Source organism: Halomonas sp. hl-4 (assembly GCF_900215475.1).
Taxonomy (GTDB): domain Bacteria; phylum Pseudomonadota; class Gammaproteobacteria; order Pseudomonadales; family Halomonadaceae; genus Vreelandella.
Window position 1 is genome coordinate 2466946 of sequence record NZ_LT907845.1, and the last position, 57260, is coordinate 2524205.

Below are 57260 nucleotides of genomic sequence, written 5' to 3' on the forward strand. Positions count from 1 at the left end.
CAGCGGCCGCGCGCAGCCAGATGTGCTTATTATTAAACGCTTGAGCGAATCGCCGCCAAACACGCCTCGGGTAGCGGCAAATCAACGGCAATCGGCAGGTGATCAGAGAACAGGTGATCCAACACCTGCACGTCCGCCACCTCAAGAGATTGGGAAAGCAGAATATGATCCAGTGCGCGCCGTGGCTGCCAGGAAGGGTAGCTAAGCAGGGGCTTCACTGGGTGTAGCGGCAGCGAGTCATTGAAGCGCTCGTGGGCGTGAAGTTGGTCCGGCGTGCAGTTCAAATCCCCCATCACCACCACATGGCGCAGCGGCTGAATAATATCGCTAAGGTAATTCAACTGCCGCACACGCCCGCGGTGACTCAGCGCCAAATGCGCGACAAAAATATGCAGTGCATCCGGCCCCTCTCCAAAGCGAGCATGAATAGCACCGCGCCCGGGCATCGCGCCCGGCAAGCGGTGCTCCTCTACTTGACTGGGAACCAACCGCGACAACAGTCCATTGCTATGCTGGGCAATGCGCCCCAGATTGCGATTGAGTTGCTGAAAATGGTGAGGCAAGCCCGCTTTAGTGGCCAGGTATTCAACTTGGTTGATGCGGCTTGAGCGAAAGCTGCCGCCATCAACTTCTTGTAGCCCGACCACATCAAACTTGCCCATCACCTCGGCCATCAGCTCCAGTCGCTGCAACCGGCGGGGATGGGGCAAAAAATGCTGCCAGCTGCGCGTCACGTAATGATGGTACGCCGAGGTTTGGATGCCTACCTGGAGATTAAACGTTAACAGACGCAAATGGCCGCTGCTTAGCAACGGCTTACGAGCCTCCAACTCACTCATGCTAAATCCCATGCCGAATACGGCGTTAAACGGCGTTACTCATCGCGCGCTTCACGCACTTTCTCGACCAGATCATCGGCGACGCTGGGCATGTTTTCCAGGCTACCGGCGCTGCTCGGTGTGACGACATATTGGCCATCGACCACAATTGCGGGTACGCCCATCAAGCGCATATCGCGCATACGGCTATTGGCCTTATTCACGTTGCTACGTACGTTGAACGCCGTTAGCGCTTCTTTGGCTTCATCTTCACTGACACCATAATCGGAGAAGAAAGCGGCGATATCATCTTCCTCTGTCAGCGAACGCTCGTCTTGGTGAATCGCGTCAAAGAAGTCAGCGTGTAGGTCTTCCTCGATACCTAACTCTTTAGCGGCATAGAACGCATTGGCATGAGTGTTCCAATCGCCACCCATGGTCGCGGGCATCTTTTCAATCGTCACGTCGTCATCAAGGGCTTCATACCACTCGTTAACGTGGGGTTGCAGGCCATAACAATGCGGGCAGCCGAACCAAAAAACCTCAAGCACTTCGATTTGCCCGTCCTCTACCTGGGTCTCTACCGGCTCCTCAAGGGCTTCGTATTGCTCGCCTTCAACCAACTCCTGGGCACCGACCGCAGCCGACAAACCCAATCCAGCAACCGCGACCATCAATGTTTTCAACATAGTGACTATTCTCCGTGGGAAAGCGATCAGTATGACCCCAACGCTCAGTTGGGGTTCCGCGCTTGACCATACAAACGATGAAAACCATGAGCTTATTGAGGGTGGCCGTTTAATTCAAACCAAGCAGATAATTCGCAATCGCTTGCATATCGTCATCGTTCATTTTCGTAGCGATGTCGCGCATCACACCATTGGGGTCGTTATCCCGATCACCAGCGGCAAAATCTTGCAGGGCGCTAATCGTATAATCGGTTTGCAGCCCCGAGAGCGCCGGGTAAGCCGCGCTGCCAATTCCCCCACCGGTAGGGGTGTGGCAAGCGCTACAGGCAGGAATGCCTTTTTCTTGATCACCTGCCCGATATAGCGCTTCACCACGGGCCAGCAGTTCGGCATCATCCTCGGCCTGGCCTAAATGAGGCTCCTGCTCGGCGTAAAATGCCGCAACGTCCCAGGCGTCCTGGTCTTCATAGTCATCCACCTGGCCCTCCATTTGCGGCACTTCACGGTGGCCATCACGAATATCCATGATTTGCTTGGCGAGGTAGGACATTTGTTGACCCGCCAAATGTGGAAACGTACCCGTAGAACTAATGCCGGCTTGCCCATGGCAAGCCGCACAGGGCTGTGCCAGGGATTCACCAGCAGACGCATCGGCATCTGCTCGAGGATTCGCTGTGGCGGTTCCCACGGCACCCAAGATAATGGCCAAGCTTGCCAGTAACGTTCTCATCGCAATCCCATTATGGTTAGTATTATCGAAGACCACGCACGACGCACAAGCTGATGCGTTGGTCGCTGCCCGGCAGAGCACAGTGGTACACTACCCTTAGGTCACAGACACCCATCTGCGTGCAGTATAGCGAAGCCCCCCGAATAGCAGAAATGTCATCGCGCATTCATGGCCACCTTATTTCTTGTTTTTTATCTTTGTTTGTCAGGATCAATGCCATGCCTTCCTACCATGATAGTCCAGCTGTGCGACTTAATTACCCCACCGCACAGTTTATGATCAGCGCACCCACGCTTGCCCTCTGCCCGGACGATAGCGGCGCCGAAGTGGCGTTTGCAGGACGCTCGAACGCGGGAAAGTCCAGCGCAATCAATGCGCTCACCCAGCAGAAAGCGCTTGCCCGTACTTCGCGCACACCGGGGCGCACCCAGTTGATCAACTTTTTTAGCCTAATGAACAACGAGGCCTGTCGCTTGGTCGACCTGCCTGGCTACGGTTACGCCAAAGTGCCCGAAACCGTCAAGTTGGAGTGGCAGCAGCACATGTCTGACTATCTGCGCGGCCGCTTCAGCCTCCGCGGATTAGTGCTGCTAATGGATGTACGCCACCCGCTCACCGAGTTTGACCAAATGATGCTTGAGTTTGCCGATCAGCGCGACATGCCGGTGCATATTCTACTTACCAAAGCCGATAAGCTTAAGAAAGGCCCCGCCAATGCAGCGCTGCAGAAGGTGCGTTCACGCCTGAAAGAGTGGGAGGACCTGGTATCGGTTCAGCTGTTTTCGTCGCTCAAGCGCGATGGCGTCGATACTCTGGCTCAACGCCTGGATCAATGGCTGCAAACGCCTCAATAAGAGGCGTTGAGCGTTGCCAGCACACCCGGCAGCTCCTTGATATGTGCAATCTGGTGGATACCCTCAGGCAACGCATCAAAGCGCGTCTCGCTAACCCACACCGCCTGCATACCCAGCCGCTGTGCCGGTACTATGTCTTCTTCCCACGAATCGCCCACGTGCATGGCGTTTTGCGGCGCGACGTTAAGACGTGCCAGTGCGGTGAGAAACGCCGAAGGGTCGGGCTTAGGGGTCAAAAGCTCGCCGGCAGCAATCGCCACATGAAAGTAGCTGGCTAAAGGTTGGCGTTTGAGATGGATATTGCCGTTGGTAATTGCCGCTAGCTGATAGCGTTGCCTCAAGGCTGCCAATAGCTCGGCGGCCTCTGGGTGGGGCGTCACCTGCACGCGCAGGCGATGGAATTCGTTCATTGCCGCTGCCGCCCACAGCTGGGCAGCACTGCGCGGCAGGCCCTGGGCTTCTAACTGGCCTTCCAGTGCGCGCAAACGCAACCAGGTGAAGTCTCCGCGCCGCTCGGGCACCTCAACCGCCAACTGCTGGCGGCGCTTTAGGTAGTCCTGTAACCCGTCTTCAAAGCGTAACACCACGGGTGACCAGCGGCGCTCGGCCAACCACGTCTCAAGGGCTTCCAGCAACCAGCCGTAATGCCCGGTTTCCGTGCGTGCCATCACGCCGCTGTTATCCCATAACGTATCATCTAAATCGAAGGTAATCGCCTTGAGAGGGGTCATGGCTCGCTCCGTGAGGGGCGGCGTTTCGCCCGAGGATGCGCGGCATCGTAGCTGGTCGCCAAGTGTTGCCAGTCAAGCCGCGTATAGACCTGGGTGGTCGACAGGTTGGCATGGCCAAGCAACTCCTGCACCGCGCGCAGGTCCTGGCTAGATTCCAGCAAATGGCTGGCAAATGAGTGGCGCAGTCGATGGGGATGCAAGTGTTCGGGCAACCCCCGCTCGATGGAAAGCTGCGCCAAGCGCTTTTGGATCGCCCGGTGGCCTAGGCGTGCACCGCGCTGGCCGACAAACAGCGCCGCTTCATCGTCACGCGCCAGACTCGGCCGAGCACTCAGCCACGCCGCCAGCGCCTGCTGGGCTCGGCGGCCCACTGGCACTTGACGCGGCTTGCCGCCCTTACCCAGCACGCGCACGCGGCGCTCCTGCAAGGCGTCGATGTCTAGCCCGGCTAGCTCCGCCAAGCGTAGCCCACTTGAATACAGCAGCTCCAGCATCGCCTGATCACGACGCGCCAATGGCGAGTCATCGTGTGGCGTATCCAGAAAGCGCGCCAGCGTATCCACATCCACCGGGCGGGGTAGGTGTTTGGGTTGCTTGGGGGTACGCACCAAGTCCAGCGGATTATCGTCGATGACCCCTTGCGTCACCAAGTAACCGGCGAAGCGCGATAGCGCCGCCCGTCGCCTCGCTAAGCTGCGCGGCGCGAGTCCCCGGCGTCGCTCCGCACCCAGAAACGCACGCAATAAGTGCTGATCAAATAGCCCAGGCGCCTCATCCGCTTGGCGATCAATAAATGCCACGAGCGAGGCGATATCCTGACGATACGCGGCAACGGTCGCCGGGCTTGAGTGGCGCGCCAGCGAGGCCAGAAACGCCTCCGCGTAATGGCGTACTGCGGTGTCATTCATGCGGGGTTAGGCGAATCAGCAGCCGCGCGACGATGTCGCCCAGATACTCGGTAAACAGCGTATCCATGCTGGCGCGGTACTGCTCCGCATCGGGGCTTGCGAGCAGCAGATAGCCCAACGGTTCACCCGCCGAAAGCCGGGAGATCGCGCACGAGCCTGCTTTACGAGGTGCCTTGATGTGGGGCAATAAACACTTCCAGTCGCTCACGCTGAGCTTGGCGCAACGGCTTGTGCGCCCATCCAGCAGCGCCGACAGTCGTGCGCCCGCGTGCTGGTCCAGAACGTGGCGCGGCGGCTGCGGCGGCGAGGGTTCGCTATCGCTCAAGGTGGCGGGGCACCATAGCGCCATGGCGGGTGTGTTGAAGCGCTCACTAAGCTGCGTGGCCAGCGCCTGGGCCAGAGCATCACGGGTATCGGCTTCCACCAGCGCCAGCAGTGTTTCGCGCAGCCGGCGGTACTGGGCCTCGTTATGGCGGGCGGTTTCCAGCAAATGTTCAAGACGCCCTTCGGCGGTTTCAGCGCGTTGGCGTAAATCGATCACTAACCGTTCAAGCAGCGACACCGCCCCGTCGATATGCGGATGGGGAACTTGCAATTGCTGCAATAACCCTTCCCGACCCACAAAAAAATCGGGATGACGAGCCAGCCAAAACGCGACTTGATCCGGGTCGAGCGTTTTGCGAGGTTCGGGGGCTTGAGACATCGCCGTTCTCCTTGGGTTAATGAAAGACTGTTCGCTTTATCGCCGGTTAGCAAGCGCTGTGGCAGCTTAGTTAATCACCACCCGGCCGTCGAAAACACGGGTTGCCGGGCCTACCATGATCAACGGTGACTCGGGTGACGGCCACTCGATGCTTAGTTCACCGCCAAGCAAATGCACCCGTACCGGGCTTTTTAATATCCCCTGGCGAATACCGCTGGCGACTGCGGCGCAGGCACCCGTCCCACAGGCTAGCGTTTCACCACTGCCGCGTTCAAATACCCGCAGACGAATTTCACTGGCGGACAGCACCTGCATAAAGCCTACGTTCACTCGGCTGGGGAAGCGCGGATGCGCTTCAATCAACGGACCGAGGCGCGCCACCGGCGCGGCATCAACGCTTTCAACCTGTATCACCGCGTGAGGATTGCCCATCGATACAACACTCATCGCCAGCGTTTCCCCGTCTACCTCAACGTCGTGTAACGGTTGATCACCAGGCGCGTCGAACGGCACAGTCGCCGGGTTAAAACGCGGCTGGCCCATGTCGACTCGCACCATACCGTCGTGCTGTACATTCAACACCAGCGGGCCACCCGCGGTTTCCACACAGATTTCATGCTTGTGGGTCAGGCGCTGCTCGCGCACAAAGCGCGCAAAACAGCGTGCGCCGTTACCGCAGTTTTCGACTTCGCTGCCGTCGGCGTTGTAAATCCGGTAACGAAAGTCCATATCTGGGTCGCGGGGCGGCTCCACCACTAGCAGTTGATCAAAGCCGACACCAAAGCGCCGATCCGCCAACTGACGGATTTGCTCATTGCGCAGACTAGCCCGCTGGGTGACCAAGTCGACCACCATAAAGTCGTTGCCCAAACCGTGCATTTTGGTGAAGTGCAACAGCATTAGTAGGCTCCTTCGGGCAGCAGCGCTTCGCCGGCCCACAAGCTTTCCAGCGTTTCACGGGCACGCACCAGGTGACAGTGCTCACCGTCCACCATCACTTCGGCGGGGCGCGGGCGGCTGTTGTAGTTGGAGGCCATGACAAACCCGTAGGCACCGGCGGAACGCACGGCAAGCAAATCGCCCGCCGCAATCGCCAATTCGCGCTCTTGGCCGAGGAAGTCCCCCGTTTCACACACCGGGCCCACAACGTCGTAGGTGGCAGTTTCGCGCTGATGGCGCGTGTCCACCGGCACAATGGCCTGCCACGCCTGATAAAGCGCCGGGCGAATCAAGTCGTTCATGGCGGCGTCAACGATGGCAAAGCTCTTGGTTTCGCCGGGCTTTAAAAACTCTACGCGGGTCAGCATCACCCCGGCGTTGGCGGCAATCGAACGACCCGGTTCGAACAACAATGTCAGTTGCCCGCCGCCTTCCCAGCGCGATAGCCGGTTAAGCAATTGGCTGGCGTAGTCAAACGGGTGGGGCGGCGTTTCATCGCGGTAGGGCACGCCAAGACCGCCGCCCAGGTCCAGATGGTCGATCTCAATGCCGCGCTCGCGCAGTCGCTCCATGAGCACCAGCAACCGCTCCAGGGCGTCCAGAAATGGCGCGGTTTCGGTGAGCTGCGAACCAATATGGCAATCCAGGCCCTTGACCTTGAGGTTGGGCAGGCTCGCCGCCAGTTCGTAGACCGCCAGGGCGTCATCAACGGGAATACCGAACTTGTTGTCTTTAAGGCCGGTGGAAATATACGGATGGGTGCCGGCATCCACATCGGGATTGACCCGCAACGACACCGGCGCCACCTTGCCCAGCTCGCCCGCCACAGCGTTAAGCCGCTCAAGTTCGGGGCGTGATTCGACGTTGAAGCATTTGATGCCCACCTCAAGCGCACGGGCCATTTCCTGGGGCTGCTTGGCGACCCCGGAAAACACCACTTTAGCCGGATCACCTCCGGCCTTGAGTACACGCTCAAGCTCGCCCAGCGAGACAATATCGAAACCCGCCCCAAGCTTGGCTAAAAGCCCCAGCACGGCGATATTGGAGTTGGCCTTCACCGCGTAACAAATCAAATGCGGGTGGCTGCCCAGCGCTTCGGTGTAGGCGCGAAAATGGCGCGTTAACGTCGCTTTTGAATAGACGTAACATGGCGTGCCGTAGGTTTCGGCGATACGGTCAAGCGGGACATCCTCAGCGAAAAGCAGGCCGTCACGGTCGTTAAAATGATCCACTTAACCCTCCTGCTGATCGACATTATCGTCATCGGGCAGATAGAGCGGCCCCTTTTGCCCGCAACCCACGAGCAGCAGCGCGACCACGGCGAGTAAGGCGATTTTTTTCATTGTGTATTCTCCTTCACCGACGCCAAGGCTTCACGGGCGCGTTGGGCAGCAGCGCGCACCTGGTCGGGGGCGGTACCGCCGATGTGATTACGCGCGGCCACAGAGCCTTCAAGCGTCAACACCTCGAACACGTCCTGCTCAATGGTCGCCGAGAACTGCTTGAGTTCATCAAGCGTCATTTCTGACAGGTCTTTTTCAGTCTTTAGGCCGTAGGCCACTGACTGGCCGACGATTTCATGGGCATCACGAAAGGCCACACCCTTGCGCACCAGGTAGTCGGCCAAGTCAGTGGCCGTGGAAAAGCCCTTGCGCGCCGCTTCGAACATGCTGGCTTTTTTGGGCTCGATGGCGGGCACCATATCGGCAAAGGCTTTCAAGCAGTCACGCACGGTGTCCACAGCATCAAACAGTGGCTCTTTATCTTCCTGGTTATCTTTGTTGTAGGCCAGCGGCTGGGACTTCATCAGCGTCAGCAGGCTCATCAGGTGGCCATACACGCGGCCCGTCTTGCCGCGCACCAACTCGGGCACGTCTGGGTTTTTCTTTTGCGGCATGATCGACGAGCCAGTGCAGAAGCGGTCGGGCAGGTCGATGAAGTCAAACTGGGCGCTGGTCCACAGCACCAGCTCTTCACTCATGCGCGACAGGTGCATCAGCAGGATGCTGGCAAAGCTGGTGAATTCGATGGCGAAGTCACGATCGGAGACCGCGTCCAACGAATTTTCCGCCGGGCGATCAAAGCCCAACAGTTCTGCCGTGACATGGCGGTCGATCGGGTAGGTGGTGCCAGCCAACGCGGCGGCGCCCAGCGGCATCACGTTGATGCGCTTGCGGCAGTCCAGCAAGCGCTCGTGATCGCGGGCGATCATCTCATGCCAGGCAAGCAGATGGTGGCCAAAGGTTACCGGCTGGGCAGTTTGCAAGTGGGTAAAGCCCGGCATGATGGTCTCGGCCTCGCGGTCGGCAAGCTCAATCATGCCCTCACGCAGGCGGATCAGTTCGGCTTCAATCACATCGATTTCGTCGCGCATGAACAGGCGAATGTCGGTGGCCACCTGGTCATTGCGCGAACGGCCAGTGTGCAGCTTTTTGCCGGTAATGCCGATTTTGTCTGTCAGCCGCGCTTCGATGTTCATGTGCACGTCTTCCAGCGGCACCGACCATTCAAACTCGCCACGCTCGATCTCGCCTTTAATCTCACTCAGGCCATTAATAATGGCGTCGCGTTCGTCATCGGTGAGTACACCGACGCGGGCCAGCATGGTCGCGTGGGCAATAGAGCCCTGGATATCCTGGCGCGCCAGGCGCTGATCAAAATTGACGGACGCGGTAAAGCGTTCAACAAAGGCGTCGGTGGGCTCGCTGAAGCGACCGCCCCAAGACTGGTTCGTAGCTTGGCTCATCGGAGGCATATCCTGCTGACAAAACAATTAAAGTCGATAGCGGAAAGTGTAACAGAGTCGCCGTGGGGAGCGGCACGCCGTTTTTATAACGATGGCATCCAAGCCTATGGTGTAGTCACCGCAGGGGGTGACGCTAAAAAAGCCAGCAGAACGTTTAATGGCATGGGGTAAGCGAAGTAGTAGCCTTGAAAATAGTCACACTGGTGTTGAGCAAGATAGGCAAACTGATCAGCGGTTTCCACGCCCTCGACCAGCACCTCTAGCCCCATTTTTCCCGCCATGGCAACAACGCCGTCAATAATGGCAGCATCGTAGCGATCGGTAATCACATCCCGCACAAATGAACGGTCAATTTTGATTCTGTTAATGGGCAGGCGCTTCAGGTAACTCAGGCTAGAAAAACCGGTGCCAAAATCATCCAACGCGATGTGCACGCCCAACTGCCGTATGTTCTGCAGGGCTTGAATGGCCTGCTCCGCGCTATCCATCAGCACGCCTTCGGTCAGCTCAAGCTCAAGCAGGTCCGGGGCCAGGCCGCTTTCCTCCAGCACTCGTTCAATCGTTTCCAGAAAGCCCGGGCGTTGGAAATGCATCGGCGAGACGTTCACTGCCATGGTAATGCGCCCAAGGCCCAGCTCATTGAGCTGTTTGGCGACGCGGCAGGCGGTGTCGAGTACCCAGTCACTAATCGGGATGATTTGCCCGGTGTCTTCTGCCAGGCCAATAAAATCGCCCGGCGGAACGAAACCGCGCTCGGGGAGCGACCAGCGGATCAGCGCTTCCACGCCCACCACCTTACCGCTGGGCCCATGCATTTGCGGCTGAAAATAAAGCTCAAACTGCTGCTGCTCAATCGCTTGCTGCAGCGAGTTACGCAGGCTAACCCGCTCGCTGACTTTGCGGTTGAGATCCTCGGTATACCATTGACAGGTATTACGCCCGCGCCGCTTGGCTTTGAACATCGCCAAATCGGCCTGTTGAATGAGCTGGGGCGGGTCGCTGATCGAGCCATCGTTGATCGCCACGCCGATACTCGCGGTAATTCGCAATTCACTGCCGCGCTGCCAGTAGGGAGTCGCTAGACGCTTGAGGATCCGCTCCACCACCTGAATGACATCATTTGGGGCGGCCAGATCCGGCAGCAGCACCACGAATTCATCGCCACCGAAGCGGGCCACGGTATCCCAGGGGCGCAGTTCCTCCTCCAGCCGCTTGGCGACCTCCACCAGGATGAAGTCGCCTACATCGTGCCCGAGGGTATCGTTGATGGGCTTAAAGTCATCCAAGTCGATAAATAGAACCGCCATATGGCGCTTATAGCGGCGCGCTACCAAGCACCCTTGCTCTAGGCGTTGCGTCAACAGCATGCGATTCGGTAGCCCTGTGAGGGCATCGTGACTAGCGTTATACGCAAGCTGAGCTTGGTACTCGCGCTGCTCGGAAATATCGTTTTGTACGCCAATAAAATGGGTCAATTGACCCATCTCATCACGCACTGGGGAGATGTAAAGGTCGTTCCAAAACGGCGCGCCGCTACGCCGGTAATTGCGAATCACAACATGCACTTCGGACTCGGCCGCTATGCCCTGACGAAGCTGTTTGATTGTGTTGGGATCGGTGCCCTCGCCTTGTAAAAACCGACAGTTACGGCCCAGCGCCTCGGCGCGACTAAAGCCGGTGATTCGCTCAAAGGCAGTATTAACATATACAATAGGCAGGTCGGCATGTACCGCATCCACGATCATCATGCCGTTGGTGCTTGACTGAACGCTTCGTTCCAACAGTTTTAACTGATGTTCAGTGGCGTTGCGATCCGTCACCACCCGTGCCACCACGTAAACAACCCCCTCGCCCAGGGACGGGGCGACCTCCAGCCAGTGCAGCACCTGCGAGGCCGAACGCGCCCGCACTTCGAAGGTGGCAACCTCCTGCCCCTGAGTTAAGCGCTCAAGCATTGCCTCAATGACGCCATGGTCACGCTCATCAATCACCTTGCCGCATCGCTTGCCCAACAACGCGTCGGCTGAATACCCCAGTAGGGTCTCAAAAGCAGGGTTTACCTGCAGCAACCGCCCTTCCAGGTCGATGCAACAAAATAAATCATGAGAGAGCAAGAAAAACTGATCCAGCTGTCCATGCGGTGCGGCGGGCGTCATAGGGTATCCTAGGGTAAGCAACGTGGGGCGCATATAAGGCCGCCTACGGCGTTGGCTATTTTTACTGTGTCGCCGGGTGCTTTATGATGAGAATTATCATAGTTTGACGCGCCGTGTAAGCGGCAATAAGGAGAATAACGTGGCATCTATCACCAAATTACGCATCGCCACGCGGAAAAGCCAACTGGCGATGTGGCAAGCAGAGCATGTTCGCGACCGCCTGATGGCGGTGCACAGCGGGCTTGAGGTGGAGCTTGTGCCACTATCAACCAAGGGTGACAAGATCACCGACACGCCACTCTCCAAAATTGGCGGCAAGGGATTATTTGTTAAAGAACTGGAAGACGCCATGCTGGATGGGCGTGCCGATATTGCCGTTCATTCCATGAAAGACGTGCCCATGCATTTTCCCGAAGGCTTGGGCCTGTCGGTAATTTTAGAAGGCGCCGACCCCACCGATGCGTTTGTCTCAAACCATTACCACAGTATAGACGAGCTACCGGAAGGCGCGCGCGTGGGTACAGCCAGCCTACGCCGTGGCCTGCAGATGCGTGAGGCACGACCCGACCTCAGCATCCTGAACCTGCGCGGCAATGTGCAAACCCGTCTGGGCAAGCTGGATAGCGGCGAATTCGATGCGATTATCCTGGCGACCTCGGGCCTCAAACGGCTAGGCCTTGACGCCCGCATTACTCAAGCCCTGCCACCTGAAATATGCTTACCTGCCTGCGGTCAGGGCGCACTGGGCATTGAATGCCGTCTTCATGATCCTGAATTAATTGCACTCCTAGCGCCGTTAGACGATGCTGATACCGCAACACGCGTTCGCGCGGAAAGAGCGATGAATACGCGCCTTGAAGGCGGCTGCCAGGTGCCCATTGCCGGCCATGCGGTGCTTAACCTCGAGCACGAAACGATGTGGCTACGCGGCCTTGTGGGCAACCCGGAAGGCACTGAGGTGCTTCGCGCGGAAGGTAGCGGTTCAATGCATGAGCCAGAAGCGCTGGGTATCCGAATTGCCGAAGAACTGCTGGATCAAGGGGCAGGTAAGATTTTGGCCGAGGTGTACGGCAACAACGTATGACGCTACCGGTGCTTATCACCCGCCCGGGGTCACGCGGGGCGGCCCTTGCCGAAGCGCTGCGCCGCGAGGGCAGCAACGTTGAAGTGCTTGACGTGATGCAGCTCCAGGCGTTGCCTGAAGACGCCGCCATGCGCCAAGTTTGGCTAGATATTGATCAGTACCATAAGATAGTCGTCATCAGCCCCTTTGCGGCTGACTGTTTGAGCGAGGCGCTTGATCGCTACTGGCCACAGTTACCGATTGGCATTGACTACTACAGCGTGGGGCAAAGTACTGCGGCGATGCTTTACGAACAGCTAGGGGTTCGGGTACATGTTCCACCGTCGAGCGATGGCGAGGACACCAGCGAATCCCTGCTTCGTCTAGCTTCGCTTCAAGCGCTAAGCCAACAACGCGTCCTAATCGTGGCAGGGGAAGGCGGGCGTTCGCTGCTGGCCGATACGCTTGCCGAGCGGGGCGCCCGGGTAACGCCCTTGGCCGTGTATCGACGCCGCTTGCTGGCACCCACGGGACCCATGCAAGCCCGTCTTGCCGCAGGCAATTACCGGGCGTTGATCGTCACCAGCGGCGAACTCTTAGAACATCTGGCAAAATGGTGCCAACCGGCAGCGTTGAACCAACCGCTAATCGTTTCCAGTCGCCGTTTGGCTACACTGGCTGAAAGACTGGGGTTTTGTGCCCCCATCGTGGCGTCAGGAGCCACACCACCGGCGTTAATCGCCGCGTTGGCTCGGACCTAGACCCAGCGGGTGCCGATGTCGATCAAGGAACTTAACAAGGGCTAGCGACAGATGAGCAAACAAACAAGCGATCAGGACGACACCCAGAAAAACGCGGCGAATAACGTCGATGAGCACAAGGCGACCCCGCCGTCATCTTCCACGACCGATTCCCCGGCTACCAGCCCCTCTGATAGTAGGGGCGACGATTCCAGCCCCACGACAGAAACGTCCGCCTCAACGTCGCCGCAGACGCCTGCTTCCTCATCCAATGGCCAGCGCTCACGGCGACGTCAAAAAAGCGCCAAAAACGCGGCCCAGGACACAACACAGGCAAAAAAACAAAGTACGCCCACAAGCTCCGCCCAGCAAAACGAATCAACGGCGAGCCAGTCAAGCAATGGGACGAAAACTACTCCACCTGCCAGCAAGCCCAAGACGACGTCCTCCACACAGGATAAGTCTTCCAACAGTGCAGCGGCTTCATCCTCAACGTCCTCATCGGGCAGCAAGCAAAGCCCTCCCCCCCAAACCACCACGACCACTGGCGGCGGCAAGGGGAAAGGCGGTTTCGCGATAGTCCTGGTGGTGTTACTGGCCATCGCCGTGGGCGTGATCGCTTGGCAGGGCTGGCTGCGTTTGGAAGCCCAGCAGCAACGCCTCAATGAGCTCACCGAGCGCGCCGAAAGCAGCGCCTCACAGCAGTCCGTCGACGACCTTGCCTCACAGCTTGAAAGCGGCGAAGCCGAGCGCGAGCAAGCGCTCGATAACACCGTGAGCGACCTGCGCGATGAGTTCACCGACTACCGTAGCAACGTCGACGACACCCTTGACGACGTACTGGACCAGCTCTCTCAAGAGCAGGAAACCGATGAGCGTGACTGGCTGCATGCCGAGGCCGCCTATTTGCTGCGCCTTGCCAATCAACGTTTACAGTTAGAGGGTGACGTTGAAGGTGCCGCTGCACTGCTGCGCACTGCCGATGCACGCTTAGTAGATGCCGATAATCCCGCGCTGACCCCCGTTCGGCGTGAAATCGCCAACGAGCTGGCCGCGCTTGACGCCGTTCCCCGCCTGGACCGCACCGGGGTTTACCTGGCTCTCAATGCCCAGCAAGAGCGCGTGGCTGGATTGCGGCTTTCCCAAGACGTGGAAGAGAGTGCCGTCACATCGAGCATTGAAGAACCTCCCACGGGCACCTTCCAACGCCAGCTGGCTCGCTTAGGCGAAGAGCTGAAAGACTTGGTAATGATCCGTCACCATGACGAAGCCCTTGAAGCGCTCGTCACGCCGGAACAAGAGTCTTATCTGCGCCAAAGCCTACGCTTGATCCTCGAACAGTCACAGTTAGCCCTGCTCAAAGAAGAGCAGTCGCTCTATGAAGCAAGTATCGATAAGGCGTTAGATCTGATCGATGGCTACTACGATACCTCTCGCGAAGAAGCCCAGCGGGTTATCGAACGCCTTGAAGAGCTCAAAGAGGTGACCGTTGAACCCGAACTGCCGGATATCAGCGCCTCACAACAGGCCATGGCGGAGTTTATCGAGAACCGTCACGAGTCGCGTCAACAAGAGGGAGGTGAGTCATGAGAAAGCTCATCCTGCTAATTGTTGCCGGGCTCGCCATTGGCGCGCTGTTCGGACACCTGATGATGTCGGTACCCGGCTATTGGTTGATCCGCGTCGGCGATACCTCCGTACAAACGTCCTTTTGGTTCGGTCTGGTACTGCTGTTAGCCGCCTTCCTGGTGGTGCATTTTGTGCTGCGTCTGCTAAGCGGCATGATTCGCCCGGTCGGCCGTTTTCGCACCTGGAATAGCCGCGCCCGCAACCGTCGCGCCATGAAACGTACCGTTCGCGGCCTAGTGGCCATGACCGAAGGACGCTGGAAGCGCGCCGAAAAAACCCTGGTCAAAGCCGCCGACGACTCCAGCACCCCGCTGGTCAACTACCTATCGGCTGCCTTGGCGGCACACTACCAAGGACGCTATACCCAGTCGCAGGAACACATCAATCAGGCCCAACTGACCACCGAGGGCGCCGATACGGCAATTGGCTTAATGCAAGCCCAGCTATTAATCGACCGCCAACAGCCCGAAGAAGCGCTTGCGATTCTTAACCGACTGGATAAGCAACTTTCCAATCACCCGCAGGTGCTCAAGCTGCTTAAACAGGTGTACCTGAGCGTCAACGACTGGGAAGGGCTACGTCGATTGATCCCCCGTTTAGCGGCGCAAAAGCTGATTTCACCGCAGGAACGCGAGGAGCTTGAGTTTAAGGCCTATCGCGAATTGATTATCTTCGAGGCCAAAAACCCCAGCGATATCGAACGCGTACGCAGCCTATGGGCCGACATGCCCGACTACCTGCGCGGCAAGACCGAGCTCATCGTGCTTTACACCGAAGCACTGCTGCAGGCCAACGAAGACACCATTGCCGAGCGGTTACTCAACCATTCCCTCGACCACCACTGGGATGCCCGCCTTGTGAAACGCTATGGGCTGTTGAATGTTGATCCAGGGCGCCAGCTTGCCAAGGCCGAAAAGTGGCTTCAGGAGCGGCCCAACGACCCTGAGTTGCTGCTTGCCTGCGGTCGACTGTCGCTACGCACCGGCAAATGGACCAAAGCACAAGAGTACTTTGAGGCCAGCCAGCGCCAGCGCCCCAGCGGCGTGGTGTGTGCCGAACTTGCCCGCCTCTATGCAAGCCTAGGCGAGCATAACAAGAGCCAGCTTTACTACCGCCACAGCGTGGAAATGCTGGCGAAATCGCTGCCTTCGCTACCCCAACCCAGCGATGCAAGCGACAGCCAGCCGGGCGACAAAAAAGCCGCCAAGCGCGCTTAGTGACGGCCCGTTGCCACTAAAAAAGGTGCCCCCCGGCACCTTTTTTATGGCTTGTAAAACGCTCAGCTGTCTGCCTGGTGCCCAGCGGCGTCACTCCCCGGCAACATCGCCGTGCAATGACCGCAGCGCGTTGCCTTGATGGGCACGATCATCAAGCAATAAGGGCAGGGCTGCTCCGTAGGGCTTGCTGGCGCCACTGCTTCTTCACGTTTTAAGCGATTGATGGTACGCACCAGTAGAAACACCACAAAAGCAACAATCGTAAAACTGACCACCGCGTTGACAAATAGCCCGACGTTCAAGGTCACGGCCCCCGCGGCCTGGGCCTCGGCAAGCGTTGCATAAGGGCCATCGGTAACCCCCTCGCGCAGAACAATAAACAGGTTCGAAAAATCAATACCGCCCACCAGCAAACCGATTAGCGGATTCATCACGTCGGCCACCAGGCTTTGCACGATCAGTGTAAATGCCCCGCCAATGATAATACCCACGGCCATATCCACGACGTTGCCTCTCACAGCAAACTCACGGAATTCCTTGAAAATCTTTGCCATTGCGATGCCCTTTAAAAATGCCCATTCAGGCCGTCACAACTACCTCATCCAGCGAATTTATCAACGTTTATTTCATTAAACGCAATTTTTTCCTGGTGCATGAACAAAGCACCAAGCGGTGGCGTGGACTCAGGCACACTTCAATATGCAGGAGAGCTGTTGGCTTAATACCAGCATGGCCCTACTGGCTGACGGTGATGACCCGACACTTCGCGGAATGGCTTACCTTGTGGGAAACGCTGCCAATCATGACACCAGCCAAATCGCTTAGGCCACGGCTTCCCATAACAATCGTATCGACTCTCAGTTCGTTGGCAGTATCCAAAATCACTCTCACCGGGTCACCTTGTACAAGATGCTTTTCAGCCTGCTGAGCACCTTGCTCGCGCGCTGACGCGAGCGCTTGCTCAAGTAACTGCTCGCCTGCCTTCCGGCGTTCGTCAAGGGAGGTTTCAGCATTAAGTGCGCCTACCCCCCATACCAAGGTAGCCTCGTAGGCCAGCGCTTGGGGTATATGCAGCAAATAAAGCGTTGCATCGTTTTGGCCCAACAGCCTGCAAGCGACGGATAGTGCTTGCTTTGCATTTTCCGAACCATCAATGGGAACGAGAATACGGTTATACATAATGAAATTACCTTCTTAGTAGGTTTGTTTTGTCAGTACGTTTTTTCGCTAGACAGCATTTCATCGCTAACGGTCGAAAAATTGTATGATAAGACCAGCAAGTGAATCTGACGCAACAGCGGCGTTGTCTTGCCATCCAACGATAAATAGCCTGCTGCCAACAAAATGATAAAACCAATATTGTTTAAGCAGCCGCTCATACCCTGGAGGTATCATGGAACTGCGCCATTTGAGGTATTTTTGTATCGTTGCTGAGGAGCTTAACCTCACCTGCGCAGCCGAGCGCCTGCACATGTCGCAGCCGCCTTTATCTCGCCAAATCAAACAACTGGAACAAGAAGTAGGCGCTGAACTATTTGAGCGCAGCACGAGGGGCCTGCGCTTGACCCCCGCTGGCGTATTTTTTCAGCAGCATGCGCTACAAATATTAGAAAAAGTCGACGTAACCATTGATGCTACGCGCCGCATGGCACGCAGCAAACGTATGCTCTTTGGCATTGGTTTTGTACCCTCCGTGTTTTATGGCCAGTTGCCGATGATGGTGCGCGACCTGCGCCAAAAGGATAATGTCGAGCTTTCTTTAGCAGAGCTCACCACTGTCCAGCAAATTCAGGCCCTCAAAGCTGGCCGTATTGATATCGGGTTTGGCCGTTTACGACTCGATGACCCTGACGTCGAACAAGAGATTCTTTTTGATGAGCCGTTAATTGCAGCGTTACCTAATGGTCACCCTTTAGAAGGCACGTCCCCGAGCTGTGAAGAACTCGCGCGCTACCCGCTAATTCTCTTCCCGGCCAAGCCTCGCCCGAGCATGGCGGACATGATACTTGGCATTTTCCGCCGACAGGGATTAAAGGTAGAGGTCGTGCAAGAGGCCAACGAACTGCAGACAGCGCTCAGCCTGGTGGCCTCCGGCATCGGCATCACCCTGGTGCCCGAGCAGGTCAAGCGCGTTCAGCGCGAGGGCATTACTTATATTACGCTGGCAGACAAAACCCTTGTAACCCCAGTGATCTGTAGCCGCCGACGCGGTGAAAAACCCTCGCCTCTTATGAAGGAGGCCAACGCGATTTTAGAAGTGCTGGTCGAAAATCGCCGCTCCGGACGCTATCCCTAATCGCTGTTGAAGGTCCTCGCTTCGACCGCGTCACCCAGTGGGGCAAAATACCTCGTATCTTCGACTGTCAGAAAGGTGTTACCTCTTTTGCACTTTCAACCAGATGTAAAGCGACGATGCAGTACGTTGTAAGCAAGAACCCCAACAATGACACCCCAGAAGGCCGAGCCAAGCCCTAAAAAGCTGATGCCGGAGGCCGTGGCAATAAAGGTAATAACCGAGGCCTCCAGATGGTCCTTATGGGCAGCAAAGGCGCTCAGGTTACTGGTAATCGCGCCAATCAGTGCCAGGCCCGCCAGCACCGCGACGAACTCGCCTGGCAATGAGGTGAACAGCGCTACAATCGTCCCTGCAAAGGACCCACCCACCAAATAGAAAACGCCGTTGGCGACGCCAGCTACATAGCGTTTATCCGGGTCTTCATGGGCTTCTTTACTGGTACATATCGCCGCTGTAATCGCCGCAATCACTGTTGTGATGCCACCAAAAAAAGCGGTCATAAAGGAGGTCATACTGGCGACGGTGACAATCGGCTTGGCCGAAGTTGAGTAGCCAGAGGTACGCAGGATCGCCATGCCGGGCAAGAATTGTCCCGTCAAGCTCACCAGTACCAGCGGTATGGCCAAGCTCAAGGTGGCATTCCAGGTCCATTCGGGGCGGATGAATTGTGGCTCGGCCAGTTGGATAGAGACACCCTGCAAACTGGCTCCCTCCAACCCCACCGCCAACACAACGCCCACCACCAGCAGTAGCACCAAGCTGTAGCGCGGGGTCAAACGTTTGAAGACCAGATAGGCAATGATCATGCTAATCGCCAGCGCGGGCACGCTTTCCAATGAATCAAACACCCCTACCCCAAACTGAAACAGGATGCCCGCCATCATTGCACTGGCAATACCCGGCGGAATCATCTGAATAATCCGGTCAAAAGAACCGGTAATACCAATCACGAAAATCACCGCCGAAGCGGTTAAATAAGCACCTATCGCTTCGTTGAGCGAAAGCCCTGGAAATAAGGTCACCAGCAGTGCCGTACCGGGGGCCGACCAAGCGGTCACCACCGGCACCTTGAGCCACAGACTGAGTAAAATTCCTGAAATAGCTGCGCCAATGGAGATCGCCCAAACCCAAGACGTCATCATGGCACTCGAAATTTCCGCACTGTGGGCCGCCTGAAAAAAGATAGCCAGCGGACCCGAGTAAGACACGAGAACCGCCACGAAGCCAGCCGTAATCGCGGGTATCGAAGCGTCCTTGTAAAGCTGCATGCAACAAATTCCCCAATAACATTGAGTTTACTATTTGCCCATCACCCAAGCTGGCAAGCGGTGCTCATCGGTCGCGGATATTTTATTGGGTAACACCGCGACAGGACTCGAAGAGGGTAAGGGCGCACAAAAAAGACCCGCTCGCTATCACTAGTCGCGGGCCAAGGAGGATAACCACCATCAATAGCGGCAGGTCAGGGTGTGTCACTCGCTTTCTTGACGACACCACGGTTCAGCACAAACTCAAAGTCTTTCGTTTCAAACATCATCGACACCACCACGCCTAGCACCAATGCCCAGAAGGTTGCGCCAATTTCAAAAATTTGAATCTCTGAGGCGGCGATCAAAAAAGCAAACAGCGCACCCACTTCATGCTTCCTGCCGGAAAAGGCGATGGCCATTGCCGAGGTAATTACACGCATTAGCGCCAAGCCCGCAATAATGGCAATAAAGTAGCCCGGCGTTGCCTCCAGCAAGCTCACCACATAGCCATAAAAAGGCGCGGCAACGATAAAGATGGCCCCGGCGATCACCGCCGCTACCCAACGCTTATCATGGGTCCCCGCTTCTGGCGAGGAACATACGCCTGTCATTGGCGCAGCAATGCAAGTGCTGTGCAGATTGAAAAACGCCGACACCATGGTGCCTAGCCCGCCCACGGCGGTAATGGCGTTGGCCGGTACCTCTTTGTAGCCCATGCCTTTTACCAACCCCACGCCTGCCGGTGTTTCCATCCCCACCAGAATAAGGGCGAGCGGTAGGCCGTAGGTCAGGAAAGCCCCAAAGGTAAACTCAGGTAGGATGAATTCCGGAAAGCGGATAGTGGCCTCGATACCGGAAAGATCAACCCCGGTCACGGTAAGGTAGGCAAGGCCTGCCAACATCGAGACGATCAGCGGCGGAATTTTGCGAAACAGGCGCGCGGAAAAAAAGAACGCCAGGATCATGATGGAGGCGGGCACTAGCGCATCTTCCAGTGGGCTGACCATTTTTAGGCCAAAGCTGAGCAGCATACCGGCAACCATACCCATCACAATGGGCATAGGAATAAGGCGCATCACAACGCCCATCACCCCCGTCAAACCAGCCACCAAGGTTATCGCCCCAGCGATCAAACTGGCGCCAAGAGCGGCTTCAAGCCCCACTACAGGGATGACTGCGGCAAACATCAGCGCGCCAGGAATTGAGTTGGCCATCGGTAGCGGAAGTCGGTAATAGGCTGGCATAAACAGGCCAAACAGACCGTTTATCATCAGGTAACTGATGACCCAAATCATGATGAAGGAAGAATCGAGGCCCGCCGAAGTGCCAGCACTGATGTGCACGACACCAACGCTGAGCCCTAAAATACCGGCAACCAAGCCCGTGCTCGCGTTATCGACACTGAGATCACGGATAAAGTCGCGGGGCGCATGCTTTAGGCTGACGCCTTTTTCAATGTGTTTCACGGTTATCTCCTATCGTTATTGTGCTTAGAGTTATCAGTTAACGCGTTAGCTTTAATTAGAATTATGTCTTTTTACTTCCAGCGCTTTGTGACAAGCCGCTAGCCGAGGTCGCCGCCGGCGACTGGCAGCACACTGCCGGTGATATAACTGGCGTCGTCAGATGCCAGGAACAAAATAGGTGCGGCCATTTCATCCAGCGTGCCATATCGGCTCATCAGGCAACTTTGCTTGGTTTGGTCGATATGTGCCTGAAACCAGGCCTGCTCGGTTTCATTAGTGGGCGTTGGCGTGCCCCGCGAAATGCGCCGCGGCGGTGCTTCGGTGCCACCGGGCGCCGTTGCCACCACGCGGATGCCATGCTCGGCAACCTCAAACGCTAGCGACGCGGTCAACGCATTCACGCCGCCTTTGGCCGCCGAATAGGGGATCCGATGAATACCGCGTGTGGCCGCCGAGGAGACATTGACGATAACACCGCTGCCCTGCTCGACCATGGTTGGAAGCGCCGCACGGCAGCACCAAAGCGTAGGCATCAATGAGCGATTGATCTCAGCCACTATTTGCGCTTCGGTAAACTCGGTAAACGGCTTGAAATTGATCGCCCCGCCCACGTTGTTAATCAGAATATCGATACGGCCAAATCGCTTGTGCGCGGCCTGCATGGTTTGTTCGGCGCCTGCATACGTCTCCAGGTCCGCTTGAACCGCGATCACGTCGCTACCTTTGTCACGCAGCCCACTCACCACCTCATGGAGTTCGTCAGCACGGTCCACCAGCACTAACCTGGCCACTTCTGCAGCAGCAAGTTCGGCCAAGCGCTGCCCAATCCCTTGGGCAGCCCCGGTGATCACCATCACTTTGTCTTGAAAGCGTTGAGTCATGCGGCGCTCCCAGCTTCGTTGGGGGTGAACTTCTCGTAGTGGAAGCTCTGCGGGGCAATGCCTTCGGCGTCGAAGTGCTTCAGCACGGCGTCGACCATCGGCGGCGGGCCGCACAGATAAACGTCAATATCGCCGTCGTGCATGACCTCGGCGTCCATGTGGTGGGTCACGTAGCCTTTGCGCGGGTGATCACTTGCTTCATCAACCACCACCGTGGCGTAGGTGAAACCCGGCAACCTCTTGGCAAAGGCGTCGAGCGCGTCGGTTTTGACCAGATGATCGTCTTTGTTGACGCCGTAAATCATGTGGATGGGCGTGTCACAGCCCTTCTCTGATAGCTGCTCCAGCATGGAAAGAAACGGCGCAAGCCCCGTTCCACCTGCCAGCATGAGCACTGGGCGCGTCACTTCACGCAGGTAGAAGCTGCCCAGCGGCCCGGTCAACGTGAGCCTATCACCCACTGCTGCGCGCTCCGTCAAGTAACCACTCATTACCCCGTTAGGAATATTGCGGATCAAGAAGGTAGCGCGCTTATCGCCCGGCATTGAGCTGAACGAGTAGGAGCGGTGCGCCTCTGTTCCGGGAACATCGATATGGATATATTGGCCCGGCAGAAAGTCGAGCGTCTCTTGCTCGTCTAAATTCACAGTAAGCTCGATACTGTCTTCAGACAGCTGATCGACTGCGGCCAGGGTGCCCTCAACCTTACCCACCTGGGTTTTACATAGGCTAGAAGCTACCGGCACTTGGATAACGCAATCCGAAGACGGCACCATTTGGCAGGTAAGCACCTGACCTTCAGCAGCTTCCTCATCGGAAAGTGCCTCTTCAAGGTACTCGTCACCCATGTCGAACTCGCCCTGTTCGCAGTGCCCTTTACAGGTACCACAAACGCCATCAGAGCAGTCCATCGGCAGGTTTACTTTTTGCCGGTAAGCAGCATCGAGAACGGTTTCCCCGCCTTTACAGCCGATGAAACGGGTCACGCCATCCTCGAAGTTGAGGGCAATGGTATAGCTCATGGTTCACTCTCCTCTCACACACATCAGGTCACACGTGGTACACGTCGATAACCTGATGGATGTAGTCGTTATTCAGCTGCACGACTTTTCTTGTGATCAGCGGGGTCTCACCCGAGACGTCCAGGGTGTAAAAGCACGTGCCGAAGAAGCTGTCGGTCTTCTTGTAGCGGTGGTTGAGCGTGTGCCAGTTAAAGCGCAGCTCCATCGTGCCGCCCTCTTGCGACAGGATCTCAAGGTTGCTTATCTGGTGCGTGGTGCGCGGCTCTGGCGTGCTCGCCCCACTGCGCTCGGTCTTGATCCGGTACACTCGGTCCTCAAGCCCTTCGCGGTTGGGGTAATAGATCAGCGAGATCTCGCTGTGCGGGTCCCGGGTGAGCTGGTCGTCGTCGTCCCAGGCGGGCATCCAGAACTCGGCGTCTTTGCGATAGCATGCCAGCCATTCGTCCCACTCGCGGTCGTCCAGCAGGCGCGCTTCGCGGTACAAAAAGGCTTGGATGTCGTGATAGCTGATGCTCATGTCACTTCTCTCCTCTCTTCAGGCGCTGGGCGCTTAGGCGGACGCGGTGGCGATAAACTGGCTGCGCTCTTTGTCGATGGCGCGCAGCATTTCGTCGACCCAGTGCTTGTGGTGCAGCACGTAGAGGCCTTCGTCTTCCGGGGAGGCGCCGCTGAGCAAGGGTTTCATATCGATGGCGTGGGCGTTTTCGTCAGCCCCTCCGATCCACTGTTTAGCGCCACGGGAGAGGTCGTTCCATTCGGCCAGTGCGCCGTTGTAGCCTTCCTGGCAGGCGCGGAACTCTTCCAGATCATCAGGCGTGCCCATGCCGGAAACATTAAAGAAGTCTTCGTATTGGCGGATGCGCACGGCGCGGTTTTCGGCGGATTCGCCTTTGGGCGCGAAGCAGTAGATGGTGACTTCGGTTTTGTTGACGTCGATGGGGCGCAGCACGCGGATTTGCGTGGAGAACTGGTCCATCAAATAGACGTTGGGGTAGAGGCACAGGTTGCGCGTCTGGTTGACGATAGAGTCAGCGCGGGCTTCACCCAGCTGTTCCTGAATCCAGTCTTTGTTCTGGTAGACCGGGCGCACTTCAGGATTAAGTAAACGGGTCCACAGCATCATGTGGCCGTTTTCATAGGAGTAGAAGCCGCCTTTGCTTTTCGACCAACCGTCGGCGTCCACCGCTTTTGTGCCACCGGCGTCGTAGTTGCGACGTTCCATGGTGGAGGCGTAGTTCCAGTGCACGGAGCTGACGTGGTAACCATCGGCGCCGTTTTCCGCCTGCAGCTTCCAGTTACCGGTGTAAGTGTACGACGAGGTACCACGCAGGATCTCGAGGCCTTCGGGCGCCTGGTCGACGATGTTGTCTATGATCTTGGTGGTTTCACCAAGGTGGTATTCGAGCGGTTGAACGTCGTCGCTCAGACTGCCGAACAGGAAGCCTTTATAGTTCTCGAAGCGCGGTAAGCGTTTGAGATTGTGGGAGCCATCTTCTTTGAAGTTATCCGGATAGGCCCCAGCCTTTTCGTTTTTGGCTTTGAGTAGCGTACCGTCGTTTTTGAACGTCCAGCCGTGGAACGGGCAGGTAAAAGTGCCTTTGTTGCCGCGCTTACGGCGGCACAGGGTGGCGCCGCGGTGGGCGCAAGCGTTAATCAGGCCGTGTAGCTCACCCTGCTTATCACGGGTAATGACAATCGGCTGGCGACCAACGGTGGTGGTGAAATAGTCACCCGGCTCGGCGATCTGACTCTCGTGGGCCAGGAACACCCAGTTGCCTTCGAAGATGTGCTTGAGCTCAAGCTCAAAGAAGGCAGGGTCGGTAAACATGCTGCGGTGGCAACGGAAGATGCCCTGTTCGGGGTCGTCTTGGACGGCACCGCGAACGCGCTCTTCGAGCTGATCAAGTTGATGGGTCATGATCTCTCTCCTCTATTTGTAATCGCTAAGGGGCTTAAACCTTGGCGGTACCGGCCAGTTGGCTTGCCAGGTCCTGATCATCTTCTTTGGCCCGCGGGCGGGCGTGACGTACCTGCAGTTCCGGAGCGTCGGTTTTGGCCAGCTCAACATCGAACACGACGTGGGAGAACGGGCCATCCAGCTCGCGTTTGGCGATCTCGGCGGAGTCTTCAATCCGCTCGGCGGGGACCACCAACTCTTCGCGGGTGGCAAAGGCGAAATCATCAAAGGTGTAGGGGTCGCCCGCCAGATTGATCTGGGTAGTCAGGTGCTGGTGGCCCGGTGCGGAGACGAAGTAGTGGATATGCGCCGGACGCTCGCCGTGACGGCCCAGCGATTTGAGCACGACATCGGTGGGCGCACCTTCGGGCACGCCGTAGCCAGAAGGAATAATGCTCTGCGCGGTGTAGCGGCCTTCGCTATCGGTATAAATCGTGCGCCGCAGGTTGTACTCGGATTGGCTGGGATCAAAGAACGAGTAGCCCCCTTTGGAGTTGGCGTGCCAGATCTCGACCTTGGCACCCACAATCGGCTGGCCGTCAACGTCGCGGACCTGGCCGGTCAGCCACATGGTCTCGCCATCCTGATCTTGACCATCGTCCAGGCGGGCAAAGCCTTCTGCCTCGGGGGCGCCGGCCACGTACAGTGGGCCTTCGATGGTGCGTGGCGTACCGCCAACGCGCTTGGCTTCGGCGTCGATGGCGTCTTGGCGCAGGTCGAGGAAGTGGTCAAACCCCAGCCCCGGCGAAAGCAGGCCAAACTGGGTCTCATGCCCCAAGGCATTGAGCAGGTTGACGGCCGCCCAGTACTCTTCTTCGCTAACGTCGAAATCGTCCATTAGCTTGAACAGGTCGCTCACCAGGCGATGCACGATTTGCTTGGCGCGGTCATTGCCACCGGCTTGGTCAAATCCGGCAATGGCCTTGAGGAAGTCTTGAACTTCAGGAGTGTCGAATATCTTCACGGTCATGATGTAACCCTCGGCTTGTTATAGGGTGTTTTATTAAAGTGAACTGGCGTTTAGGGGTTAATTAGCTGTCGTCTTCGCGCACTGATGAAGGGTGACGACACAGCGGCTTAACGGTAATGTCCATGTAAGGGAACAGCGGTAAATTGCTCACCAGCTCTTGCAGCTCAGCGTTGTCTTCCACATCAAAAATACTGACGTTTGAGTAGCTGCCCGCTACCCGCCATAGGTGACGCCATTTACCCTGGCGTTGAAGATCTTGGGAATAAGCCTTTTCAGTGGCTTTAATCTTGGCCGCTTGCTCTGCCGGCATATCGGTCGGCAACTTAACGGTCATCTCTACTTGAAACAGCATGAGTTTCTCCTCTTTAAATCGCGGCGAACGCCAACGGGGCAGGCACGCGGTTAATGACGCGAGTAGTGCGCCAACTTATCTTCGTCGAGCGTGATGCCCAGCCCAGCGCCTTGAGGCAGCTCCACGCCAAATTCGGTGTAGTTAAGTGGCTTCACGACGATGTCATCCTTTAACAGCAGCGGACCAAACATCTCGGTGCCCCAGGCCATTGCCGGCAGCGTCGCCCAGGCGTGTAGCGAGGCGGCGGTACCAATCGTGCCTTCCAGCAGCGTGCCGCCGTACAAACCAATGCCACCCGCTTGCGCCACATGGGCCAGTTCCAGTGCGCTGTAAATACCGCCGGATTTGGCAATTTTCAGGGCGAACGCCCCGCTAAAACCGCCGCAGACGAGATCCAGCCCATCACGGGAATTTTGCACGGCCTCATCGGCCAGCATCGGGACATTGAAACGATTGGCTAAACGCACCAGGCCGGCGTGTTCACGGGCAGGAATCGGCTGCTCAATGAGCTCGATACCTGCATCCTGTAGCGCCTGGATACCGCGCACCGCCGTGGATTCGTCCCACGCTTGGTTAACGTCGACGCGAACGCTGGCACGCTCACCCAGTGCGTCTTTTATCGCCGCCACATGGCGTACATCCTGTTCGACCGGGTTAGCACCAATTTTCAGCTTGAAGTCGCAGTGCCGACGCTGCTCTAGGCGCAACAGCGCTTCGTCGATATCCATGTGGGTATCGCCGCTGGCCAACGTCCAAAGCACCGGTAAATGCGCGTGGTGGGCACCACCGAGCAATTCGGCAACGCTCAGGCCTAAACGCTTGCCCTGGGCATCCAATAGCGCGGTTTCCAGTGCCGACTTGGCGATCATGTTGCCGCGGGCATGCCGATTCAGCCGGGTACGCAGTTGATGAATATTGTGAGAAGGCTGCCCAATCAGCAGCGGTGCCAGATAGGTATCGATATTGCGCTTAATGCTCTCCGGACTTTCCGGACCGTAGGCGAGGCCACCAATGGTGGTGCCCTCGCCCAGCCCTTCGATCCCGTCGGAGTGGCGCATACGCACAATAACCATCGTCTGGCAGGCCATGGTGGTCATGGAAAGTTTGTGAGGACGGATGGTCGGCAAATCGACCAGCAGTGTCTCAATATGTTGGATGACGGTTGACATGGCAGCTCCGGCGTCTGGCAATCATTGACTGGAATTCAGTTTGATTGCGCGGGCAAGAGGGGACCAATATTGTTTAAGTGCCTTGCCATACCGTGGAGGTATCACCAACGGTGATTAACCCGATATAATCGCGCACTCGTCTCCCAAAGCTATCGCGCTTTTCTTATTTGAAGGCTTATGAATGCGTTTAATCTGCATGCGTAATATTTAAATATTTATATTTATCATGCAGTTAAAATGAGAACCGTCATCTAAGCAGCGAACTGATGCTCTTACCAACTGTCCGCAAGCGTGTTTGCGACAAAAGAATAAGACACAAGAGACATACTGCCTTCATTTCACGGACTGGTCGGCTAATGACGGCGACGTAACCAAGGCCAATGTCTCTCGCGCGGCTGTCACATCGTCGTGTGGGTCGTGGTTCCAAAGCCAATCGAAGCGGGTTTCCAGGTTCTCGATCAGCTTGGTTTCATCGTCACCGATGCCCACACCGGCATATTCATAGACATTCCCCGCCTCATGCGACGTTCGCTGTACCTTGCAGGTACGTGCGTGGCGTACTTGCTCAAACACGGCTAGGACATCGCTCACGGTGTGGCGATCACAATGCTCATCGCTCAGAAGGCTTGCCAGTACGTAGGCATCTTCAAGCGCCTGACCGGCCCCGGCACCTTGGTGCGGCACCAGCGCATGGGCGGCATCGCCGACGATCAATACGCGACCGCGGAGGTAGTGGGCCAGCTCAGGTAGCTCATGCAGCGCCCAGCGGGTTGGCTCCGTAATGCATTCCAGGATTGCCTGGCAGGACGGGCTCCAGCCCTCGAAAACATCTAGCAATTCCTCCTGGCTAACGGCTTGCACCCACCCTTCACCATCGGGAAGGGTTGGACTCGACGTGGACCGGTCAGTGATAAACGCGACCACATTGATCAACTGCGACTGTTTAACGGGGAATGTCAGAATATGGCGATCTTTACCCAGATACATTTGGGGTACCAGTGCCAACCGCTTTTCGCCGCCTTTAGCCACCAGGGCGGCCTCAAGCTCCTCGGTGGGGATCATGCCGCGGTAGGCATAAGTACCACTCCAAAACGGGGTAATCTCGCCGTATTGTTCTGGCGGCAACACATGACGGCGCACCGCGGACTTGATGCCGTCAAAACCGATGATCACGTCGCCAGTAAAGTGTGTGCCGTCATCAAAATAAGCTGTTGCGCTATCACCATCTTGTTTAACCTCGACACAACGCTTGCCGAAGTGAGCGATGCCTTCAGGCAGGTTGGCGACAATGGCATCGAGAAAATCGGCACGGTGTACCGACGATTGGCCAACACCTGGCGCCAGACTCGCGGTTAAATAGGTATCATCGCTGCCGCGCCGCCATTCAAACCAGACATCTTCGAAGGGCGCGGGTGAAGAATCGGCAATACGCTGATATGAGGCTTCCAAGCCCAGCCGCTGAATGGCTTTTACGGCATTCGGGCCAAACGAAACCCCAGCACCAATTTCAGAGAATTTTGGCGCGGCTTCGAAAAGCTGAACATCAAGATGGCTCTCGCGGGATAGCGCGACGGCGAAGGCCACGCCACCGATACCGCCACCCACAATGCCAATTGAGAGACGTTTTTGCTGTGTAGGTTTTGCTGGCATGTTCCACTCCGCTCGGGGGTTTATCGTTATCATGGTGAGCTTCACGCTCTGCCCCTAACGCTATTAGGATGAAACAACGGCCACCACACAGCCCCTTTCATTTGAACTATAAACGGTGCTAATAACAATATGAATCAAAGAGATGAAGTCACTTCCAGCGACGAAAATAGACTATTGTCGAACTCCCAACAGAGCGCATCCTGATGGTCAAGCTTGCCGATATCGATCTGAACTTGCTGGTTGTGTTTGACCTGCTCTATCAGGAGCAGAACACGCAGCGGGTCGCGCTACGTCTTGGTATTACGCAGCCTGCGGTCAGCCATGCGTTAAAGCGTTTGCGCCTCTTACTGGGTGATGAGCTCTTCGAACGCACTTCGCAAGGACTCCAGCCAACACCTCGCGCCAGCCAGCTTCACCCCGGCATTGCGGACGCATTAGCCAGAGTGAATGACACCCTGAACCTGCGTGATGATTTCAACCCCGCCCTGAGTGAGCGCACCTTTCATCTCAACATGACGGACATTGGTGAGATCGTTTTTCTGCCACGCTTGTTGCAGCACTTCTCTCAAACAGCACCAGGAATCTCACTCCACACTGCTCGCAGCCACAACGATGAGCTGAAATATGAGATGGAAGAGGGGCAAATCGATTTAGCCGTCGGGCTAATTCCACAGCTTGGCGCTGGCTTTTATCAGCAGCGTCTATTTGTGCAGCGCTATATCTGCCTCATGCGCCATGACCACCCACTCGCCACGGGTGAATTCGGCTTAGAGGAGTTTCGCTCAGCCTATCACGCCGTTGTCGTTGCTCAGGGAACCGGCCACGGGTTGGTAGAAGAGCAGCTAGCAAACGCTGGTATTAAGCGCCCGGTTAGATTAACCCTGCCGCATTTCGCAGCCGTCCCCTACATTGTGAGCAGCAGCGATCTAGTGGTGACGGTGACGGCTAAGCTGGCCGAGGCGACGTGTGACCGATTTGGGCTCACCGTTCGTGAGCACCCTTTTGCGTTTCCAGAGATTCCCATCAATCTCTTTTGGCATCGCCGCTTTCATCAAGACCCTGGCAACCGTTGGTTGCGGGGGCTGATGTTTTCAATGTTCTCTGAATAAACCTAATAGAGCCAACGTCAGCAGCCCTAGGCGTTGGGCCTGGCCCATGCCGCACGGCTGCTGTGGGCAGCAGTCTTATTGGTGATTCTCCAGGTACCTTGAACCTTGAGCAGTGCAATCACATCGACCCAAGAGTCCTCAAGGTTCTCGCTATTATCAAAACCTAGCAGCACGCTAGCGACCTCTCCGGCCTGAGTGATGGCAATAAAACGGCTCTTGACCGCTCGCTGGCTATTCGCCCAGCGCTCGAAGCGATCGCTGATCAGGTCAGTTGCCAAGGCGCCCTCAGCGTCCAGAGCAAAAATCCACGCCTCTTTATGAAAGGCTTCCTGAAGCTTTTCCATACCGCCCTGAAAGCCATCCACATAAAGCTGTACAACCCGTTTTATCTCGTCTATTTCAGGCGCATCACCCACGACAGTGATATTCGTCATCTCTTTACTCCTGCTTATTAATTGTCGGTTTTGTCCTGTTATAACCCAAGCATCTCACGGGCCTGCTGCCAGGTAGCTACCGGGCGTTCATACCTTTCGCATAGGTCGACGGTGCGCTCGACCAACGCCGCGTTGGAGGGCGCCAGGGTTTCGCTATCCAGACGAACGTTATCTTCAAGCCCGGTACGCGTATGACCGCCTGCCGCAATCGACCACTCGTTAAGCAGGTATTGATTGGCACCAATGCCCGCACCGCACCACTGCGCATCCGGCGCCAGCCGCTTGAGTGTCTCGATATAGAAATCAAACGTTGGCTTGTCCGCTGGCATCGAATTCTTGACGCCCATGACAAACTGCACGTAGAGCGACGTCTTTAGCTTGCCTTGCTTGGAAAGACTCACTGCCTGGTGGATATGCGACAGATCAAACGCTTCGATCTCGGGCTTAACGCCGTACCTCTGCATCTCATCGGCCAGCCACTCCACCAGCTGCGGCGGATTCTCGTAAACGCGATTGGGGAAATTATTGGAGCCCACCGAGAGGCTGGCCATATCAGGCTTCAGCGGCAGCATCCCACCCCGGACTTCTCCTGCCCCAGAACGCCCGCCGGTGGAGAGCTGAATAATCATGCCGGGGCAGTGCTTCTTAAGCCCCTCCATCAGGCGGCCAAACTTTTCTGGGTCAGATGAGGGGGTTTGGTCATCGTTGCGCACATGACAGTGGGCGATGGTAGCCCCTGCTTCGAACGCCGCCTGGGTGCTCTCAATCTGATCTTCAACCGTAATCGGTACGGCAGGATTGTTCTCTTTGCGTGGCAGACTGCCGGTAATGGCGACACAGATAATACAGGGCTGGGACATGGAAGCCTCTTTGTTCTTATTGCGAACACTAATTTGCATAACGAACAAAATAGAGCGAATATTTACCAGCGTCAAATCCGAATCTCTACCCATTCCGTTAACAGCCACGTTTTAGGCTTTATACGAAAAGTCGGCGAGCGAAGGTCAGTAAAGAAAAAATGGCGAAAAAGAGGAGTTGACGGGGTATAAATGAGCATTTTGCTCGGACTCGCGCGCGAGCCATTTCTTAACGCAGCACAGCCGGGCGCAGGCACGTTTTCGTACGAAGCCTAGAAAGAGGCCTCGAATACCAGGGAGGCAATGGCGTAGAGCGCGGCCATGATTACCAGGAAAGGTTCAATACCCAGGCCCACAGCAACGGGGATGAAAATCACCTCGCAGGGTACGAAGCTCCTGAAACGCCTTTATTACCGAGCGAGAAAGTGCAGGGAGCTTTACTGCCTGTCAGTTGGACTGATTACAACGTGTTTAAGTTGTGGAACATCTTGCTAAGGCACCGATTAATATAAACGACCTCATCCTTATGCAAACCGGCAAACGCCTTTTCCACCACGCGGCCCATAAGCTCCCTGACCACGGTTAGCTTGTCCTCACCGCTTTCAGTCAATTCCACCTCTGTGACACGGCCATCCTGTGGGGAGGGAGAGGTTTTCAGCAATTCCATCTCCTGCATTTTGTAGACAATTTTGGTAATGGTGGAGAGCTTCGCCGCCGCATGGGTGGCAATATCCGACATGCTTAGGCGGCCCTGCTCGCGCAGGATCATGAGCACCCGCCATTTGGAAGAACTTAACCCATGCGGTTTGAGCAGTGTATCCACATCAGCGCTGTATTTAGCATTCAAACGAGCTACCCAGTAGAGAGGAAAGTCCTGTGCCCGATAATCATCAGAAAGAGGAAAGAACGAGGAGGCAAGTTCATCCTTGTCAACCATAAGATAGGCGCTCCCAGGCCGCTAAAATAGTTGAATATTCTAGCATACAACTATTATAACGAAAGCGCCCAGCGGCGGTGCGCCGCCCGCGCCGATTGTGACGGCTTATGGAGAATGCCGTATGGGGTCATCAATTATGGCAAGCTCACTCAAGCCTCTGTGTCTCAGAAGGGTACTCGCCAAACAATTTGTAGTAACTTGCCGAAAAATGGCTCAAATGACGAAATCCCATTTCGTACGCCACATCACCAACCGTACTTTCCATTAAAGTAGAGTTCGCTAACTTTCGTCGTACGGCATTCAACCTGATACATCTTAAAAACTCGATCGGGCGCATCCCTGCAACACGCTGAAAACTATTTTGTAATGTCCTCCGGCTGACGCGTAAGCGCTCGCACAGTTCAAGCACGCTAAGCGGGTTGCCCGGATCGGCCAGGGCTAACTCCTGGCTTTTCTTGACGATATAGGCACTCACAGCAAGCTCGCTGCGCTTCTCCTCGACCTGTGACTGCAAGAAAATATCGAGTAGCACGGCCATCAAGCTATCTTCGACATCCTTCTCAAGCGCGGGAGCGCCGTGCTCCCCCGGCCTGATAGAGCCATCGAAATTCCGGCACACCTGAACTTTTATCTCTTTCAGCAGCCCCATCGGGACATTCATACCCGGCAGCGAGATCAACTGGGAAAACTGAGCAGAACCCAGTTCGATGTCCGCCAGCCGGGTCAATCTTTCAAGATCGACACTCAACGACAGGAACGCCATCTTTTCCGGCGCATGTAGCAGGAACTCTTCGCCATCGCGGAGCAGAAGGACACTATTGGATCCTACCTTGCAGCCCTGGATAATGGGTGGCCGTCCTGTGGCAAAGGCCATACAGAACCGCTGCTTAGGCGCGGTTCCATGCTGGACGACTCGCTTGTCCAACACCTCATGAAAAACTTGAAAACGTTCTCCTGAGACCTGAAAAAGCTTACTCGAAAGGCGTCCTGAGCCCAGTTGGTCATAAACCTGCTGCCACCCTTGGATAGCAGCAGCATGCTGTTGAGAGTCATGAAAGGAACGAACTTCGTATCGCATAATCGGCCCTCTGGAAACACTGCATCGCCCATAGCTCAGCAGCATGGTTCACTTAACAGCGCCGACCACCCCCATGGGTAAAATAGTCAAAAGAACGCCGCCAAGACGAGCTGTGCGTACATATTGGTGCCATTGCCATCCACTTGGGTCCCTCCATCGTTCTCACTTCTCTCTGGCTTGTAAAAGCCCAGCAAGGGAGTGATGACAATGTTGTCGTTCACGGCCCACTGCGCGTAGAGATCCAGCTCCCTGCCATCCCGATTCAGCGTATCGCTACTCTTTAGAGTGCTGAAGTCGAAGAAGAGCGCACCAAGGGTAAGCTGTTCCATAGGGCTGGCGGTCAAGGCGAGATGATGGACATCGTTATTGCGCGCATAGGGCCCCGCATAGTTGGCCGCAACTTCACCTTGCAACCAAGTGCCCAGGTCGGCGCTGTTCAGCCCAGAAAACAGCGAGTCCCACTCTTCCGAATAGCGCGTATAGCGGTACGTCAGACTCGGATCCCAGGGGGCTTCCTTGAAGGTGTAGCCAGCCTCGACATACCAAGCATTTTCTGTGCCAGAATCTTTGCTCTGCCAGGCATGTTCGAGCGCGAAGTTGGCGTTTTCGATACCGGCATCACTTTCCCCCCGCACGCTGTAGACGTTCATTCCATCACGCTGCTGGAGAAAACCATCGGCCCACTCACGGTTGACATCAAGACCATGTACCCAGGTCAGGCCGACATTACCGGCATCACTGGCGTAGTCGATGGTGGTCGCAGCCAGCTCAGTTTCTGCCTGAGCACGATTGTCGGACTTGAGCCAGGCCGCCGTCCCGTGCAGGCCCTCTTGGCCGCCGATACGCACCACGGCGGTGCGATCAAAGGCGTGTCTGGCCGCCAGATAATAGGCACCGCCCCGGTTGAGGGCACCGTCCGCCGGCCCTCTACCCAGGTTCAACCCATCGTCGTTAATGATGAACCCCTTACCGAGCTGGACGACCTGCCGACCAAGCGAGAAATCCAGCCCGTCCTTCCCAAGCGCGGGGAAAAGATCCGCGGAGCGCCACCCCAGATAGGCATCCTCAAGCGTCGTACTGCGCTCCGAGCCGTCGCTGTTACCACCGGCATCACCATCTCCCCAGGTGGCGGAGCTGACCCAGTTGAGGCCACCATAAAAGGTGCCAGATTCTCCCACCCCCTGATAACCGCTGACGCCGTACTTGATGAAACCCTCGCGCCAGTTCGAGCCACCTTCTCTGCCATCGTAGTTCTTGCGACTGTCCATCCAGCCATGGACAGCCAGCAGATCGGCATTGATTGCCCCCTCAGCACTCGAAGACAGTTCGTAGGCCTGGGCCTGACCTACCTGACCAATGGCGATTGTCAGCGCCAAAGCGCCATTGGCAGTCCAAGTCGTCTTGAAAACATTCATATTTGCACCTTGATGACTTTGTTTTTATCGGCTCGCTTGATGTGAAAACACGAGCTGTTTGATTCGAGCATGCGCCATCCCCACGGGGATTGAACGCGCTCGTTTAACGCCCTAGCCCTGGCGCGAAAGAGCCACCTCAAGCGCCTGAACGATCATGTCCGCCTCACCGTTCGTCAGGGTCAAAGGCGGAGAGAGGATGATCTTGCTGCCAACGGGGCGCACCAGTACGCCTTGCCTGCGTGCCTCCTCAGCGATACGTGCTGCGTGCCCCTCGCCAGGATCGAGCGGCTGCCGGGTGCGCTTGTCAGCAACCAGATCAAGGACGAGCATCAGCCCCTTGCCGCGCACTTCACCGACCACATCGAAGCGGTCGCTCAAAGGCTTCAATCCCTCGATCAGATGCGCGCCGACCTTCGCGGCATTGCCCGTCAGGTCTTCTTTCTCAACGATATCCAGCACGGCCAGAGCGGCAGCACAGGCCACCGGATGACCGCTGTAGGTGTAGCCATGCATGATCACGTTGGCAAAGCCTGGAGCGTTCTCGACGGCATCGGCGATGCGCTGATTGAACACCGTGGCGCCGAGAGGGATATAGCCAGCGGAAATCCCCTTGGCCAAGCAGAGGATATCCGGTGCCACTCCCCAGCCACGGCTGCCGAGCATGCAGCCACTGCGACCGAAGCCCGTCACCACCTCATCGGCGATCAGCAGTATGTCGTGTCGGTCGCAGACTTCCCGCAGTCGTGGCCAATAGCTGGAAGGCGGCACTATCACGCCACCCGCCCCTTGCACCGGCTCAGCGATAAAGGCAGCGATGGTGCCGGCACCGAGGAAAGCGATCTGCTCCTCGAGTTGGCGAATGCAATGCTCGACCAGTTCTTCCGGCTCGCGGCAATCCCAGGGATTGCGATAAAGCCATGGCGTATCGAGGAGATAGCAACCTGCGAGTAGTTCGCCATGGTTATAGTGATAGACGCCGTTGCCGCCGACCGAGGTGCCACCTACATGCACGCCGTGGTAACCGTTGCGTAGCGATAGGAAACGGGTACGGCCGGGTTGGCCTGAGGCGATCCAGTATTGGCGCGCCATTTTCAGTGCGGTCTCTACCGCATCGGAGCCGCCGGAGTTGAACAGCACTCGGGCCATACGCTCCTGAGCGAACATGCCGGTCAGTCGCTCGGCCAAGTCGAACACCCGCGGGTGGGCAATACCATCGAAGGTCTGATAGTAGGCCAACTCGTCAAGCTGCGCGGCAATGGCGGCCTTAACTTCGGGGCGATTGTGGCCAACGTTGACGTTCCACAGGCCACCGACACCATCGAGCAGGCGGTTGTCATCGATGTCGGTGACGTAGTTGCCGTCGCCGCGGGCGATGATCAGGGTGTTGGCCCGATTGGCTGGCGCCGAGGGGCTCATCGGGTGCCAGAACTTCTTTTCCGCTGTCTGGTATTTTGCGTACATGGTTGCGCCCTTTGTCGCTTCTTGGTTAGCGCCCTGCTTGAGCACGAGATTCGTGGACATGGTGACCATCCTCACTGTTGAGCGTCGGACTTGCGTACGAACAAGAGTTGCTGGGCTGTGAATTCCAGCAGCCCCTCCAGGCCAAACTCGACGCCAAAGCCAGACATCTTGCAGCCTCCAAAGGGGGTGTTCGGTTGAATCTGGGCGTGGCAGTTGACCCAGGCCACACCACTCTCCAGACGACTGGCCATGGCCTGGGCGTCGGCTTCGTTAGTTCCCCACACCGAGCCACCCAGCCCCATGCTGCTGGCGTTGGCACGCTGCAGCGCGTCTTCCACGTCGCGATAGGCGATCACTGGCAGCACTGGGCCGAACTGCTCCTCATCCACCAAGCGATGACCATCGGTGGCCCCGGTGACAATAGTGGGGGGATAAAAGAAACCGGGTCGGCTTAGGCGCTCCCCTCCGCACAGCACCCGCGCACCATGGGCACGAGCATCAGCAACAAGCTCACCCACCAACGTCAGTTGCTCCAGGTTCTGTATCGGCCCAAAGGTCACACCTTCCTCAAGGCCGTTACCGATGACCTGTCTCTGAGCAATAAGCGTCAAGGCCTCGGCGAGTGCCTGACACTGTGATTCGTGCACGTAGAGTCGCTTGAGCGCGGCACAGGTCTGCCCCATGTTGTGGAACGCTGCCTGGAAGATGTCCTCGGCCACCGCCTCGACCGGTGTACCGGGCAATACGATAGCCGCATCATTGCCTCCCAGCTCCAGGGTCAGTCGCTTGAGGTTTCCGGCCGCCGCTTGCATGACGCGCTGTCCTGTCTCTGTGGAGCCTGTGAAGACAATCTTGTTGATACCGGGATGAGAGGTAATCGCATGCCCAAAGCCATGCTCACCAATGACGACATTGGCGACCCCCTTCGGTACATGACGGGCAATAATCTTGATCAAGCGAATCGTACTCAGGGGCGTGAGGCTGGATGGCTTGCTGATGACACAGTTTCCGGCACGCAAAGCGGGCATGATGTGCCATACAGCAATCATGAAGGGCCAGTTCCAGGGGGTGATAGAGGCCACCACGCCCAAGGGTTTGTGGTGCATTTCGATGCGCTGCGTGGGTGTCTCTTCGATCAGCTTGATCGGGAGTTCTTGACTGGCGGCATAGCGTGTCCAGGCCACGCCACCTCCCACTTCGGCGTAGGCCAGCGCCAGCGGTTTGCCTTGCTCCTGGACAATCAGCCTCGCCAGCTCATCTGCCTCGCGCTCCATATCATCGGCAATCAGATGCAAAAGCTCACAACGTTGCTCATGGGAGCTGAGCCCCCACTGGGCGAAGGCCTCCCGAGCAGCATTGACGGCTTTATCCAACTGTTCGGTTGAAGCAGCCGAGCACTGCGCAAAAGCGGTATCGCTGGCAGGGTTAATGACCTTGAAGCTGCCTTTTTCACCGGCCACATCGTCGCCATTGATCACCAGATCGTAATTTTCCATAACGCTTCCTTTTGTTTTTCACCCGGATAATTAGCTGTTTTGACGAGCTTTTTAGTGAACTTAAAGTTTATGAAAACCAAGCGATTGATAGCTTTCGGGCGAAGATCGACGAAGGCGTACTGCCAGAATGACGCCTACCGTCAGAAACAGGGGAATGAGCATGCAGAGGCTATACGAGAGCACCTTGCTCGAGCCCGTCAGGACGTCAAAGTGCATCACCGCAATCACTAGCATGAATAACAGAGCCGCACAGGATAGTGCCGGCAACAGGCGCGTTCGCCACATGGCCTCTTGCAGCTCGGGGTGACGGATAAAAAAGACCAGCACCGCCAAAGAAGTAATGGCCATCAATAGGATCAAGGAAAGGGCCGCCAAACTGGAGAACCAGGCGAAGAGCTGCAGAATGGGATCACCACCCGAGGCGGCAAAAATCAATATCGCGCTGGTAGCGATCAACGTTTGTAGAAGCGAGCCAATATGAGGACTCTGATGAACCGGATGGGTCGTTCCCAATATGCTTGGCAGCAAACCATCACGGCCTATGGCGAAGAAATAGCGAGCGGCGGAGTTATGAAAGGCGAGCAAACCCGCATAGATGCTGACCAGAAACATCACGCGAATAACGCGGGTCAAGTCGGGGCCTACATAATGATCGGACAGCCCATAAATCAATGTGGTTGGATCGTCGAGGCCTTGGAGGACGGTAACAATTTTATCAGCTCCTGTACCCACCACCATCGACCATGTGGAGAGGGCATAAAAGCAGCCAATCAGAAGTATGGAGGCGTAAGTCGCCAGCGGAATATCTCGCCTGGGGTTTTTGGCCTCTTCCCCATAGATGGTCGTCGCCTCAAAACCGATGAAAGCGGCAAAGCAGAACAGCAGGCCTATGGACGGGGCGCCACTGAAGACATGCTCGGCATTGAACGCGTCGAGGTTAACGCCGCTGTCCCCGCCACTCGTCAGAATGGCAACGTCCAATATGAGAATAACCAGATACTCTGCCGTAACAACGAAGCAAAGCACGCGGGCAGAAAGATCAATTTTTCGATACCCCAGCAATGCGATACTTCCCATCGCCAGCAGCGAGTAGAGCCACCATGGGTGGTGCAGGCCAAACACTTCACTCATGGTGCCTGCCGCAACGCCACCAAACATCCCATACAACCCGATTTGCAGGATGTTATACGCAAATAGGGCAAGCCCGCCGGCGGCACCGCCCGCTACTCCCCCCAGCCCTCTTGCCGAAAAGGCATAGAAGCCCCCGGCATTCGTCACGTAGCGAGCAATGGTGGTGTACCCCACCGAAAACATCAGAATAATCACTAGTGCTAAGCCGATTAATACCGGTGTGCCTGCACCATTTCCCAGCATAATGCCGATAGGGAAACCACCAGCAAGCACACTGAAAGGACTCGCAGCAGACACTACAAAGAAGATAATGAAACCGACGCCCAAAGCGCCGCGCCTTAGTTCTGTCGAACTGACAGCGGAGGAGGAAGTAACGCTCATTGTCTTAGCCTTTATATTATGCTTATAGGAGTTATCAGGGTCACAACCTACATACTATGCTCATTAAATCAGCAGCGTTATCCCATATCGGCATCAATAATTTTATAAAAAACAATATGTTATAAAATTAATTGTAGCTATGGGCAAACTGACTCATCAGCATCGATCATGGTTGGAAAGGCAAATATGCCCCTGGCGGAATCAAGCAATAACAAAGTCACCGCAGTGACTAATAAGAGCCTCCTTATTTCGGCGCCATAACAAAGTCGAAACTTGTCTGCCACTTCACCTTTCCACTATTAACTGGAAAATAATCCACAATAAGTGAGTCTTTAACGCCGAAGACCGCGTCCGATGTCAGGTAAGCATCACCGGCAACGAAGGTGTGGGTAACAATCCGTTGATAGTCAGGATGCGTGAGCAAGAAGTGCATGTGTGCTGGCCGCCACGGATGACGCCCGAGACTTTCAAGCAGCTTGCCTACCGGACCGTCATCAGGGATCGGATAAGAAACCGGCTTGATGCCAATAAATTCGTAGTAACCGTCGGCAGCAGTAACGAAAACGCCGCGGTTGTTCCACTCTGGCTGCTGATCGGGCTGCTGAATGTCGTAAAATCCGTCACTGTTGTCTGACCAAACATCGATGCGTACCCCCTCGATGGGGTGGCCCTCCAGATCAAGCACCCGACCCTGATAGCGGCACGGCTCGCCCTTGCCATCCAACGAGATGGAAGCTCCCATGGGCAGCTCCGGCGCCCCGTCCATATGAAAGGGGCCGAACACCGTATTTTCGGTCGCGCCCTCCGGGCGTCGATGCTGAATGGCATCCACCAGCATGGAGACCCCGAGCGTATCGGAGAGCAAGATGAACTCCTGCCGCTTGTCATCGCACATTTGTCCCGTACTGGTCAGGAAATCGATTGCCAGTTCCCACTCCGCCTGGGTGAGTTCGACCTCCTTGACGAAACCATGCAAGTGCTTGACCAACGAGCCGATGACCTGACGCAGCCTTGGGTCGATATCTTCCCCCATACGCCTATTGACCGACTCAACGGAGTGCTCTTCAGTGAAGTAATCAATTTGAGACACGGTTAACTCCTGGGTGAGCGCCCTGTCGCCAGGGCCGAGATGAATTATTCGGGGCGGGTTCCGTTCCAGGCGCGCTGGAGCAGCTCACGAATGGCTTCGCGCTCCACCGGCCGGGGGTTCCAGTACGGGTTCTGCACCGCCTGATCGGCAACGCTGTCCAGATCCGACTCGCTCAGCCCTAGGGCTTTGAGGGCAAGAGGGGCACCGAGTGACGCCGCAAAGTCGTAGAGGCCCCCACCAAGCTCACCGCCAAAAAGCGCCGCTGCTGGGGCCAGCGCCTCCTCTGCCGAGCGAGCGTTGTAAGCCGCGGTATGCGGCAGCAGGATGGCGTGGGTATTGGCATGCGGCAGGTCGAAGCTGCCTCCCAGGGTATGGCAGAGCTTGTGGTGTAAAGCCATGCCGACACTGCCCAACACGGTGCCGCAAAGCCAAGCGCCATAGAGCGCGTCACTGCGGGCCTGCAGACTCTGCGGCTGTTCAACGATGGCAGGCAGCGCCTGCTTGAGGCTGCGAATGCCCTCCATGGCCATGAGGCTACTGATGGGGTTACGATCCTTGGCATAGAGCCCTTCCACTGCATGCGCCAAGGCGTTAAGACCGCTGGTCACACTCACTGCCACCGGCAGTCCAACCGTGAGTTCCGGGTCGTAAATCACCACTTCGGGAAGAATGGAGGGATCCTTGACAGTGGTCTTCCGGCCATTTTCAGTTTGCCCCAGAATCGGCGTGACCTCGGAACCGGCATACGTTGTCGCTACCACCACCTGCGGCGCATCGTTGCGATAGGCGATCGCCTTGCCCAGGCCTATCGTCGAGCCGCCGCCCAGTGCGACGATACAGTCGGCGCCTGCTTTATCAAAAGCCGTCATGGCCTGTTCGGTGACCTTCACAGGCGTGTGCATGGCTGCCTCGCTGAAGACGCCGGCACCCAGCTCACCAAGCTGCAAGTTGAGACGTTCAGCATCCTCGCGGCGGGAGGGCGTCGACAATACCAGGACCCTGGTGCGCCCCAACTGGCGCACCTCGTCAGCAATCCTGGCCTGGCTACCCAGGCCAAACACAACCCGCGCCGGGTTGGCCGTATAGAGAAAAGCGTGTGGCATACTTTTTCTCCCTTAGGGTTTGAGCAATACCGATTGCGAGGGGTAATCCGTTGCCCACCCCTCCTGTAGAGGTGCGACGAAGACATTCTCCGTACGCGTTCGGGTGATTTTCCACTTCCCGTCAGGCTCCTTGCGGAAGGCGTTGTTGAGCCGCGACGAACGCAGCAGTGCCTTGCCATTAGAGAAGATCCAGGGCTGGCAGTGCACCCACTGGCCCTCTGCAACGTCACCATTGACGTAGATCTGCTCCGAGGTCAGGTAGTGGACGTTGAGCAGCAGCTTGGGATCCTGATCTTTCTTCCAGAACCCTTGGAAATGGCGCCGGATGGCCGCCGCCCCTTCGGCACGGCCGAACTGGTTGTCGTAATATTCGCCAACGCCCTCCCAGACGGCGTCTTCCGTGTATAGCGCCATGATCAAATCGATACGCTCTTCATCGCTGGTCACGCCATACTCGGGAATTGGCGTATCGCACAGAAACATGTAGCGGGCCTGAAGGCGACGGATCTCGGCCTCGGCCTCCAGGGTTTCGATGCGTGTTACCAACGCCTTCAGTTCGCTATTTGTGACGTCTGACATGTCTCGCTCCTTTGCTTGTTTGCCGGAGGGTCAACCCCGACGTTAGGTTCGCCCTTTTGCTCAAAGTACGCGTAGGGCAGTTAAGGCCGTCTTTTCACTTACATAGCTGCTTACAACGACGCACCAAGACGCTCGATCACGCGCCCCAAGCCTGACTTGATCGCCCCGACTTCGGACGGCTCCAGGTTCTCAAACAGACGCTGTTCGTAGTCATCAGCCATGGACAGCAGGCGTCGTGCCAATGCCTGCCCTTGCTCGCTAAGCTGAACGCGACCATTGCCGTCTACCACCAGCGCACGTTCGCGCAGCCCAGCAAGGGTGTCCTCAAGGTCTGCCTGGGGTTGGGCCACACGCTGGGCCAGGGCCTCCGAGGACAATGGGCCACGATCCGCCAGCAGGGTAAGAATTCGCCACTCGTTGTCGTTGACCCCGAGGCTGCCGAGCCGCGGATAGAAATCGCCTCTATAGGCGGCTAGCGCCTGACGCATCAGGTAAAGCAAGTGCTTGCCCAAACGACCATTCAGTGCCGTTTGCTCGTCAACGTTCAACACCATGGGATGAGGCTCGGGTACGGCATATCGCCCGTTGTGGAACACCAGGGCACTGCCCTCGTTGCGATAGGCGTAGCGCACCACTTCGCCAACGATGATCAGGTGATCACCGCCCTCGTAGACATTCCACGTGCGGCATTCGAAATGCGCCGCGGCCCCCTTCACTTTGGCAACGCCGCCAAGGCCCTCCTCAATGGCAATGCCAGCGAACTTGTCCTCCCCCCGCCGTGCAAAGCAATTGGAGATATCGACCTGCTCATTGCTGAGCACGTTGACCACGAAGTGCTCGGCATGGCGGTAAGCACTCAGACTGTAGGCCCCCTTGTCGATGCTCCACAGGATCAGCGGCGGATCCATCGACACCGAATTGAAGCTGCTGGCGGTGACGCCGTGGTTCTCTTCACCGCTGCGCGTGGTGACCACCGTTACGCCGGTGGCGAACTTGCCCAGCGCGCTACGGAAATCTCTCGTATCGAAGCTCATAAGCGAATCTCCATCCTCAAAACGGGATCGTTTTCAGCGCCCTAATTTCTCGCCGGTCGTACCGGCGATACCGTAGTCGCTCTTGGGTATCTCACTGATGATGACCCGGACATTCGCTTCGGGCGCATCGACCGACGACACGACGGCATCGGTGACCTTGCGGATCAGTGATTCTTTTTGGGCCTGCCTGCGGCCCTCCATCATGTAGACGTGAACGGTTGGCATTGTTGTGTCCTTTGCTTGTCGTCAGAGATCGAGAACGAGCCGCTTACCCTTGGCCCGGGAGCAACATACGCACATCATGTCGCCTTCCTGTTTTTCGTCTTCGGTCAGAAAGTGATCGCGATGATCGATCTCGCCTTCGAGGACGTCGGCCACGCAGGTGCCGCACACGCCCTCCTCGCATTTCACTTCCACTTTTACGCCAGCTCTTGAGAGTGACTTCGCGATGGTATCCCCAGCGCTCACGGAAACGCTGACGCCAGATTTCTCGGCGACCACCTCGAATACGTCACCAGACACATCGACGCTCGCGGAGAAGAATTCGCGATGAATGCGGTCATCGCTGATACCAAACGCCTGGGCATGTGATATCACCCAATCCATGAACCCCTGTGGGCCACATACGTAAATGTGTGATTCCCCCCTGGCCCCGGCGAGCTCGGCATGCAGATCCAGTGTTGTCCCGACGTCGTCGTCATAGTGATAGACGACAACGTCGGACAGACCAGCCGCCTCCACCTCGCTCTGGAAGGCCGTTAAGCTGCGTGAGCGCGTGCAGTAGTGCAGCGTGAACTCCTTGCCCAGTACCTGCAGGCGCCGCGCCATGGCGATCATCGGCGTGACGCCGATGCCGCCGCCGAACAGCAGGCTCTGCGGCGCTTCTTCATGTAGCGGAAAGTGGTTTCGCGGCCCTTCGATCTCGAGCGTTTCCCCCTCTCTCGCGATCCTGTGCAATGTTTCTGAGCCCCCACGACTATTGGGGTCGCGCAGTACGCCGATCTCGTAGAACTCATTGCACGCCGGGTCTGAGCAGAGCGAGTACTGGCGCCACAGGTCGATGTCGCCATCGCGGACATGCACGTCGAGGTGCGCTCCAGCAGTGAAAGGGGGCAGGGGTGCGCCGTCCGGAGCGCGCAGCCGCAATCTGACAATCCCCCCCGGCTCATCAATACGCTTGTCGATCAATAGCATCAGGCTTTTGTTAGTGGTTTCCATTGGCATCACCTCATGTAGATTCCACCGTTGACGTCCCAGCAAGCGCCATTGACGAACGCCGCCCGAGGGCTCGCCAGCAGCGCTACCAGGTCGGCAACGAAGTACGGGTCACCCAGGTGGCCTACCGGGATATTGGCAATGGCTTTCTCGGCGTCTTTGCCAAGCACGGAACGCACCATGGGTGTATCCATGGGCCCAGGCGCAATGGCGTTGCAGGTCACCCCGAAGGGAGCCAGATCCCGCGCGAAAATTTTCGTCAACGTCAGAATGGCGCCCTTGGAGGCGGCGTAGTGAGCCCCCGTTGCCGTACCACCGTTCTGGCCCGCCAGGGAGGCGAGATTAACGATCCGCCCATAGCCACGCGCCTTGAAGTGGCGGCCAAATATTTGGCTGCCCGCAAAGGTGCCGCCGGCGTTGGTGGCCAGCACGGCATTGAAGTCTGCGGGGTCAATCTCCAGCACCCCCTGGACGGCCGTACGCGCTGCGTTGTTGACCAGCACTTCTACGGATCCCCAGCGTTCTATGCACTTGTCGAGCACACTCTGGAAATCTTCAGGGCTGGTGACGTCCAGGGTGGCGGATACGGCGGTGTCGCCCGCAAGATCGAGCTCTGAGGCCAGCGCCTCGGCCGGTTCGGGCTCAATGTCCGAGATCACTACTCGGAAACCGGCTCTATGCAGAGCACGCACGGCTTCAGCGCCGAAGCCACGCGCCCCACCGGTCACCACGGCCGTCTGGATTTTGTCGGGTGCAGGCATAGTCATCAGAACAAATAGCTGAACGAGTTCAGCATCCCGTCGGAGTTGAGCAGACGCGCTACCTTATGGCGGATCTTGAAGCCGCCCGGCGTCACGATGAGGGTATAGGTCAGATCCGCGGCCCAGATCCGCTGGCGCCCGAACTTGTCTTCAATCAGGTGCTCGGCGCAGCGAACCGTGACGTCGTCGGCTTCGACCTTATCAATCACAAAGCGCGATATCGTTCTCACCGTCTGGGCAGGGGGGGCCGATGAAATCGAAAACCCTTGCTGGAAGCGCGTAATGCGATCACGACGCATCTTCGCATCGTCATGGCAGAGGTTGAGCATGTTGTCGAAGTCCTCGCCATCGCCAATGGGTAATGTATAGAAGCCTTCATCACTCCATAGGGCGAGCCAGGCGTCATAGTCCTTGCGATCCAAAAGATCCGCCTCGGCCCAGATGAAGGCTTCCGCGTCGCGTAGGAGCAGCCCTTTTTCCTTTTTGATCATCTCGTTCATGCCTGCATCATCCTCTTCCACATGTCGTACGCCGCCCGCATCCCGGTTTCGGCACTGATATGGCCGCGCGGCCCCACCTCGCCCGGCTGTTCATCGTCGAGACCGCGATTGAGCAGAATGGGCAGTTCCGCGCCCCCTTTGACGCCGCGCTGAATCCGCTCCCAGACCTCGGCATCATCGGGCGAGCCGAAGCCCATCGGGCCCTGGAAATGCTCGTGCAGACGCAGACGTGCCTGGTTGGCCGCCTCGGGGCCTCCCTCCATGCCGATGGCGATGTGGCGAATGTCGGTGCGCTCGACGTTCACCGGCGTCAAGACACGGAAGAACGCCAGCGAGAAAGAGACGTTGGGGAACAGATTGAGGTTGAAGCCCGCACCGCCCACGGCGCGCACGATGCGCCTCACCTGATCCTCGGGGTAGCCTTCGCCGCGCAGCTCTTGGGCCAGGTCCGCGAAGCGCTCAGGGATCGGTGCTTCCAGGTTTTCGTCAAGATCCACCAGCTCGGGAATCATGACCATGACCGAATGCCCGTTACCCAGATCCTCGACGTACCCTTTGCCCTGTTCCAGGAAGGAGAAGACCTCTTCAGTCTCGCCATCCAGCGACTGCAGGAAGGATTTGTGGACGACGGGGAAGTGATAGGCGTCGGTGGTGTTCTCGAGCTGGACCTTCCAGTTCATTGGCACGCTGAACTGATGTTCGCCCAGCACCTTGACCGGATAGCCCGCCCCCTGCTTCATGAACAGGTCGATCCACTTGGTGACCGGGCCGAGGAAGTCGATCAGCGGTTCGACCTCCTCGTTGAAAGTGGCAAAGACCATGCCTGCATAGGACTCGGTGCGTAGCTTGAGCAGGCCGTGCTGCGCCTTGTCGAAATCGTCGCCGTACTGCTCGGGGTACGGTAGCGCCCGCAGCGAGCCATCAAGCCCGTAGCCCCACCCGTGGTAAGGGCACTGGAACGAGGAAGTCTTGCCCTTTTTCACTTCACAAACCGTGGCAGCACGATGGCGACAGCGGTTCACCATGACATGGATCACGCCCTTCCTGTCGCGCACCACGATGACCGGCTCGAGACCCACCTGGGAAAGCTTGAACGACCCCTTGTCAGGGAACTCACTTTCGTGGGCGACCCAGACCCAGGTTTTCTTGAAGATTTTCTGCATCTCCTCCTCGAACAGCTGGGGGTCTGCATACATGGGGGTCTTAATATGATCCCTGAAGACGAGCTCGTGAGGGGTGATGTCGATTTTGTTTGCGGTACTCATGATGACCTCGAAGTATCTATTTTTTCCTTGTTGCGCAACTATTTACCGATGACGCAACCGTCACTCGGGCACGACGAGCTCACGCCCGATTCGCGCCTCGACACGGCAGTATTTCCAGAGCTTGTAGGTGCCATCCCCTACCGGTGTGGTGCGAAAGAAGTTGCAAGCTTCAGCGACGGAGTCGTAGTTCTGTACATCCGCCATAATGTAGAAAGTCCAGGGAGCGGCGATGGAGGGGCCTACCTGAATACAGTCGTCATCCATGATGCCCAGGATCGTGAGGCCGGGCAGGCCGTCGATGCCCTGCAGCATCTCGCGGGTGGCCTCCCACACCTGCTTGGCCTCCTCCGCGGTGGCGTTCATGAAGTTCTGGTTGATACCGCAGCAAAAAAGTACGCGATGCATAATGATGATCTCCGCTTGTCAGTTGATGTCGCTCGTTCACAAATAGCCCGGCAGGGGGTCGTGATTAAAGAAGATGGCGCCGGCGTTCTTCCAGGTGATCTCGCCCATGAAGGCATGTTGAGTGCACAACAGAGAGTCGCGCAGAATGCGTGATAAGGGATGACTGTTTTCGGCGCCGATCATGCCGCTGATCTGATAGATGCTGCGAATGGCCGCGGCACACTCATGGGTCAGATGGGTGGCGGAGAGACGCAGCAGATTGATCTGGTCGCGACTCGGCTCGGTGCCGGCCTCGACGGCACTCCAGGCCGACTCGGTGCTGTCGTAGAAGAAGGCACGGGCGGCACGCACCTGGGCCTCGGCCTTGGCCAGGGCGATTTGGGCGTACTCGCGCTCGCCCAGTTTGGGCGCCCCGGTGACCGACTTGCGCCCCCCAGCCATGGCACGCACCACGTCCAGCGCCTCCCGGGCCAGCCCCAGGGTGGTGACTGCCAGCACCTGGGTAGCAAAGGAGAGGGCCGGGTAGCGGAAGAAGGGCGCGTCGATGGTGGCCCTGGCGCCGCGCACGAAGGTCCACTCCTCGGCGACGTAAGCGTCATCCACCACCAGGTCGTGGCTGCCGGTGGCGACCATACCGACCATGTTCCAGGTGGGATCGATGTGAACCTGCTCGCGGGGCAGTACCGCCATGCGCGGCAAGGCGTCGGGCTCGTCGGGCTGGATTCCGACACCGCACAGTGAGGCGCCCATGCAGCCGCTGGCGAATTTCCAGCGCCCCTTGATACGAAAGCCTCGATCGACTCGCTCGGCGGGATGGGGCGGAAAAATCCCCCCCGCGAACACCACATCTGGAGAGTCCTTCCAGATCTGGGTGATGGTCGCCTCGGGCAGCGCCGCCAGGTAGGCGGGATTCATACCGAAGCTGGCCACCCAGCCGGCAGAGCCATCGGCTGCCGAGATCGCCTCGACCATTTTCAGGAACTCGGCGGGTGTTTTCTCATCGCCACCGTAACGGGCCGGCACCATGGCACGGTAGACTCCGATGGCCTTGAACTCGTCGATGATGTCCGCCGAGAGGCAGCGCTGCGCTTCGAACTCAGCACGCCGTTGGCGGATGCTGTCGAGCAACGCATCGAAGCGCCCCTCGCCGCCCCATTGGGTTTTATCGACCTGGCTGTGCATAAATATCTCCTATTATGGGTATGGTCGTGTCACGCTGAGCCTTGACCAGATAGCACGCGGCCCGGCATAAACCAGCGTCGTCGCCTCGCCTGCCGACGAGCTGCAGGCTCACCGGTCGGCCCCGATTCGGCGGCATGGGCAGACTCAAGGCAGGGTGTCCTGAAAGGTTAAAGGGCCGTACAAGAGAGGAGATGGTCAGATCCTGCTGCCCCTCCTCGGCTGGTGCGCGGCTCAGTGGAAAGTGCGGCAACGTCGGCAGCGCCAGTACTTCGCAAGTCTCAAACAGCCGATCCACCTCGACAGCGAAGGTCTGGCGCACCGCTTCCGCCTCGCACAGCTCGGCTTCGGAGGTCTTGGCAGCCCCGCGCAAGCGGCGCTCCACGTCCTTCCCTAAGCGGCCACTGTCGAGCCAGACACCACAGGCCATATAGGTTTCACGGTTGATCAGCGCCATGGCGGCATCGAAAGCCTCGCCCATCAGTGGTAAAGCGCGCTTTTCAGCGGCCAGCCCGGCAGCTTCGAGATACGCTTCCAGCGTGCCGAGAATTGCGACATCGGCCGCCACGTCTAGCGTGCATATGCGTGGCACCGCTTCGCTGCTTTCGACCGAGAATCCCGCATCAATGGATGACATGAAGTCGATCAACTCCTCGATAGTGGCGCTGAGCGGCCCCACGCAGTCCAGGCTGCTGTACGCGGGCATAACGCCGCGCCGACTGAGCCGACCAAACGTCGGCTTCAAGCCGTATACCCCGCAGCAGGCCGCCGGTACCCGGATCGAGCCGCCGGTATCGGTGCCAATGCCTATCTCGGCCAGCCCCGCGGCGACCGCCGCCGCCGAACCGCTGGACGACCCACCCGGGATCAGCGCCGGAAAGCGCGGATTCTCGGGGGTGCCCGTCCAAGCATTGAGCCCGGTCATGCCGAACGCCAGCTCGTGCAGATTGGCCTTGCCGACGATGCGATAACCGGCCACAAGCGTGCGTTCGACGATCTCGGCATGCCTCTCTGCCGCTGGCGCGTCGGCCAGCGCCGCTGAACCTGCCTGGGTTGGGTAGCCGGCGATATCGATACTGTCCTTAACCACGACTCGCTTGGCGCCCGTGCCTAAGTCGAGATGCTGAATAAGAGATGGCATGGCATTTTTATCCACTTATCACATGAAATTTCAAGTATTTGAAAACGCTTTTATTACTCATATTTTCTTCAAACTAAAGGACAAATAGCACGATATCGGGGACTAGAAGTAATAACGTGATACACAATAGATAAGGCGTCATGAAGTAACCGACGCCCAGAAAGATATCGCCAAAACTGAGTTCCGGGTCGAGGCTTTTGACAATGAAAGCGTTAACCCCTACCGGCGGCGTGATCGCTCCCATGCTGGTGACGATGCAGACCATGATGCCGAACCATATTGGGTCGTAGCCCAGCACTAGCGCTACCGGAAAGAAAATGGGGATCGAGATGATCAGGAAGCCCATGGCATCCATCAGCGCCCCACCAATGACATAGATCAGCAGTACACAGGCCATGACCATAATGGCAGGCAAGGGCAGCGCAGCGGCCCATTCGCCGACCATGAAAGGCAGCCGTGTCACCGTCAGGAAACGGCCAAATACCACCGCGCCCGCCACCAGCATCAGAATCATCGCGGACGTTCTAAGGGTGTTACTCAATGATTCCCACAGCATCTCCCAGGATAGCCTTCCGCGCAGACCGATAAGGGTAATGGCCCCGACACAGCCAACCGCGGCCGCTTCGGTAGAGGTGAACCAGCCTGCAAACAGCCCGCCCAGCACCAGCGTAAAGAGGACGAATATCTCCACCACCCCTTTAAGAGAGGCCAGGCGCACTCCCCAGAAGGAGCGTTCACCAGCGGGCGCCATGGCTGGGTTGCGCCAGCAAAGGCAAGCAATGGTCAGCACGAACAGCGTCATCAGGATTAAGCCGGGCAGGATGCTGGCGATAAACAGATCACGGATGGCAAGCTCCGCCTGCAAAGCGATCACGATCAGTACCGCGCTGGGGGGAATGATGACCCCTAGAGTGCCCCCCGCCGCCACGCTGCCGGCACTCAGCGCTTTGTGATAACCGAACTTCTTCATTTCCGGTAGGGCAATAGTGCCTACCGTGGCGGCTGTCGCCGTATTGGAGCCGCAAACGGCGGCAAAACCAGCACTGCTTAATATCGTTGTCGTGGCCATGGAACCCCGACGGTGTCCCGTCCAGGCATAGGCAGCCGCAAACAGCTTCTCGGTAATCCCCGAGCGAAACAGCAGCTCGCCCATAAAAACGAACAGCGGTATGACGCTCAAAGAGTAGGAGGAAAGCTGTTCCCAGATACCAGAGCTGATGATGTTATAGGCCGCCATGGGGCTGGTGATATGCAGCATCCCAAAGAAGCCGACGATGAACATGGCAAAGCTGATCGGCACCTGCAGGATAATCAGCAGAAAGAGGGCCAATACGCCAATCATGGCGACCAGTGTGAAGCTCATACCTCTCTCCCCTGCGTCAGGCAAGCCCGCACATCCGTCAACAACACGAGGCAGAATGCGCTGAAGCCAAAGGCGACCAGATAGATAATCGGATAAATGGCCAGGCGAAGGGATTGCGATAGCGTGCCTCGCTGCATGGCAAAAGTGCCATACTCCCAGAGTTTGTACGCCACCATGGTAAAGAAAAGCAGGCTCACCACCGCGACCAGCAGTTGGATGAGGCGCTGGGGCCGCTGAGGCAGTCGCGCCACCAGTATGTCCAACTCAATGTGCGCCTTGGTCAACTGGGCATAGGCCAAGGAAGATGACACCACCACCGCCGTCAGCCAACCTACCACCTCGGTAGTTCCACCGAGCGAAGACGCCACCTGACGCATAATGATGTTGGTCACCACCAAGAGCATCATCGCCAGCAAACTCATACCCGCGAGTACAAGCAACAACCGACTGATTAGGCGTGTGAATCTAGTCATGGATGCTTCCTCGTTAATGCCGAATACCTGCCCGACCCAATACCCTGATTACCAACAACCATTACGGTTGTTGGTAATGCTCGAAAAGCTCGTGCATTCGCTCATTAAACTCGTAGGCGGGAAGACCCAGCTCGGCAACGCGGGCCAGGCGCTCCTCGTTGATCGGCTCCAGGCGTTCGGTCCAGCGGGCCGCCTCCTCCTCGCTCAGCGAAAGCACCTCGACACCTTCCTCCTCGCGCGCCCACTTCAGCGACTCTTCGACGTGAGAATCGAGATAGTCGCCGGCGAAGAAGGCCATTTCAGCACCCAACTCATCGATGATCTGCTGAACGTCTTCGGGCAGCGACTCCCAGCGCTGACGGTTCATAACCGCCACCAGCACGGCATTGGTCAATGGGTAGTCGGTGATGGACTTAACGGTGCGGGCATAGCCCAGATCCATCAGCACTTCCCGGGAACTCACGTAGCCATCAACGACTCCCGCCTGTAGTGCCTCGCCCGTATCAGCCTGGGAGAGCGCTATAGGCACCCCGCCCAGCGCTGCCAGCACATCGGTACTGTCGCCAGGCACACGGATCTCCTGGCCTTCCAGTTCTTCCAGTGAAGTCACTGGCTGCTTGGTCTGTAAATAACCGGGTTCGGAAGTAAACGCAGTGATGACCTTAAAATCCTCAAGACCCAACTGCTCGGGGGGAAACTCTTGAATCAATTCATAGAGTGACTGGCTGGCGACGGTGGAATTGACGTCCAGCCCCGTCAGGCTACCGGCCAGATTGAGCAGCGGAAAACGGCCCGGCTCATAGGAAGTGATCGACAGCCCGATATCCGCAACGCCGCTCAACACGCCGTCATACATGTTGTTTGCCGTCAGCAGCGTACCACCGGGGAAGGTGTTGACGGTCACGCGTCCATCCGTGCGGCGATGGAGCTCTTCCGCCCAGCGCTCCATTTGCACACCGGGGAAGGTGCTGGCAGGCGAAATGAACGCATAGCTAAGGATGATATCGCTGGCAGAAACGAGCGGACTATTCAGCATGCCTGCGAGCCCAATGGCACCCGCCAAGCGCCGAATGTTTGAGACTATTTTCTTTGTCGTCATGGGTCTTATCTCTCTTTATCGTTGTTGTTTGGCGCTTCCCACGCCTTTATACATTCAATATCACATGAAAATTCAAGTAATGCAACACCCTCATATGTCACAATGAGAACTCATGTAATAGATGGCTTACTGCACTGAATCCAGCGTCGCCAATCGCTGCTGCCGTTCGAGCAGGACGAACGAACCTACCGTCTCAGCCAGACGCAGTGACTGATTATCGAGCCTATCCGCCGCCGTTGCGGACTCTTCGACCAGTGCCGCGTTCTGCTGGGTCATTTGGTCGAGCCCAGCCACCGCCTGATTGACCTGACCGATACCCTGGCTCTGCTCGCTGGTTGCCGCACTGATTTCGCCAAGCACATCGGAGACCCTCGACACACTGGCAACGATGTCGTTCATGGAGGCACCGGCTGCGCGCACGAGCTCTGAACCGGCCTGGGTCTTGGCGGTGGCGTCCTCAATCAGTTCCTTGATCTGCCGAGCAGCGGCGGCGCTGCGACCAGCCAATTGACGCACTTCGTCTGCGACTACCGCGAAACCTCGGCCATGCTCTCCAGCGCTAGCCGCCTCAACCGAGGCGTTGAGCGCCAGTAGGTTGGTTTGAAAGGCAATGCTATCCATCACTGAGACGATCTCTGCAATCCGCTGCGACGCGCTATCAATGTCGTTCATGGTTCGCACGGCTTGCGACACCACGTTACCGCCCTGGGAGGCGACTTGCGAAGCAGAGTGGGAGAGCTCCTTTGCCTGCCGAGACGCTACAGCGGTATGTTCAACGGAATGGGTCAGCTGCTCCATGGAAGCCGACGTCTCCTGCAGGTGGGAGGCCGCCACCTCAGTTCGGGCCGACAGATCCTGGCTTCCCACGGCAATCTCACTCGCCGCTGCACGCACTGAGTCGCTGCTATCACGCACATCGAGCAGTACATCGTTTATTTTATCGACAAAAGCATTGAACTGGATCGCCAACCTGGCACTTTCATCGCGGCCATTGGCGGGCAGGCGGCGGGTCAAGTCGCCATTGCCAGCAGCGATGTCATGCATGCGCTCAGCCAAGCGACGCAACGGGCGAGCAATGCTCTCCCCCACCAACCATGCTGCCAATAATCCCAGGCCTGCAATGAAAAGCCCGATCAGCGTCATGCCCAGAATGTCTCTATCAAGCTGTTCCTCCGTTTGCCGCTGCAGTCCATGCATCCCCGCAAGCACCGCATCTTCAGGCTGCCGGATCATCAGCACCCAGGTGTTGTCGCCCTCTCCAATAGTGAACGGCCAGTACAATTCGATGACGCCCTGCTCGGCATCATGGATATACGTAGGCTGGCCTCCCTGGGCCTGCTGTATGCGCTGCTGCAAGGTAGCATCAAACGCCTCACTAAAAGGTTCCCCCAGCGTGGCTCCCTCCTGGGTATGCGCTACCAGCCCCCCTCTCGGTGCCACCAAGGCCATGTCTCCCGATCCCTCATAGAGTTCGCTATTTTCCTCCAAGAGCATGGACTGGATAAAATCCACCGTCAGATCAACGCCGGCAATACCGCGAAACTCGCTGTCGACAATGATCGGGGCGACGAAGGAAGTCAGCATCACTTCCTCCTCCCCCACCTGATAAACGTCAGGGTCTGTAATACATGGCCTCAACGTTTCTCGTGGGCAGAGGTAATACTCGCCCTCGCGCACCCCATTGGGCTGAATAGCCTCGCTCTCCATGATGGCGGCTTCCTGAGCCATGATGTCGAGATCTCCGTTCTCTCCCCGATACCACAGGGGCATGAAGCGCCCCTTTGGGCTATGCCCCGGCACGCTACCGTCCGAGTAAACGTCATCCTGATCGAAGGCATTAGGCTCCCAGGCAGCATAAGCGACAGAAACATCCTGATTGACTTCCAGGTACTTTCGAATGGCACCGATTATCTCCTGACGATTGAAATCAAGCGCGGGCCCACCGTTATAAGCCACGTCACCCTGCACGGAATTGACAGCGGCCAATCCCTTGGCCATCTCACGTGCCTGAGTAAATTGAACCTGTATGCTTTCGGCTTGAGAGGACGCTATGGCATGTAAACGGCCTTCAGTCTCGTCCAGCAGTATGTTCTGCGCTCCCACCTGAGTGGCTTCCTGCGACCTTGTATTGGCCATGACGAAGTAGGCAGACAAAGCTAACACCGCCAGAATTGTTGAGATGCCAGCCAGCAAGGTGACAAATGTACGGAGGGATTTGAATTTCATATCATCAACCTGAGCAGGGGTTAATTTTTATTTGTCCAACAGCATGGTGGCGGTAAAACACCGAGATAAAGCGGCGGTTTCCGCTCAACCGGTATGACACAAGCGATCTACTACTATCAATATCACATGAAATTTCAAATAAAAACACCCAATATGCGTATGTATCTACCCACTTACTCCCTAACAGCACTTCACGAGAGCCTGTTCAGGCATGGCAAACGATAAAAAAAGCCCAAGCATCAGCCTGGGCAAGGAGGATCAATGGAGAAAGGTGAGGGGCTATTCCAACGGCTCATAGGGCAAACCCACATAGTTTTCCGCAATAGTCGTCAGCCCCGCTTTAGAGCTGGTCACGTAGTCCAGTTCGGCCAACTGCATGCGGCTGTTGAAATCTTCCTCATCAGAGAAGTTGTGCAGCATGGAGGTCATCCACCAGGAAAAGCGCTCCGCCTTCCAGATACGTTTCAGGCAGGTTTGCGAGTAGCGCTCGATCAAATCCGTGCGGCCTTCCTGGTAAACCTTCACCATTAGCCGATAGAGCGTATTGACGTCGCTGGCGGCCAGGTTAAGCCCTTTAGCACCGGTGGGTGGTACAATATGCGCCGCATCGCCTACCAGGAACAACCGCCCGAACTGCATGGGTTCCACCACATAGCTGCGCAGCGGTGCAATGCTCTTCTCAATCGAAGGCCCAGTCACCAGCTTTGCGGCAACGTCGTCAGGCAGGCGGCGCTTCAGCTCTTGCCAAAAACGCTCGTCCGACCAATCTTCTACCTTTTCATCCAAGGGTACCTGAAGGTAGTAACGGCTGCGGGTGGCGGAACGCATGCTGCACAGACTAAAGCCACGCTTATGGCTCGCATAGATCAATTCATCCGAGACCGGCGGGGTATCCGATAGCAAGCCCAACCAGCCAAACGGATAAACCTTTTCGAACTCTTTTATGCGCTCTTGAGGGATCGCCTGGCGGGAGACGCCATGGTAACCATCACACCCGGCGATGTAGTCGCACTCAAGCCTGACCGTTTCACCGTTATGTTCAAAGGTGAGGTAGGGGCTGTCACTCTCCAGATCGTGGGGCTGAACATTTTCCGACTCGTAGAGCGTTATCGCACCAGCAGCAGCACGGGCCTCCATCAGATCCCGCGTCACCTCTGTTTGGCCGTATACCATCACTTTGCTGCCGCCGGTCAATTCATCCAGCGCAACCCGCACGCGGCGGTTATCAAAAACAAGCTCAAAACCGTCATGGGGTAAGCCCTCTTCATCCATCCGCTGGTCAACCCCCGCTTCGCGCAGTAAGTCCACCATGCCCTGTTCAAGCACACCCGCGCGGATACGGCTTAATACATACTCACCGCTACGCCGCTCAACAATCACGTTATCAATGCCTTGGCGATGCAGTAGCTGACCCAGCAGTAGGCCAGAAGGGCCTGCGCCAATAATCGCGACCTGCGTTTTCATAGGGGATGCCTCATCATTGTCATTATCTAAAATGCATGACTTGTATTTTTCAATGAAACACGCCGCATAATAAGGCATGATCTAGATCAATTATTGGACATTTAGCGCTTTATTACCCCACCTTAGTCGTATAGGAGATACCGGTGATGCCAGCCTCGTCGGCAACGTCCGTTCCCGTATTTAAGCTGTATGGCGAGACGCAGCATTGGCCCACGCCTGACCTGCTGCACTGTGAATCCATTGCCGAACGCAGCCGTTTACATAACTGGCGGATTCGACCACACCGGCATGCCGACCTCGTACATATTCTGTTTATTGCTCAAGGGAGTGTTGAATTAGAGCTGGAGGGAACAAGCCATCAGCTGCAAAGTGCCAGCGCTATCGTTGTTCCCGCCATGGCGATTCATGGCTTTCTCTTTTCACCGGATGTGGAAGGGCATATTATCACCCTGGCCAAACCGCTGGCCGACCACTTACATGCACTAATGGGTGAGAGCAGTACGCTAAAAAAAGCCGACTTCTATCCGCTGCTCCAGCCAAACCAGACCGATAAAATTGCCACGCTGGTGACCCAGATCGACCAGGAGTACCGCCAACCGGCCCCTGGACGCAACAGCCTGCTTGAAGCGCTTACCCAAGCCTTGGTGGTCGAGCTATCGCGCCTTTGTGCCTATGCAGGCCGCACGGCAAAACGCTATGGCCCCCGCCAAAGTGACAAAGGACGGCAGCATTTAGAGCACTATCAAGCGCTGATCGAAGCCCACTATCGCGAGCAGCCAAGTATTGAACAGTTAGCCGAGCAGATCGGGGTGAGTAGCGCGCACCTGAACCTGCTCTGCCGCCAACTCGCCGGGCGCAGCGCCCTGCAGTTGCTACACGAACGCCTGCTACTGGAAGCCAAGCGCCAGCTCACCTATACCAATATGACCATTGGCCAAGTCTCCGACAGCTTAGGCTTCTCTGAACCGGCCTACTTCACGCGCTTTTTTAAGCGTAATACCACGTTTTCACCGCGGGAGTTTCGGCTGCGCCAGCACGCCCAGTCATAGGCGCAAAGCCGTTTTACTGTCTGACAGGCAATGAGAGGTCACCAACGTTGAAGCCAAGAGCCTAAAGCCTGTGAGATCC

55 protein-coding genes and 1 pseudogene are annotated in these 57260 nt (G+C 57.1%); 8 read left to right on the forward strand and 48 right to left on the reverse strand.

The features are described 5' to 3' along the window. Positions 1 to 32 precede the first annotated feature (32 nt). The 3 genes from CPH17_RS11670 to CPH17_RS11680 form a co-directional block, all read right to left on the reverse strand. The gene (locus CPH17_RS11670) at positions 33 to 839 is read right to left on the reverse strand and encodes an endonuclease/exonuclease/phosphatase family protein (protein WP_074394750.1); all 807 of its coding nucleotides are present in this window, start codon (positions 837 to 839) and stop codon (positions 33 to 35) included. Between the two features lie 35 nt (positions 840 to 874). Beyond that, positions 875 to 1507: a thiol:disulfide interchange protein DsbA/DsbL gene (locus tag CPH17_RS11675; RefSeq protein ID WP_074394749.1), complete on the reverse strand. Its 633-nt coding sequence runs from the start codon at positions 1505 to 1507 to the stop codon at positions 875 to 877. Positions 1508 to 1616: 109 nt separating this feature from the next. Continuing rightward, positions 1617 to 2237, reverse strand: coding sequence for a c-type cytochrome (locus CPH17_RS11680; protein ID WP_074394748.1), 621 nt, complete (start codon positions 2235 to 2237; stop codon positions 1617 to 1619). 218 nt (positions 2238 to 2455) lie between these two features. On the opposite strand from CPH17_RS11680, the gene yihA reads away from it, so the two are divergent. Then, a complete protein-coding gene (yihA, locus tag CPH17_RS11685; protein WP_074394747.1) occupies positions 2456 to 3091 on the forward strand; it encodes a ribosome biogenesis GTP-binding protein YihA/YsxC in 636 nt (211 codons plus the stop codon). Here yihA and CPH17_RS11690 read toward each other — a convergent pair. The 8 genes from CPH17_RS11690 to CPH17_RS11725 form a co-directional block, all read right to left on the reverse strand. Then, on the reverse strand, positions 3085 to 3822 hold the full coding sequence (locus CPH17_RS11690; protein ID WP_074394746.1) for an HAD family hydrolase: 738 nt from the start codon (positions 3820 to 3822) through the stop codon (positions 3085 to 3087). The genes yihA and CPH17_RS11690 overlap by 7 nt on opposite strands. Further along, positions 3819 to 4730, reverse strand: a complete 912-nt coding sequence (locus CPH17_RS11695) for a tyrosine recombinase XerC (protein ID WP_074394745.1) — start codon at positions 4728 to 4730, stop codon at positions 3819 to 3821. The genes CPH17_RS11690 and CPH17_RS11695 overlap by 4 nt, the downstream gene beginning before the upstream one ends. Then, a complete protein-coding gene (locus CPH17_RS11700; RefSeq protein ID WP_074394744.1) occupies positions 4723 to 5433 on the reverse strand; it encodes a DUF484 family protein in 711 nt (236 codons plus the stop codon). Before CPH17_RS11700 ends, CPH17_RS11695 begins: the two co-directional genes overlap by 8 nt. A gap of 66 nt (positions 5434 to 5499) precedes the next feature. Then, the gene (gene dapF, locus CPH17_RS11705) at positions 5500 to 6333 is read right to left on the reverse strand and encodes a diaminopimelate epimerase (RefSeq protein ID WP_074394743.1); all 834 of its coding nucleotides are present in this window, start codon (positions 6331 to 6333) and stop codon (positions 5500 to 5502) included. Further along, positions 6333 to 7604 (reverse strand): diaminopimelate decarboxylase, encoded by a 1272-nt coding sequence (lysA, locus tag CPH17_RS11710; protein WP_074394742.1) that lies wholly within the window; start codon positions 7602 to 7604, stop codon positions 6333 to 6335. The genes dapF and lysA overlap by 1 nt, the downstream gene beginning before the upstream one ends. After that, complete coding sequence (gene lptM, locus CPH17_RS11715; protein ID WP_082925969.1) at positions 7605 to 7715, reverse strand: LPS translocon maturation chaperone LptM; 111 nt, start codon at positions 7713 to 7715, stop codon at positions 7605 to 7607. Beyond that, on the reverse strand, positions 7712 to 9118 hold the full coding sequence (gene argH, locus CPH17_RS11720) for an argininosuccinate lyase (RefSeq protein WP_074394741.1): 1407 nt from the start codon (positions 9116 to 9118) through the stop codon (positions 7712 to 7714). Before argH ends, lptM begins: the two co-directional genes overlap by 4 nt. 104 nt (positions 9119 to 9222) lie before the next feature. Further along, on the reverse strand, positions 9223 to 11274 hold the full coding sequence (locus CPH17_RS11725; RefSeq protein WP_074394740.1) for a putative bifunctional diguanylate cyclase/phosphodiesterase: 2052 nt from the start codon (positions 11272 to 11274) through the stop codon (positions 9223 to 9225). A gap of 139 nt (positions 11275 to 11413) precedes the next feature. On the opposite strand from CPH17_RS11725, the gene hemC reads away from it, so the two are divergent. The 4 genes and pseudogenes from hemC (at position 11414) to CPH17_RS11745 (ending at position 15923) form a co-directional block, all read left to right on the forward strand. Then, the gene (gene hemC, locus CPH17_RS11730; RefSeq protein ID WP_074394739.1) at positions 11414 to 12358 is read left to right on the forward strand and encodes a hydroxymethylbilane synthase; all 945 of its coding nucleotides are present in this window, start codon (positions 11414 to 11416) and stop codon (positions 12356 to 12358) included. Continuing rightward, positions 12355 to 13133, forward strand: a pseudogene (locus tag CPH17_RS11735) (uroporphyrinogen-III synthase). The gene hemC and the pseudogene CPH17_RS11735 overlap by 4 nt, the downstream one beginning before the upstream one ends. A gap of 16 nt (positions 13134 to 13149) precedes the next feature. After that, positions 13150 to 14667 (forward strand): uroporphyrinogen-III C-methyltransferase, encoded by a 1518-nt coding sequence (locus CPH17_RS11740; RefSeq protein WP_074394738.1) that lies wholly within the window; start codon positions 13150 to 13152, stop codon positions 14665 to 14667. Next, complete coding sequence (locus CPH17_RS11745; protein ID WP_074394737.1) at positions 14664 to 15923, forward strand: heme biosynthesis HemY N-terminal domain-containing protein; 1260 nt, start codon at positions 14664 to 14666, stop codon at positions 15921 to 15923. Before CPH17_RS11740 ends, CPH17_RS11745 begins: the two co-directional genes overlap by 4 nt. A 62-nt stretch (positions 15924 to 15985) precedes the next feature. Here the strand turns inward: CPH17_RS11745 and mscL are convergent, their stop codons facing one another. Beyond that, entirely contained in the window at positions 15986 to 16477 is a 492-nt protein-coding gene (gene mscL, locus CPH17_RS11750; protein WP_074394736.1) for a large-conductance mechanosensitive channel protein MscL, read from the reverse strand. 181 nt (positions 16478 to 16658) lie between these two features. Continuing rightward, on the reverse strand, positions 16659 to 17102 hold the full coding sequence (locus tag CPH17_RS11755; RefSeq protein WP_074394735.1) for a universal stress protein: 444 nt from the start codon (positions 17100 to 17102) through the stop codon (positions 16659 to 16661). Positions 17103 to 17316: 214 nt separating this feature from the next. Here CPH17_RS11755 and CPH17_RS11760 point away from each other — a divergent pair, with 214 nt between their 5' ends. Further along, on the forward strand, positions 17317 to 18219 hold the full coding sequence (locus CPH17_RS11760; RefSeq protein WP_074394734.1) for a LysR family transcriptional regulator: 903 nt from the start codon (positions 17317 to 17319) through the stop codon (positions 18217 to 18219). A gap of 95 nt (positions 18220 to 18314) precedes the next feature. On the opposite strand, the gene CPH17_RS11765 is transcribed toward CPH17_RS11760, so the two are convergent. From CPH17_RS11765 to salA, 10 genes are all read right to left on the reverse strand, one after another. Beyond that, positions 18315 to 19487 (reverse strand): benzoate/H(+) symporter BenE family transporter, encoded by a 1173-nt coding sequence (locus tag CPH17_RS11765; protein WP_074394733.1) that lies wholly within the window; start codon positions 19485 to 19487, stop codon positions 18315 to 18317. A 194-nt stretch (positions 19488 to 19681) separates the two neighbouring features. After that, a complete protein-coding gene (locus CPH17_RS11770; RefSeq protein WP_096299621.1) occupies positions 19682 to 20935 on the reverse strand; it encodes a benzoate/H(+) symporter BenE family transporter in 1254 nt (417 codons plus the stop codon). 98 nt (positions 20936 to 21033) lie between these two features. Next, positions 21034 to 21816, reverse strand: coding sequence for a benzoate diol dehydrogenase BenD (gene benD / locus CPH17_RS11775; protein ID WP_096299623.1), 783 nt, complete (start codon positions 21814 to 21816; stop codon positions 21034 to 21036). Next, positions 21813 to 22838 (reverse strand): benzoate 1,2-dioxygenase electron transfer component BenC, encoded by a 1026-nt coding sequence (gene benC, locus CPH17_RS11780; protein WP_096299625.1) that lies wholly within the window; start codon positions 22836 to 22838, stop codon positions 21813 to 21815. Before benC ends, benD begins: the two co-directional genes overlap by 4 nt. 28 nt (positions 22839 to 22866) lie before the next feature. Beyond that, positions 22867 to 23355, reverse strand: a complete 489-nt coding sequence (benB, locus tag CPH17_RS11785) for a benzoate 1,2-dioxygenase small subunit (RefSeq protein WP_096299627.1) — start codon at positions 23353 to 23355, stop codon at positions 22867 to 22869. 33 nt (positions 23356 to 23388) lie between these two features. Further along, complete coding sequence (locus tag CPH17_RS11790) at positions 23389 to 24756, reverse strand: Rieske 2Fe-2S domain-containing protein (RefSeq protein ID WP_096299629.1); 1368 nt, start codon at positions 24754 to 24756, stop codon at positions 23389 to 23391. 34 nt (positions 24757 to 24790) lie between these two features. Continuing rightward, positions 24791 to 25765, reverse strand: coding sequence for a catechol 1,2-dioxygenase (catA, locus tag CPH17_RS11795; RefSeq protein ID WP_096299631.1), 975 nt, complete (start codon positions 25763 to 25765; stop codon positions 24791 to 24793). A gap of 61 nt (positions 25766 to 25826) precedes the next feature. Then, a complete protein-coding gene (gene catC, locus CPH17_RS11800) occupies positions 25827 to 26117 on the reverse strand; it encodes a muconolactone Delta-isomerase (RefSeq protein WP_074398348.1) in 291 nt (96 codons plus the stop codon). 50 nt (positions 26118 to 26167) lie between these two features. Continuing rightward, positions 26168 to 27286 carry a muconate/chloromuconate family cycloisomerase gene (locus tag CPH17_RS11805; protein WP_096299633.1) on the reverse strand — a complete coding sequence of 373 codons (1119 nt, stop codon included), beginning with the start codon at positions 27284 to 27286 and terminating at the stop codon, positions 26168 to 26170. Between the two features lie 333 nt (positions 27287 to 27619). Further along, positions 27620 to 28936: a salicylate 1-monooxygenase gene (salA, locus tag CPH17_RS11810; protein ID WP_096299635.1), complete on the reverse strand. Its 1317-nt coding sequence runs from the start codon at positions 28934 to 28936 to the stop codon at positions 27620 to 27622. Positions 28937 to 29139: 203 nt separating this feature from the next. Between salA and CPH17_RS11815 the strand changes: the two genes are divergently transcribed. Next, complete coding sequence (locus tag CPH17_RS11815) at positions 29140 to 30045, forward strand: LysR family transcriptional regulator (protein ID WP_074398343.1); 906 nt, start codon at positions 29140 to 29142, stop codon at positions 30043 to 30045. Positions 30046 to 30071: 26 nt separating this feature from the next. On the opposite strand, the gene CPH17_RS11820 is transcribed toward CPH17_RS11815, so the two are convergent. The 25 genes from CPH17_RS11820 to pobA all read right to left on the reverse strand — a co-directional run bounded on the left by CPH17_RS11820 (position 30072) and on the right by pobA (position 56132). Next, positions 30072 to 30479 (reverse strand): nuclear transport factor 2 family protein, encoded by a 408-nt coding sequence (locus CPH17_RS11820; RefSeq protein WP_074398341.1) that lies wholly within the window; start codon positions 30477 to 30479, stop codon positions 30072 to 30074. Between the two features lie 38 nt (positions 30480 to 30517). After that, a complete protein-coding gene (locus CPH17_RS11825; protein ID WP_096299637.1) occupies positions 30518 to 31339 on the reverse strand; it encodes a 3-keto-5-aminohexanoate cleavage protein in 822 nt (273 codons plus the stop codon). 457 nt (positions 31340 to 31796) lie between these two features. After that, positions 31797 to 32273, reverse strand: a complete 477-nt coding sequence (locus tag CPH17_RS11830; RefSeq protein WP_074398337.1) for a MarR family winged helix-turn-helix transcriptional regulator — start codon at positions 32271 to 32273, stop codon at positions 31797 to 31799. Between the two features lie 145 nt (positions 32274 to 32418). Further along, positions 32419 to 33351, reverse strand: coding sequence for a helix-turn-helix domain-containing protein (locus tag CPH17_RS11835; RefSeq protein ID WP_074398336.1), 933 nt, complete (start codon positions 33349 to 33351; stop codon positions 32419 to 32421). 86 nt (positions 33352 to 33437) lie between these two features. Then, complete coding sequence (locus CPH17_RS11840) at positions 33438 to 34766, reverse strand: hypothetical protein (protein ID WP_096299639.1); 1329 nt, start codon at positions 34764 to 34766, stop codon at positions 33438 to 33440. A 111-nt stretch (positions 34767 to 34877) separates the two neighbouring features. Next, positions 34878 to 36287: an aminotransferase class III-fold pyridoxal phosphate-dependent enzyme gene (locus tag CPH17_RS11845; protein WP_197703487.1), complete on the reverse strand. Its 1410-nt coding sequence runs from the start codon at positions 36285 to 36287 to the stop codon at positions 34878 to 34880. An 11-nt stretch (positions 36288 to 36298) separates the two neighbouring features. Then, positions 36299 to 37723: an aldehyde dehydrogenase family protein gene (locus CPH17_RS11850; protein ID WP_096299641.1), complete on the reverse strand. Its 1425-nt coding sequence runs from the start codon at positions 37721 to 37723 to the stop codon at positions 36299 to 36301. A 60-nt stretch (positions 37724 to 37783) separates the two neighbouring features. Beyond that, complete coding sequence (locus CPH17_RS11855; protein WP_096299643.1) at positions 37784 to 39235, reverse strand: APC family permease; 1452 nt, start codon at positions 39233 to 39235, stop codon at positions 37784 to 37786. A gap of 244 nt (positions 39236 to 39479) precedes the next feature. Beyond that, positions 39480 to 40325 (reverse strand): intradiol ring-cleavage dioxygenase, encoded by an 846-nt coding sequence (locus tag CPH17_RS11860; RefSeq protein WP_197703488.1) that lies wholly within the window; start codon positions 40323 to 40325, stop codon positions 39480 to 39482. Positions 40326 to 40369: 44 nt separating this feature from the next. Beyond that, the gene (locus tag CPH17_RS11865) at positions 40370 to 41428 is read right to left on the reverse strand and encodes a maleylacetate reductase (RefSeq protein WP_096299645.1); all 1059 of its coding nucleotides are present in this window, start codon (positions 41426 to 41428) and stop codon (positions 40370 to 40372) included. A 12-nt stretch (positions 41429 to 41440) separates the two neighbouring features. Beyond that, positions 41441 to 42007 carry a nuclear transport factor 2 family protein gene (locus CPH17_RS11870; protein WP_074398324.1) on the reverse strand — a complete coding sequence of 189 codons (567 nt, stop codon included), beginning with the start codon at positions 42005 to 42007 and terminating at the stop codon, positions 41441 to 41443. A gap of 110 nt (positions 42008 to 42117) precedes the next feature. After that, positions 42118 to 43041, reverse strand: a complete 924-nt coding sequence (locus CPH17_RS11875) for a flavin reductase (protein ID WP_096299647.1) — start codon at positions 43039 to 43041, stop codon at positions 42118 to 42120. A 33-nt stretch (positions 43042 to 43074) separates the two neighbouring features. Beyond that, a complete protein-coding gene (locus CPH17_RS11880) occupies positions 43075 to 43266 on the reverse strand; it encodes a 2-hydroxymuconate tautomerase (RefSeq protein WP_035582097.1) in 192 nt (63 codons plus the stop codon). 21 nt (positions 43267 to 43287) lie between these two features. After that, complete coding sequence (locus CPH17_RS11885) at positions 43288 to 44259, reverse strand: PDR/VanB family oxidoreductase (RefSeq protein WP_096299649.1); 972 nt, start codon at positions 44257 to 44259, stop codon at positions 43288 to 43290. A gap of 5 nt (positions 44260 to 44264) precedes the next feature. Continuing rightward, positions 44265 to 45023 (reverse strand): SDR family NAD(P)-dependent oxidoreductase, encoded by a 759-nt coding sequence (locus CPH17_RS11890; RefSeq protein ID WP_074398318.1) that lies wholly within the window; start codon positions 45021 to 45023, stop codon positions 44265 to 44267. Beyond that, the gene (locus CPH17_RS11895) at positions 45023 to 45517 is read right to left on the reverse strand and encodes an aromatic-ring-hydroxylating dioxygenase subunit beta (RefSeq protein WP_074398316.1); all 495 of its coding nucleotides are present in this window, start codon (positions 45515 to 45517) and stop codon (positions 45023 to 45025) included. Before CPH17_RS11895 ends, CPH17_RS11890 begins: the two co-directional genes overlap by 1 nt. Next, positions 45514 to 46782 (reverse strand): aromatic ring-hydroxylating oxygenase subunit alpha, encoded by a 1269-nt coding sequence (locus tag CPH17_RS11900; protein ID WP_074398314.1) that lies wholly within the window; start codon positions 46780 to 46782, stop codon positions 45514 to 45516. Before CPH17_RS11900 ends, CPH17_RS11895 begins: the two co-directional genes overlap by 4 nt. 60 nt (positions 46783 to 46842) lie before the next feature. Then, positions 46843 to 47187, reverse strand: coding sequence for an IacB protein (locus CPH17_RS11905; protein ID WP_074398312.1), 345 nt, complete (start codon positions 47185 to 47187; stop codon positions 46843 to 46845). Between the two features lie 36 nt (positions 47188 to 47223). Beyond that, positions 47224 to 48369, reverse strand: coding sequence for an acyl-CoA dehydrogenase family protein (locus CPH17_RS11910; protein WP_074398310.1), 1146 nt, complete (start codon positions 48367 to 48369; stop codon positions 47224 to 47226). Continuing rightward, a complete protein-coding gene (locus CPH17_RS11915; RefSeq protein WP_074398308.1) occupies positions 48350 to 49507 on the reverse strand; it encodes an amidase in 1158 nt (385 codons plus the stop codon). The genes CPH17_RS11910 and CPH17_RS11915 overlap by 20 nt, the downstream gene beginning before the upstream one ends. 73 nt (positions 49508 to 49580) lie before the next feature. After that, positions 49581 to 50870, reverse strand: coding sequence for a TRAP transporter large permease (locus tag CPH17_RS11920; RefSeq protein WP_096299651.1), 1290 nt, complete (start codon positions 50868 to 50870; stop codon positions 49581 to 49583). Then, the gene (locus CPH17_RS11925) at positions 50867 to 51343 is read right to left on the reverse strand and encodes a TRAP transporter small permease (RefSeq protein WP_074398305.1); all 477 of its coding nucleotides are present in this window, start codon (positions 51341 to 51343) and stop codon (positions 50867 to 50869) included. Before CPH17_RS11925 ends, CPH17_RS11920 begins: the two co-directional genes overlap by 4 nt. Before the next feature lie 61 nt (positions 51344 to 51404). Then, positions 51405 to 52442, reverse strand: coding sequence for a TRAP transporter substrate-binding protein (locus CPH17_RS11930; RefSeq protein WP_074398303.1), 1038 nt, complete (start codon positions 52440 to 52442; stop codon positions 51405 to 51407). Positions 52443 to 52568: 126 nt separating this feature from the next. Beyond that, positions 52569 to 54668 (reverse strand): methyl-accepting chemotaxis protein, encoded by a 2100-nt coding sequence (locus CPH17_RS11935; RefSeq protein WP_074398301.1) that lies wholly within the window; start codon positions 54666 to 54668, stop codon positions 52569 to 52571. Positions 54669 to 54947: 279 nt separating this feature from the next. Next, positions 54948 to 56132, reverse strand: coding sequence for a 4-hydroxybenzoate 3-monooxygenase (gene pobA / locus CPH17_RS11940; RefSeq protein WP_074398599.1), 1185 nt, complete (start codon positions 56130 to 56132; stop codon positions 54948 to 54950). 146 nt (positions 56133 to 56278) lie between these two features. On the opposite strand from pobA, the gene CPH17_RS11945 reads away from it, so the two are divergent. Continuing rightward, entirely contained in the window at positions 56279 to 57181 is a 903-nt protein-coding gene (locus tag CPH17_RS11945) for a helix-turn-helix domain-containing protein (RefSeq protein WP_074398300.1), read from the forward strand. Positions 57182 to 57260 lie beyond the last annotated feature (79 nt).

Bases quoted from the DNA above. Each gene is read 5' to 3' on its own strand.
- CPH17_RS11805 (WP_096299633.1), bottom strand. From the start codon at position 27,286: ATGTCAACCGTCATCCAACATATTGAGACACTGCTGGTCGATTTGCCG.
- CPH17_RS11790 (WP_096299629.1), bottom strand. From the start codon at position 24,756: ATGACCCATCAACTTGATCAGCTCGAAGAGCGCGTTCGCGGTGCCGTC.
- benC (WP_096299625.1), bottom strand. From the start codon at position 22,838: ATGAGCTATACCATTGCCCTCAACTTCGAGGATGGCGTGACCCGTTTC.
- CPH17_RS11755 (WP_074394735.1), bottom strand. From the start codon at position 17,102: ATGTATAACCGTATTCTCGTTCCCATTGATGGTTCGGAAAATGCAAAG.
- CPH17_RS11745 (WP_074394737.1), top strand. From the start codon at position 14,664: ATGAGAAAGCTCATCCTGCTAATTGTTGCCGGGCTCGCCATTGGCGCG.
- CPH17_RS11905 (WP_074398312.1), bottom strand. From the start codon at position 47,187: ATGCATCGCGTACTTTTTTGCTGCGGTATCAACCAGAACTTCATGAAC.
- argH (WP_074394741.1), bottom strand. From the start codon at position 9,118: ATGAGCCAAGCTACGAACCAGTCTTGGGGCGGTCGCTTCAGCGAGCCC.
- CPH17_RS11820 (WP_074398341.1), bottom strand. From the start codon at position 30,479: ATGACGAATATCACTGTCGTGGGTGATGCGCCTGAAATAGACGAGATA.
- CPH17_RS11680 (WP_074394748.1), bottom strand. From the start codon at position 2,237: ATGAGAACGTTACTGGCAAGCTTGGCCATTATCTTGGGTGCCGTGGGA.
- catC (WP_074398348.1), bottom strand. From the start codon at position 26,117: ATGCTGTTTCAAGTAGAGATGACCGTTAAGTTGCCGACCGATATGCCG.
- CPH17_RS11870 (WP_074398324.1), bottom strand. From the start codon at position 42,007: ATGTCAGACGTCACAAATAGCGAACTGAAGGCGTTGGTAACACGCATC.
- CPH17_RS11935 (WP_074398301.1), bottom strand. From the start codon at position 54,668: ATGAAATTCAAATCCCTCCGTACATTTGTCACCTTGCTGGCTGGCATC.
- CPH17_RS11690 (WP_074394746.1), bottom strand. From the start codon at position 3,822: ATGACCCCTCTCAAGGCGATTACCTTCGATTTAGATGATACGTTATGG.
- benB (WP_096299627.1), bottom strand. From the start codon at position 23,355: ATGAGCATCAGCTATCACGACATCCAAGCCTTTTTGTACCGCGAAGCG.
- CPH17_RS11700 (WP_074394744.1), bottom strand. From the start codon at position 5,433: ATGTCTCAAGCCCCCGAACCTCGCAAAACGCTCGACCCGGATCAAGTC.
- CPH17_RS11675 (WP_074394749.1), bottom strand. From the start codon at position 1,507: ATGTTGAAAACATTGATGGTCGCGGTTGCTGGATTGGGTTTGTCGGCT.
- CPH17_RS11890 (WP_074398318.1), bottom strand. From the start codon at position 45,023: ATGACTATGCCTGCACCCGACAAAATCCAGACGGCCGTGGTGACCGGT.
- CPH17_RS11895 (WP_074398316.1), bottom strand. From the start codon at position 45,517: ATGAACGAGATGATCAAAAAGGAAAAAGGGCTGCTCCTACGCGACGCG.
- CPH17_RS11840 (WP_096299639.1), bottom strand. From the start codon at position 34,766: ATGAATGTTTTCAAGACGACTTGGACTGCCAATGGCGCTTTGGCGCTG.
- CPH17_RS11830 (WP_074398337.1), bottom strand. From the start codon at position 32,273: ATGGTTGACAAGGATGAACTTGCCTCCTCGTTCTTTCCTCTTTCTGAT.
- CPH17_RS11865 (WP_096299645.1), bottom strand. From the start codon at position 41,428: ATGCCACACGCTTTTCTCTATACGGCCAACCCGGCGCGGGTTGTGTTT.
- CPH17_RS11765 (WP_074394733.1), bottom strand. From the start codon at position 19,487: ATGCAGCTTTACAAGGACGCTTCGATACCCGCGATTACGGCTGGCTTC.
- CPH17_RS11670 (WP_074394750.1), bottom strand. From the start codon at position 839: ATGAGTGAGTTGGAGGCTCGTAAGCCGTTGCTAAGCAGCGGCCATTTG.
- dapF (WP_074394743.1), bottom strand. From the start codon at position 6,333: ATGCTGTTGCACTTCACCAAAATGCACGGTTTGGGCAACGACTTTATG.
- CPH17_RS11825 (WP_096299637.1), bottom strand. From the start codon at position 31,339: ATGTCCCAGCCCTGTATTATCTGTGTCGCCATTACCGGCAGTCTGCCA.
- CPH17_RS11910 (WP_074398310.1), bottom strand. From the start codon at position 48,369: ATGCACAGCCAGGTCGATAAAACCCAATGGGGCGGCGAGGGGCGCTTC.
- salA (WP_096299635.1), bottom strand. From the start codon at position 28,936: ATGCCAGCAAAACCTACACAGCAAAAACGTCTCTCAATTGGCATTGTG.
- CPH17_RS11740 (WP_074394738.1), top strand. From the start codon at position 13,150: ATGAGCAAACAAACAAGCGATCAGGACGACACCCAGAAAAACGCGGCG.
- CPH17_RS11760 (WP_074394734.1), top strand. From the start codon at position 17,317: ATGGAACTGCGCCATTTGAGGTATTTTTGTATCGTTGCTGAGGAGCTT.
- CPH17_RS11920 (WP_096299651.1), bottom strand. From the start codon at position 50,870: ATGAGCTTCACACTGGTCGCCATGATTGGCGTATTGGCCCTCTTTCTG.
- CPH17_RS11725 (WP_074394740.1), bottom strand. From the start codon at position 11,274: ATGACGCCCGCCGCACCGCATGGACAGCTGGATCAGTTTTTCTTGCTC.
- mscL (WP_074394736.1), bottom strand. From the start codon at position 16,477: ATGGCAAAGATTTTCAAGGAATTCCGTGAGTTTGCTGTGAGAGGCAAC.
- CPH17_RS11885 (WP_096299649.1), bottom strand. From the start codon at position 44,259: ATGGAAACCACTAACAAAAGCCTGATGCTATTGATCGACAAGCGTATT.
- CPH17_RS11915 (WP_074398308.1), bottom strand. From the start codon at position 49,507: ATGCCATCTCTTATTCAGCATCTCGACTTAGGCACGGGCGCCAAGCGA.
- CPH17_RS11875 (WP_096299647.1), bottom strand. From the start codon at position 43,041: ATGAGCTTCGATACGAGAGATTTCCGTAGCGCGCTGGGCAAGTTCGCC.
- CPH17_RS11880 (WP_035582097.1), bottom strand. From the start codon at position 43,266: ATGCCAACCGTTCACGTCTACATGATGGAGGGCCGCAGGCAGGCCCAA.
- yihA (WP_074394747.1), top strand. From the start codon at position 2,456: ATGCCTTCCTACCATGATAGTCCAGCTGTGCGACTTAATTACCCCACC.
- CPH17_RS11815 (WP_074398343.1), top strand. From the start codon at position 29,140: ATGGTCAAGCTTGCCGATATCGATCTGAACTTGCTGGTTGTGTTTGAC.
- CPH17_RS11930 (WP_074398303.1), bottom strand. From the start codon at position 52,442: ATGACGACAAAGAAAATAGTCTCAAACATTCGGCGCTTGGCGGGTGCC.
- CPH17_RS11695 (WP_074394745.1), bottom strand. From the start codon at position 4,730: ATGAATGACACCGCAGTACGCCATTACGCGGAGGCGTTTCTGGCCTCG.
- benD (WP_096299623.1), bottom strand. From the start codon at position 21,816: ATGACTCAACGCTTTCAAGACAAAGTGATGGTGATCACCGGGGCTGCC.
- CPH17_RS11850 (WP_096299641.1), bottom strand. From the start codon at position 37,723: ATGGAAAATTACGATCTGGTGATCAATGGCGACGATGTGGCCGGTGAA.
- CPH17_RS11835 (WP_074398336.1), bottom strand. From the start codon at position 33,351: ATGCGATACGAAGTTCGTTCCTTTCATGACTCTCAACAGCATGCTGCT.
- CPH17_RS11855 (WP_096299643.1), bottom strand. From the start codon at position 39,235: ATGAGCGTTACTTCCTCCTCCGCTGTCAGTTCGACAGAACTAAGGCGC.
- catA (WP_096299631.1), bottom strand. From the start codon at position 25,765: ATGACCGTGAAGATATTCGACACTCCTGAAGTTCAAGACTTCCTCAAG.
- CPH17_RS11900 (WP_074398314.1), bottom strand. From the start codon at position 46,782: ATGAGTACCGCAAACAAAATCGACATCACCCCTCACGAGCTCGTCTTC.
- pobA (WP_074398599.1), bottom strand. From the start codon at position 56,132: ATGAAAACGCAGGTCGCGATTATTGGCGCAGGCCCTTCTGGCCTACTG.
- lptM (WP_082925969.1), bottom strand. From the start codon at position 7,715: ATGAAAAAAATCGCCTTACTCGCCGTGGTCGCGCTGCTGCTCGTGGGT.
- CPH17_RS11925 (WP_074398305.1), bottom strand. From the start codon at position 51,343: ATGACTAGATTCACACGCCTAATCAGTCGGTTGTTGCTTGTACTCGCG.
- CPH17_RS11845 (WP_197703487.1), bottom strand. From the start codon at position 36,287: ATGTCCACGAATCTCGTGCTCAAGCAGGGCGCTAACCAAGAAGCGACA.
- CPH17_RS11945 (WP_074398300.1), top strand. From the start codon at position 56,279: ATGCCAGCCTCGTCGGCAACGTCCGTTCCCGTATTTAAGCTGTATGGC.